Source organism: Bradyrhizobium sp. HKCCYLS1011, assembly GCF_051167795.1.
Classification (GTDB): Bacteria; Pseudomonadota; Alphaproteobacteria; order Rhizobiales; family Xanthobacteraceae; genus Bradyrhizobium.
Window position 1 is genome coordinate 113,107 of sequence record NZ_JBNPTT010000014.1, and the last position, 56,761, is coordinate 169,867.

Below are 56,761 nucleotides of genomic sequence, written 5' to 3' on the forward strand. Positions count from 1 at the left end.
CGCAGCCGGGCTCATCAGGCGCCCCCAGCGCGCCCTCCACCAATGCCCCGACCGGCAGCGCCGTGGTGCCGCGCGACGCCGCGCTCGAAGCCACCCCGCGGGTCAAGATCGATACGCCGCGCCTTGCCGGCAGCATCTCGCTGAAGGGTGCCCGCATCGACGACCTCGCACTGGTGCAATATCGGGAGACGGTCGACCCGCAATCGCCCGCGATCGTGCTGTTCTCGCCCTCCAACACCGCCCACCCTTATTATGCCGAGTTCGGCTGGGTCGCCGGCGCGGGCTCGAGCGTGGGCGTTCCCAACCAGAACACGGTCTGGCAGCAGCAAGGCTCGGGCTCACTGACGCCGTCGACGCCGGTGACGCTGACCTACGACAATGGCGAAGGGCTCACCTTCCACCGCACGATTTCGGTCGACGAGCATTATCTGTTCACGATCAAGGACGACGTCACCAATACCGGCGGCGCGCCGGTGACGCTCTATCCGTTCGGGTTGATCTCGCGCCACGGCACCCCGCAGGTCTCGGGCTACTACATCCTGCATGAGGGCCTGATCGGCTATCTCGGCGAGCACGGCCTGCAGCAATTCACCTACAAGAAGATCGACGACGAAAAGGTCGTGAACTTCAGCGCCACTGACGCCTGGCTCGGCATCACCGACAAATATTGGGCCGCGGCGCTGCTGCCGCAGACCGATGCGCACCTGCAGGCGCGCTACCAGTCCAGCCTCGAGGGCAATCTGCGCCGCTACCAGACCGACTATCTGGAAGATGCGCAGACGGTCGCGGCCGGCGCCACCAACACCGTCTCCACGCGGCTGTTCGCGGGTGCCAAGGAAGCGGGCGTCGTCGGCATCAACTTCCCGATCGGCGGGCTTGGCGGCTACAACCAGGCGCTCGGACTGAACCATTTCGACCTGTTGATCGACTGGGGCTGGTTCTATTTCCTGACCAAGCCGATGTTCCTGGCGCTCGACTTCTTCTACCGCTTCTTCGGCAATTTCGGCATCTCGATCCTCCTGGTGACGGTGCTGGTGAAGCTCTTGTTCTTCCCGCTCGCCAACAAGTCCTACGCCTCGATGGCGAAGATGAAGTCGATCCAGCCGCAGCTCGCCGCGCTCAAGGAGCGCTATCCGGACGACCGGGTGAAGCAGCAGCAGGAGATGATGGAGATCTACAAGAAGGAGAAGATCAATCCGGTCGCGGGCTGCCTGCCGGTGCTGTTGCAGATCCCGGTGTTCTTCTCTTTGTACAAGGTCCTGTTCGTGACCATCGAGATGCGGCACGCGCCGTTCTACGGCTGGATCAAGGACCTCTCGGCGCCGGACCCGACCAACCTGTTCACGCTGTTCGGGCTGCTGCACTACGACCCGACCCAGCTGCCGATGTTCGGGCACTATCTCGCGCTCGGCATCTGGCCGATCATCATGGGCATCACGATGTGGTTCCAGATGAAGCTGAACCCGACGCCGCCGGATCCGACGCAGGCGATCATCTTCAACTGGATGCCGCTGATCTTCACCTTCATGCTCGCCGGCTTCCCGGCCGGCCTCGTGATCTACTGGGCCTGGAACAACACGCTCTCGGTGCTGCAGCAGAGCGTCATCATGCGCCGCAACGGCGTGAAGGTGGAATTGTTCGACAACATCCGCGGCGCGTTTTTCAAGAAAGCGGCGTGAGCCGTTGCGACAGCACATCCCTCATCATGATGCCCGGCCTCGTGCCGGGCATCCTCGTCTTTGGAGTGTCGCTGGAATAGCTTGCCCAAGGGGCTGCGGCCGCGCAGGCGGGGTCGAGCCCGGCCATGACGACGAGAGATACGGCCAATGACCACCAGCGCCACTGATGATGCCGAGCTGATCGAACAAGGGCGAAAGCTGTTCGCCGGCCAGTGGCATTTCACCCACGCGGCGCCCTCGATCGCGGCGCTGCCGCCGATGGGGGCGATGGAGGTCGCGTTCGCCGGCCGCTCCAATGTCGGCAAGTCGAGCCTGATCAATGCGCTGACCGGCCAGACCACCTTGGCGCGGACCTCGCACACGCCCGGCCGCACCCAGGAGCTGATCTTCTTCGAGGGCCCGGACAAGGTGCCGCTTCGGCTGGTCGACATGCCCGGCTATGGCTACGCCGCAGCTCCGAAGACCAAGGTGGCATCCTGGACAGCGCTGATCCATCAGTTCCTGCTGGGACGCGCCAGCCTCGCCCGAGTCTACGTCTTGATCGACGCGCGGCACGGGCTGAAGGACGTTGACCAGGAGGTGCTGACCACGCTGGACAAGTCCGCAGTCAGCTACCAGCTCGTCCTGACCAAGGCCGACCAGATCAAGCCGGCGGAGCTCGCCGCTCGGGTGGCCGAGACCGAGGCGGCACTGGCCAGGCATCCGGCCGCTTTCCCGCAGGTGCTGGCGACCTCCTCGCGCGCCGGTACCGGCATGGCGGAGCTGCGCGCGGCGATGGCGCGGCTGTTGCGGGAGCGTGGCGCATGAGCCGGTGGCCGCGGATTCTGGTGGCCTGCGCCGGGCTGATGGGCGCCGCCGGCGTCGCGCTCGCGGCCCTGGCCGCCCACGCTGCGGACGCCTCGCGGCTCGGACCTGCCTCCAGCATGCTGCTGTTCCATGCCTCCGCGGTGCTCGCCACCGTCGCGCTGGCTGGACGCGGCGCCGTGCACGGCCGCATCGGCCTGATCTCCGCCACCGGCTTCGTGGTCGCATCGGTCTTGTTCGCGGGCGATCTTTTCATGCGCCATTTCACCGGCGAGCGGCTGTTTCCGTTTGCCGCGCCGATCGGCGGCAACCTGCTGATCGTGAGCTGGCTGTCGCTCACCGTCTGCGCGCTGTGGCCGCGCCGCGGGTGACGGCTGCTTTGCGCCGCCTGCGGCAATCGGCTAGAAGGCGGCGACTTCCCCGCCAGCGAGATTGTCTCCCATGACCGACGCGACCCATATCAGCCCGCTCGATCAGGCCCGCATCCTGTCGGAAGCGCTGCCGCACATGCAGGAATATGACGAAGAAACCATCGTCATCAAATATGGCGGCCATGCCATGGGCGACGAGGAGACGGCGAAGGCCTTCGCCCGCGACATCGTGCTGTTGGAGCAGACCGCGATCAATCCGGTGGTGGTGCATGGCGGCGGGCCGCAGATCGCGACTATGCTCAAACGCCTCGGCATCGTCTCGGAATTCGCCGCAGGCCTGCGCATCACCGACGCCGCCACCATCGAGATCGTCGAGATGGTGCTGGCCGGCTCGATCAACAAGCAGCTGGTCGGCTACATCAACGAGGCCGGCGGCAAGGCGGTCGGCCTGTGCGGCAAGGATGGCAACATGGTGCGCGCGGTCAAGGCGACGCGCACCATGGTCGATCCGGATTCCCACATCGAGAAAGTGGTCGATCTCGGCTTCGTCGGCGAGCCGGAGAAGGTCGATCTCACGCTGCTCAACCAGATCATCGGCTATGAGCTGATCCCGGTGCTGGCGCCGCTCGCCACCTCCAAGGAGGGCCAGACCTTCAACGTCAACGCCGACACCTTTGCCGGCGCAGTGGCTGGCGCGCTGAAGGCCAAGCGGCTGTTGCTGCTCACCGACGTGCCGGGCGTGCTCGACAAGTCCAAGAAGCTGATCCCGGACCTGTCGATCGCGGACGCGCGCAAACTGATCGCCGACGGCACCATCTCCGGCGGCATGATCCCGAAGGTGGAGACCTGCATCTACGCGCTCGAACAGGGCGTGCAGGGGGTCGTCATTCTCGACGGCAAGGTCCAGCACGCCGTGCTGCTCGAGCTCTTCACCAACCAGGGCACGGGCACGCTGATCCACAAGTGATAGGCAGCGCAGTCGCCGGATGAAGACCGTGAGGGTGCGAAATGGGATCGTCATTCCGGGGCGCCTCGAAGAGGCGAACCCGGAATCGCGAGATTCCGGGTTCGATGCTCCGCATCGCCCCGGAATGACCGTCGCGTTGACGTACGCGCTCCTGACCATCCTCTCCCTTCTCACCTCCGCCGCGCCCGCCGCCGCCGACCTCAAACTCTGCAACCGCATGAGCTATGTCGTCGAGGCCGCGATCGGCGTCGACGACAAATCGGCCACCGCGACGCGGGGCTGGTTCCGGATCGATCCCGCCACCTGCCGGGTCGTGCTGCAGGGCGATCTCACCGCCGACCGCATCCTGTTGCATGCGCGCGCGCTCAGCCTCTACGGCGCCTCGCCCATCCCGGAAAACGGCAACGACACGCTCTGTGTCGCGCAGGACAATTTCATCATCGCAGCGGCGCGGCAGTGCCGGACTGGACAGACACCGGCACCCTTCACCCAGATCACACCGACCAGGACGGACGACGGCAATCTGGTCGCTTATCTCGCCGAAAGCGCGGAATATGACGACGAGCAGGCCCGGCTCGCCGGGATCCAGCGGCTGCTCGGCATCGCCGGCTACGACGCCGCGCCGATCGACGGCGTCGACGGGCCGAAGACGCAAGCAGCACTGGCCGCGTTCCTGAAGAGCCGCAACCTGTCGGCCGACATCGTGTCGCAGCCCAATTTCTTTTCCACCATGGTCGATGCAGTGCAGGCGCCCTCGCCGACCGGACTGACCTGGTGCAACGACACCCCGCACAAGGTGATGGCGGCGGTGGCCACCGACGATGGCAGGAGTGTGATCAGCCGCGGCTGGTATCGCATCGATCCCGGCAAATGCCTGCATCCTGATATCACCGGGCAGCCGAAGAAAGTGTACAGCTTTGCGGAAGCCGTCGACGCCGACAATCGCAGCATCAAGCTCAAGGACAAGCCGTTGAACTGGGGCGGCCTAACCCAGCTCTGCACCCGCGAGAGCAAGTTCGAGACCTCGGAACAGGGCGACTGCCCGAGCCGCGGCTTCACCGCAACCGGCTTTGCCGCAGTCGACATCGCCCGCGGCGGCAAGACGCTGCGCTTCGCGCTGCCGTGATGGCTTTCGTTGCCGTCAATGTTGCGTTGGAGATGTCGCCACAAACACAACTGTCGTCCCTGCGAAAGCAGGGACCCATAACCACCGGCTTTTATGAGTCGATGATCATCTGCCACCGTGCCTTACTGATCGATTCCGCGGTATGGGTCCCCGCGTTCACGGGGACGACAACGGAGTACGTAGTGCCAGCTCTCACCGAATGACCATTTGAGATAGCGATGACGAACCCAGCCCGCACCTTCGATCACGTCGACACCTGGGTGTTCGACCTCGACAACACGCTGTATCCGCATCACGTCAATCTGTGGCAGCAGGTGGATGCGCGGATCGGCGAGTTCGTCGCCAACTGGCTGAACGTGTCGGCGGAGGAAGCCCGCCGCATCCAGAAGGATTACTATCGTCGCTATGGCACCACGATGCGCGGCATGATGACCGAGCACGGCGTGCATGCCGACGACTTCCTGGCCTACGTCCACAAGATCGACCACTCCCCGCTGGAACCGAATCCTGCGATGGGGGCCGCGATCGAGAAGCTGGCGGGACGCAAGCTGATCCTGACCAACGGCTCGGTCGATCACGTCGGGGCGGTGCTGGCCCGCCTCGGCCTCACGTCCCATTTCCACGGCGTGTTCGACATCATCGCCGCCGAGCTGACGCCGAAGCCGGCGCCGGAGACCTATCAGCGCTTTCTCAAGCTTCACGATGTCGATCCGACGCGAGCCGCCATGTTCGAGGATCTCGCGCGCAACCTGGTGGTGCCGCACGGCCTCGGCATGACCACGGTGCTGGTGGTGCCCGACGGCACCAAGGAGGTAGTCCGCGAGGACTGGGAGCTCGAAGGCCGCGACGATCCGCATGTCGACTACGTGACCGACGATCTGACCGGGTTTTTGCAGGGACTTACCACGAAATAGAGGGCTGTCGTCCCGGACAAGCGAAGCGCCCGCCTGCGCGAACAACGGGTCGAGTCAACTCGCGAGCGCGATCCGGGACCCATAACCACAGGACGCAGTTGACGCGAAGGACGTCCCCTATCCTGCCCGAACTAGAGATTCCGCGGTATGGATCCCGGCTCGCGCTTCGCTTGGCCGGGACGACGGCGGAGGCGTGGTGAGGTTCGAGAACGCCGGCACCTCGGAGTGTACCTTGACACCCCCTAGCCAAACTCCGAAAAAGCCACCCCTGTTTTGCAGATTTGACGCGCTCCCGCACGAGCGCCCCGCCCAATCCAAGGATCACGCGATGTCCCTCTCCGCCCTGGAATCCACCATCAACAGCGCCTTCGAGGCGCGTGACGGTATCTCGACGACGACCAAGGGCGAGGTCCGCGATGCCGTGGAGAGCGCGCTCGAACTGCTCGACAAGGGCGCGGCGCGGGTGGCAGAGCGCGGCACCGACGGCAAATGGACCGTCAATCAATGGCTGAAGAAGGCGGTGCTGTTGTCCTTCCGTCTCAACGACATGGGCGTGATCCCGGGCGGCCCGGGCCAGGCCACCTGGTGGGACAAGGTGCCCTCGAAATTCGAGGGCTGGGGCGAAAACCGTTTTCGCGACGCCGGCTTCCGCGCCGTGCCGGGCGCGATCGTGCGCCGCTCCGCCTTCATCGCCAAGGGCGTGGTGCTGATGCCGTCTTTCGTGAATTTGGGCGCCCATGTCGATGAGGCTACCATGGTCGACACCTGGGCCACCGTTGGCTCCTGCGCCCAGATCGGCAAGCGCGTGCACATCTCCGGCGGCGCCGGCATCGGCGGCGTGCTGGAGCCGCTGCAGGCCGGTCCCGTGATCATCGAGGACGACTGCTTCATCGGCGCGCGCTCTGAAGTGGCCGAGGGTGTGATCGTGCGCAAGGGCGCGGTGCTGTCGATGGGCGTGTTCCTGGGCGCCTCGACCAAGATCGTCGACCGCGAGAGCGGCGAGGTGTTCGTCGGTGAGGTGCCGGAATACGCGGTCGTGGTGCCCGGTGCGCTGCCGGGCAAACCGATGAAGAACGGCGAGATCGGCCCCTCCACCGCCTGCGCCGTCATCGTCAAGCGCGTCGACGAGCGGACCCGGTCCAAGACCTCGATCAACGAGCTGTTACGCGACTGATCGTCGCTTGGACCGCGGCGCCGACCGGCAGGACTGGCGGGCAGCTAAACTGGCATGTTAAGCGGAGGCATGACCGATGCCCTCGCCATTGCCCGCGAACTGATCCGCTGTCCGTCCGTCACCCCGGCCGATGCCGGTGCGCTCGGCGTGCTCGAGCGCCTGTTGAAGGAGGCGGGCTTCGAGGTGCATCGCGTCACCTTCTCGGAACCGGGCACCGCCGACATCGACAATCTCTATGCCCGGATCGGCAGCGAAGCGCCGCATATCACCTTCGCCGGCCACACCGACGTGGTGCCGCCCGGCGACGAAGGCGCCTGGAGCCTTGGTGCGTTTTCCGGCGAGGTGAAGGACGGCTATCTCTACGGCCGCGGCGCGGTCGACATGAAGGGCGGCATCGCTTGCAGCCTCGCCGCCGCGCTCGCCTATCTGCGCGATCATGGCAGCAAGCCGCGGGAAGACGGCAAGGGCTCGATCTCGTTCCTCATCACCGGCGACGAGGAGGACGTCTCGATCAACGGCACGGTGAAGCTGTTGCAATGGGCGGCCGAGCGCGGCGAGACGTTCGATCATTGTGTGCTGGGCGAGCCGTCGAATCAGGAAGTGATGGGCGACTGCATCAAGATCGGCCGCCGCGGCTCGCAGTCCGGCATGCTGGTCGTCGAGGGCAAGCAGGGCCATGTCGCCTATCCCCACCGCGCCGCCAATCCGGTGCCGGATATTTCGCGCCTGATCGTCGCACTCTCCGACGAGCCGCTCGACCGCGGCAGCGCGCAATTCCAGCCGTCGAATCTCGAATTCACCTCAGTCGATGTCGGTAACGCGGCGAGCAACGTGATCCCCGGCAGCGCACGGGCGAAATTCAACATCCGCTACAATGACTGCCACACCCAGGAATCACTGCGGGCATTGGTCGAGGAACGGCTGAGAGTGGCGTGCGGCAACCGCATCCGCGCCCACATCGACTGGCTGCCGTCGAACTCCAATGTGTTCCTGACCAAGCCCGGCCCGTTCACCGATCTCGCGGTCGGGGCGATCGAAGCGGTGACCGGACGCAAGCCGGAGCTGTCCACCACCGGCGGGACCTCGGACGCGCGCTTCATCTCGTCCTACTGCCCGGTGATCGAGTTCGGCCTGGTCGGCCAGACCATGCACCAGATCGACGAGCGCGCGGCGGTGGCCGATATCGCGACGCTGACGACGATCTATCGCGGCATTCTCGACAAGTATTTCGCCTAAAGCGCGATGAGATTAGGATCAATCGTCATCGCGCTTTAGGTTATTTTTTGAGCATGATCTCCGCGCAAACGCGCTCCGCGTTTGTCGCGAGGGAAAACCGCTTCGCACTTTTCCGGATCATGCTCTAACCAATCCGGATCAGGCGACCTTCACCTCCGACAGGAACTGGTCGACCTCGCGGCGCAGATCGGTCGCCTGCCCGGCAAGGCTCGCAGCCGAGTCCAGAAGTGAGCGGGCCGAACCGCGGGTGTCGGCCGCAGCCGCGCTGACCAGTTCGATCGACGACGAGACGTCCCGGGTGCCGCTCGCGGTCTGCTGCACGCTACGGGCAATCTCCCGGGTCGTGGCGCTCTGCTCGGCGACGGCCGCCGCGACCGACCCCGTGACGCCGCTGATCGTGTTGACCACGGCGGCGATCTTCTCGATCGCGGCCACCGTGCTGCCGGTCTCGTTCTGGATCGCCACGATCTGGCTTTCGATCTCCTCGGTCGCCTTGCTGGTCTGCGACGCCAGACTCTTCACTTCGGAAGCCACGACGGCGAAACCCTTCCCGGCCTCACCTGCCCGCGCCGATTCGATCGTGGCGTTGAGCGCAAGCAGGTTCGTCTGCGAGGCGATGGCACGGATCAGTTGCACGACATCGCCGATGCGCGTGGCGCTGCCGGCCAGCGTGCGGACCTTGTCGGTGGTGTCGAGTGCCTGGCTGGTCGCGTTCGACGATTCCGATGCAGCTTCCGAGATCTGCCGTGTGATCTCCTTCATCGAGGCGTCGAGTTCCTCGGAGGCCGCCGCCACGGTGTTGACGCCCGATGTCGCCTGCGCGGCCGCATCGGCCACGGCAGTCGCGCGGGACGCGGTGGTGCTGGCGGAGTTGTCGAGCGCCTCGGCCGATTGTTTCAGGCCGCTCGCCGCCTCGCTCAACCGACCACAGAGCGTGTCGATGACGTCGCCGAAACGGCGGGTAAGCGCCTCGACCTTCTGCCGGCGCGCGTCTCGCCGCGCTTCCGCGTCTGCCCCCTGTTGCGCCAGCTGATCGGCCTCCGCGGACTTCTCCTGCAGAACGCCGATGGCATTGGCAAGCGTACCGACTTCATCGGTTCGGTCGCGATAGGCAATCTCCACGTCGCGCGCGCCACCGGCGATGCGCCCGATCAACTCGGTCAGGTTGCTGAGAGGCTTGATGACGCGGGCATTGAACCAGAGCGTCGCGAGTGCAGCCGCACCGACATTGATCAGCAACAAGGCCATCGCCAACACGAAACGGCTCTGGGACTCGGCGATCGCGACCTCGCTCTGGCGCACGGCCTCGGCCAGCGCCGCATCGCGCAGCGGCAGGATCGTATCGAGCACCGGGAATATCGAACGCAGGAACTGATCGGGATCAAGATCGAGCACCTTGCCCCGGTTTGGCGCCACCTGCGACGCATAAAGCTCGCCGCCGCGTGCCCAATAGCCGCTCTCGACCCCGGCTAAGGCGGCGTACACGGGCTTCTGGTCGATATCGGCAGCCGCAATCTTCGCCGTTGACCAGATCCGATCGATGCGACCCTTGAAGGTGGCGAGCGCTTCCGCCGCCTCTCCAGCCATCGGCTGCTTCGTTGCAATGGCGCGAATGAACGTCGTGGTCGCGCGGCCGGCCCAGTCGCGCAAGTCCCAGCCGATCACCGCCAGCCGGGCCGCACGGCCGATGGCGGAATTGGCCGCATTGATCCGGCGCACGATCACGTCGACATGGCCGCCGGTCGCTTCCTGGACCGTGAACATCTGCGGCACGTAGTCGCGGACAATCCCCTCTGGCCGCGCCGCCTTGGGCTGGGCCACGGCGTCGAGTGCGGCGCCGCGCAGCGCACGCAGCTTCTGCTCGATCGAATCCAGAGCCGCCAGATCCTCAGGCAACTGCGCGAGACCGCGCGCCTTGGCAAGCGCCTCATCCGATCCCCCGGTGACCTTCCGGAGCGATGCAAGCTCGTCCGCCGTCGCCGCATTGGCCGATGCGAGTCGCGGATTGACCATGGCGCGCTCGAGGTTCAGCTTTTCCGGGAGCCGCAACATCGCCGAAAGCAGCTGCGCGTCACTGCCCGCGGTCCGGGCGGCCTGAAGCGAGGCCATCTGCTGCCAGGCGAATACCATGGTTGCGAGCAGGCCGATGACGGCCCCGAGCAGCAGAGATAGCAGGAAGACTTGACGAATGCGCACGACAGACCTCGCTGAACAGCAGCACGAGCTCACGGATAGCAGCGAGGATTCCAATTTGGAGTTAAGAAACTCCGTCCGGCGAAACAAAACGGAAACTAATTAGGAAAGCCATTCGGCCGGGCGGACTCACCTGCAGTTCCGTGGCAAGAAATTTCTCAATACTCCACCCGCACCAAATAGAGCCCCTCCGGAGGGGCGACGACGCCGCAGGCGGCGCGGTGGCGCGCGGCAAGCGCTGCGGAGAGATCATCCGCGTTCCAGCGGCCCTGCCCGACCCACACCAGCGAGCCGACCATCGAGCGCACCTGGCTGTGCAGGAACGAGCGCGCGGAGGTGAGGATAGTCACCGCGTCGCCGTCTCTGATGACGTCGAGTTGGTCGAGCGTCTTCTCGGGGGACTTCGCCTGACATTCCGTATCGCGGAACGTGGTGAAATCGTGCTTGCCGAGCAGCCGCTGCGCGGCCTCATGCATCGCATCCGAATCCAGCCGCTGCGGCACGCGCCAGACACGCCCCATATCGAGCGCGAGATTGGCGCGGCGATTCATGATGCGGTAGCGATAGTGCCGCTTCCGTGCCGAGAAGCGCGCTTCGAACGTCTCAGCGACGATCTCGGCGGCAAGCACCGCGACCGGATGCGGGCGCAGATGCGCATTCAGCGCATCGCGCAAACGGTCGGGACGAAACTCTTTGTCGATGTCGCAATGCGCGACCTGGCCTGTCGCGTGAACTCCGGCATCGGTGCGCCCCGAGCCGTGCACGCGAGTGGGCACGCCGCAGGTGGCCTGCACCGCGGCCTCGAGCGCGCCCTGCACCGACGGCAGCGTCTCCTGCAGCTGCCAGCCGCAGAACGGTGCGCCGTCATATTCGATCGTGAGCTTGTAGCGGGGCATGCCATTCCGAAGGTGTCATCGCCCGCGCAGGCGGGCGATCCAGTAGCCACTGACGTCTCGGTTCAACAATGAAAGCTTCGGCGTACTGGATACCCCGCCGGCGCGGGGTATGACAGTCTTAAGAAAAGCTGGCGCCGCGCTTCAATGGCGTACCGCGCAGGAAATCAGCGGCCTGCATCGGCGCCTTGCCGGCTCGTTGTAGTTCGACGATGCGGATCGCGCCTTCGCCGCAGGCGATGGTCAATTGGTCCTCGAGCACCTCGCCCGGCGTGCCGGCGCCGGCGGAGAGCGTGCAGCGCAGGATCTTCACCCGCACCGCCTCGCCGTCCACCTCGACCTCGCTCCAGGCGCCGGGAAACGGCGACAGGCCATGGATGTGGCGCAGCACCGCATGCGCGGGCTTCGCCCAGTCGATTTTGGCTTCGGCCTTCTCGATCTTGGCCGCGTAGGTGACGCCATCCTCAGGCTGCCTGGTCAGCGTCAGCGCACCGCGCTCCAAGGCCGCCATCGCCCGCGCCATCAGCCCGGCGCCGATTGCAGCGAGCTGGTCATGCAGGTCGGAGGCCGTCATCGCATCTGATATCGCGAGGCGCTCACCCATGGCGACATCGCCGGTGTCGAGGCCGACATCCATCTTCATCACCATCACGCCGGTCTCGGCATCGCCTGCCATGATGGCGCGGTTGATCGGCGCCGCGCCGCGCCAGCGCGGCAACAGCGAGGCATGCAAATTGTAGCAGCCGAGCCTGGGGGCATCGAGAATCGGCTGCGGCAGGATCATGCCATAGGCCACGACGACGGCGGCATCGGCATTGTGCGCGCGAAATTCTGCGAGCGCCTCGTCCGTTCTCAGCGTCTTCGGCGTGAGCACAGGAATACCCAGCCGCTGCGCCTCCTGCTCCACCGGAGTCGGCTGCAGCGCCAGCCCGCGGCGGCCGCCCGGCTTCGGCGCGCGAGTATAGACGACCGCGATCTCGTGGCCGTGAGCGGCGAGTTCGCGCAAGGTCGGCACGGCGAAATCCGGCGTGCCCATGAAGATCAGGCGAAGGGGCATGCTGCTTGCTCGATGCGTTCCCTCCCCCCTTGTGGGGGAGGGTTACAAGGGGGAGAGAGCCGACCGCGCGGGCCGATCGAGCTCGCCCTGTTCATTACTCCGCCGCCCGCTTGGCGGCCTTGGCGAACTTCTTCATCACGCGGTCGCGCTTCAACTTCGACAGATAGTCGATGAAGAGCACGCCGTTGAGGTGATCGATCTCGTGCTGGATGCAGGTGGCATAGAGGCCTTCGGCATCCTCCTCATGCACCTTGCCGTCCAGATCGGTAAAGCGCACCCGCACCCGCGCGGGCCGCTCGACCTCCTCGTAATATTCGGGGATCGACAGGCAGCCTTCCTGATAGACCGACAGTTCGTCGGACTTGGACAGGATCTCCGGATTGATGAAGACCCGCGGCTCGGCCTTGCCTTCGCCGTTCTCGTCGCGCTTGGCGAGATCCATGGTGATGACGCGCACCGGCTGCGCGACCTGGATCGCCGCGAGCCCGATCCCGGGCGCGTCGTACATGGTCTGGAACATGTCGTCGACCAGCTGCCGGATCTCCGGCGTTACCTTCTCGACAGGTGTGGACACCAGCCGCAACTGTTTGTCCGGCAGGATGATGATTTCTCTGAGGGCCATGGCGCGCGATTTAAGCGCGCCGCAGCACGCGGTCAATCTGAACGCCGCCCATCGGGCCGTCCCCGAGCGACGAATTTTAGGTCAGCGTTAACCATGAATCTCAACGGTTCGTTAACCATAAATGTTCTTATTTTGTTCCTGCTTATCCGCGAATCTGATAGATTGGGCCTATGACCCCGATGAACCCCGTCGTTTTCGTGATCGGCAACCTGCCGGTCCGAGCCTTTGACGCGCTGACCGGCTTCGGCGCGCTGGTGCTACTGCTGCTCGTTGTGATCGCACTGGTGGTGGCCCGCTCCGGCCGGCGCGGGGCCGAGCTTGCAACGATGCAAGCGATGCGCGCCGACGACCTGGAGCAGCGCCTGTCCGAGATGCTGCGGGCCCAGAGCGAGGCGTCGGGGCGGGTGGACGCGATGGCGCAGGTGCTTGCCGGCCGCCAGACCGAGCTCGCGCGCACCGTCAACGACCGGCTGGATTCCGTGACTCACCGCGTCGGCCAGTCGATGGAGCAGACCACGCGCCACACGATGGAGTCCTTGCGCGTGCTGCATGAGCGGCTCGGCATCATCGACCATGCGCACAAGAACCTGACCGAGCTGACCACGCAGGTGACGACGCTGCGCGACGTGCTCGCCAACAAGCAGGCGCGCGGCGCCTTCGGCCAGGCGCGGATGGAGGCGATCGTCCAGGACGGGCTGCCGAAGGGGAGCTACGCGTTCCAGTACACGCTGTCGAGCGGCAAGCGGCCGGACTGCGTCGTGTTCCTGCCGGATGCGCGCCCGCTCTGCATCGATGCGAAATTCCCGCTCGAGGCCGTAACCGCGCTGCACGACGCGCGCAGCGACGAAGAGAAGCGTTTCGCCGGCCAGCGGTTGCGCGCCGATGTGCTGAAGCACGTCAACGACATCGCGGAGAAATACCTGATTGTCGGCGAGACCCAGGATACCGCGCTGATGTTCGTGCCCTCGGAATCCGTCTATGCCGAGATCCATGACGGCTTCGACGACGTGATCCAGAAGGCCTATCGCGCCCGCGTGGTGCTGGTGTCGCCGTCGCTGTTGATGCTCGCGATCCAGGTGATGCAGCAGATCATGAAGGACGCACGCATCCGCGACGCCGCCGACCAGATCCGCACCGAGGTGATGCACCTCGGTGACGACCTCGGCCGCCTGCGCGAGCGCGTGCTCAAGCTGCAGAAGCACTTCGGCGACGTCAACGAGGACGTCCGTCAAATTCTGATCTCCGCCGACAAGATCGAGAAGCGCGCCGGCCGCATCGAGGAGCTCGATTTCAGCAAGGCCGACGCCCCGGTCGAAGCGCCACGGATCGTGGCTGCGCCGGGCGCGGCACCCGACCTGTTCCCGCTGGCGGGACGGATGCAGGCGGGGGAGTAAGGCGGCTTCTTTTTTGGAGCAAAAGCAGCCTCTTCAGCAATGGTCGTCATCGCCCGGCTTGACCGGGCGATCCAGTATCCCAGAGGCCGTAGATGAGCGAACGCAGCTTCTACGTCTACATACTCGCAAGCCACGTCGGCGGCACGCTGTATATTGGCGTCACGAACGATCTCATCCGTCGTGTTGCCGAGCATAGATCGCAAATGTCCGACAGCTTTACGAAGCGCTACGGGGTCGCTCGGCTCGTATACTTCGAAGTTTTCGAGCAGATCGAACATGCGATCCACCGCGAGAAGCGGTTGAAGAAATGGCAGCGAGCCTGGAAGATTACATTGATCGAGAAAGACAATCCCAACTGGATCGATCTCTATCCGCAGATCGCGGGAGTCTAAAGATAAGCCTCTGGAATACTGGATCGCCCGGTCAAGCCGGGCGATGACAGCTTTGCTTGTGGCTCGGTCGAAATCTGCTACCACCACTTCATGGTTGCTCCAGAACTGACATCCAAATCGGCGACAACTCCCGCCAAGTCCCCCACCTGGCGCGAGAGCGTGGCCGTCTACCTGCAGCCGCGCGTCTTGATCGTGCTGTTCCTGGGCTTCTCCTCCGGCCTGCCGCTGGCACTCTCCGGCTCGACTTTGCAGATCTGGATGCGCGAGGTCGGCGTCGATCTCGGCACCATCGGACTCTTCGCTCTGGTCGGAACTCCGTACACACTGAAGTTCCTGTGGGCGCCGCTGGTCGACGCGCTGCATCTACCGCTGTTCACCGCCGCGTTCGGCCGCCGCCGCGGCTGGCTGGTGTTTGCGCAAATGCTGCTGATCGGATCGATCGGGCTGTTGGCCCTGACCGATCCTGCCCGCGCGCCGTTCATGGTTGCGCTCGCGGCGCTCCTGGTCGCTGCGACCTCATCGACCCAGGACATCGTGGTCGACGCCTTCCGGGTCGAGAGCCTGCCCGAGAGCGAGCAGGCCGCAGGCATGGCGGCTTATGTCGCCGCCTACCGCATCGGCATGCTGGTCTCGACCGCCGGCGCGCTCGTCGTCGTCTCGGCATTCGAGAGCAGCGGCCTGCCGCGACCGTCGTCGTGGATGTGGGGCTACATCGTCATGGCCGGGCTGGTGCTGATCGGCACCGTCACCGCACTGCTCGCGACCGAACCCGCGCAATCCAAGCAGGCCGAGGCCGCTACCGCAGCAGACACCGCAATCGTCCGCGTGATCCACGCCGCCAGCGGCGCGTTCTCGGAATTCCTCACCCGCAAGGACGCGCTCGCCGCGCTCGCCTTCGTGGTGCTGTTCAAGTTCACCGACGCCTTTTCCGGCACCATGACGGCGCCCTTCGTGATCGATCTCGGCTTCAGCAAGGTCGACTATGCCGCGATCGTCAAAGGCGTCGGGCTTGCCGCGACGCTCGCCGGCGGCTTTGCGGGCGGGTTCCTGGCGCGGCGCTATTCACTGGCTACGAGCCTGTGGATCAGCGGCGTGGTTCAGGCGCTCGCCAACCTCTCCTTCTCCTGGCTCGCAATCACCGGCGTGAGCCAATGGGCGCTGGCACTGGCGATCTGCGCCGAGAATTTCACCAGTGCGATCGGCACCGTGATCTTCGTCGCCTATCTCTCGGCGCTGTGTCAGAACCCGCTGCACACCGCCACCCAATATGCGCTGCTCACTGCGCTGGCGGCAGTGGGACGGACTTATCTGTCGTCAGGCGCGGGCTATGTGGCGAAGGCGACCGGCTGGCCGCTGTTCTTCATGATCTGCGTGCTGGTCGCGATTCCGAGCCTGGTGCTGCTTGGCTGGCTGCAGCGGCGCCGGCATTTTGACGGCCTGCAGATGCGAGTCTGATCTATCGCTTGAGGTCGTCGCGCACCTTTCCATTGAGCCGTTCGAACTCAGCCACGACCGCGTCACAGGCCGCCTTTTCGGCCTCGCAACGCACGTCCATCTGAATGGACAGGTTATCTCCTTCCTGCATCACCCGGCGCCGAATTGCGGTGGGATAGGCAGGATGGTCCGACGGCACAAATGACCAGACGGTAAGGGCCGCGCTGTCCTCGATCACGGTCCAACCGGATTGCATTGAGCTCCTGGTACCCGGTTTGGTGCGTAGCCCCTCCAGTGCCGCGGCAACACTGGGGTAACCGAGATCGACCTGACCGCCCTCCTCGGACGCGGCCGCCGGCGATGCAAGGGCCGTGGCAACGACAAGCGCTGGTAGGGCTTTCATCCGCGACCTCCCGTCACGCACGCACCTGGCGTATCGCTCCATCGCACAAGCTAACCAGGAATTAGCGCTTCACCAAGCTCCATTTCGTGATCACCGCCTCACTCACCTGCCCGGCATCCTGCGCGCAGGCGATTTCGCCGACCTTCACCGCGATCTGCTTACCGAGCAGGCCCTTCAATTGCGCGGCCTGCGCATTGTTGGCGATGATCAGCTGAAATGTCTCCGGCCCGGTCTCGAGATTGCAGAGCCCGTTCGGCGGCGGCAAGCGACGCGGTTCGCTGGCAATCTGATAGGCCATGGCAGGCTCACCGGGCTTGGCGCCGCGAACCTTCAGGACGTTGAGCTCACCCGACAGCACGTCGCCGGCATTGATCGGCTTGCCGACCTTGAGCGGCTCGTCGCTCTGCTGCGCCAGCGCCAATGGCGCTGACAACCCGGCCAGAATCGCGCCCAAAGCCAGCCGTTTGCCGAATCCGCGTTTCGTCATCGATCAACTTCCGTATGTTTGCTTAGAACAGGGTCCGCTGCCGCATCGCGGCCGACAGCGTGCCTTCGTCGAGATAGTCAAGCTCGCCGCCGACCGGCACGCCATGCGCCAGCCGCGTCACCTTGACGTTCGCCTCCTGCAGGAGGTCGGTGATGTAATGCGCGGTGGTCTGACCGTCCACCGTCGCATTCAAGGCCAGGATGATCTCATTCACCTCGGGCGCGTGCGCGCGCTGCACCAGCGCATCGATCGTCAGATCCTGCGGACCGACACCGTCGAGCGGCGACAGCGTACCGCCGAGCACATGATAGCGGCCGGCGGTCGCGTTCGCCCGCTCCAGCGCCCAGAGGTCGGCGACATCGGCGACCACCACGATCATCGCGCCGTCGCGGCGCGGATCGGTGCAGACCGTGCAGGGATTCTGCGTGTCGATATTGCCGCAGGTCTTGCAGACCTGGATGCGCTCGATGGCGACCTGCAGCGCGGCCGCAAGCGGCGTCATCAGCGCCTCGCGCTTCTTGATGAGATGCAGCGCGGCACGACGCGCCGAGCGCGGCCCAAGCCCGGGCAGGCGCGCAAGCAGCTGGATCAGACGTTCGATCTCGGGACCGGCGACGGCCATCAGTTCAACGATTCAGCCCAGCAGACTTAACCAAAGCCGAATCCCGGCGGCAGGCCGAGCTTGCCGGTGATGGCCTGCATCTTCTCCTGCATCGCGACCTCCGCCTTGCGGCGCGCGTCGTTGCAGGCGGTGACCACGAGATCCTCCAGGATCTCGGTCTCCTCGGGCTTCACGAGCGACGGATCGATCTTGATGCCCTTCACTTCCATCTTCGCGGTCATGCGCACCGCGACTAGGCCGCCGCCGGAGGTGCCCTCGACCTCGAGGTTGCCGAGCTCCTCCTGCATTTCCTGCATTTTCGACTGCAGCTGCGCCGCCTGCTTCATCATGCCCAGAAAGTCGGCCATCGCTTACGTCCTCTTAGAACATCTCTTGATCATCGCTATCAGACTCGTCGACCGGCTCGACAGCGCTGCTAGCTTCGGATTCCGGCGGCTCGGGGGCAAGCTTACGAACCTCGACCACCTTGGCGCCGGGAAAGCGCGCCAGCACCTCCTGCACCCGCGGATCGGCCTCCGCCGCCCGTTCGCGTTCGCTTTTCGCGCGCAGATTCTGCTCGCGCAAGGTCGCCTGTCCCGGCTCGTTGGAGACAACGACCGTCCAACGCCGGCCGGTCCAGTCTTCCAGCTTGCGTCCAAGATCTGTGACAAGCGCGCGCGGGGCGCTGCGTTCCAGGGCAATCTCCAGCCGCCCGTCCTCGAACCGGACCAGGCGGACATCGGCCTCGAGCGCGCTCTTGGTCATCAGATCGCGGTTCTTGCCGGCAAGAGCGACGAGTTCCTGGAAACTGGCCAGCCGAAGCGCCGGCGCTGAGTCCTGCGGGGCAGGTGCCGGCGTCAACATCTGCGGCCGCATCGGACTGCCGACCGCAGCCAGGGTCGGGCCTTGGCTGAGACCTTGGGCACGCGCTGGCTGGGAAGCCATTGGAGACGATATGGCGGAGCCCGACATCGCCGGCGTCGGAGCGCCACGTGGCGCTGCACTCGACGTCGCGACCGGCGCGGCGCCGCCGTTCTGCTCGATCATCCGGATCGCTTCATCCGGCGTCGGCAGGTCAGCGGCATAAGCGATGCGCACCAGCACCATCTCCGCCGCTGCCGCCGGCCTCGTGGCGCTTTGCGTCTCGGCGATGCCCTTCAACAACATCTGCCACATCCGCGACAGCACCCGCATCGACAGCTTGGTCGCGAAATCGCGCGCGCGCAGCCGTTCGGTCTCACTGAAAGCGACATTGTCCGCGGTCGCCGGCACCACCTTGACGCGGGTGACGAAATTCACGAATTCGGCGAGATCCGACAGCACCACGACCGGATCGGCGCCGACATCATATTGATCGCGGAATTCGTTGAAGGCCGCGGCGATATCGCCGCTGGCGAGGTGCTGGAACAGGTCGATGACGCGGGTGCGGTCGGCCAGGCCCAGCATCTGCCGGACCTCCTCGGCGCGGACCTCGCCGGCCGAATGCGCGATCGCCTGGTCGAGCAGCGACAGCGAATCGCGCACCGAGCCTTCGGCCGCACGCGCGATGATGCCGAGCGCCTCCGGCTCGATCGTCACGCCTTCCTTGGTGGCGATATTGGCCAGATGCTTCATCAGCACGTCGGCCTCGACCCGGCGCAGATCGAAACGCTGGCAGCGCGACAGCACGGTGACCGGGACTTTCCGGATCTCGGTGGTCGCGAACACGAATTTGGCGTGCTCTGGCGGCTCCTCCAGCGTCTTCAGGAAGGCGTTGAACGCCGCCGTCGACAGCATGTGGACTTCGTCGATGATGTAGACCTTGTAGCGGGCGCTGGCCGGCGCGTAGCGCACGCTGTCATTGATCTGCCGGACATCGTCGACGCCAGTGTGCGACGCCGCGTCCATCTCCAGCACGTCCATGTGCCGGCTTTCCATGATCGCCCGGCAATGGGTGCCGAGGACGGGCATATGGATGGTCGGCCCCTTCACCGATCCATCCGGCATCTCATAATTCAGCGCGCGCGCGAGGATGCGGGCGGTGGTGGTTTTGCCCACCCCGCGCACGCCGGTCAGAATCCAAGCCTGCGGGATGCGGCCGGTCTCGAAGGCGTTCGAGACCGTACGGACCACCGCGTCCTGGCCGATCAAATCTTCGAAACTCGACGGGCGGTATTTGCGCGCCAGAACCCGGTAGGGCTTGGCTGCGGAGGTTGTGGCGTCGAAGCCGGCCTGCGCGGCGCTGTCGGGCGTGGATGGAGAAGCGCCAGCCTCAGTCATCGATTGAATGTCTTCCAGCCGGCTCGATCGCGAAGACTGAACCGCGGCGGAACGGAGCCGAGTGCCCGCGGCTTGCGGGGTCTCCGCTCATGATGCACGATTCGCTCGAGAAAACAGGTAGGAGACTGACGAGCGACCCGATCCGGACCTCGTTAGGGCTGCTTCCTTCCGGACCTGACCCGGTTGGCGAGTGGCTCGTCCACCGCCAATCTCCCGGTCCCTATTTGGGGCCAAACGGACCGGAAAGCAAGCGGGACGGCACTCCTCCTCCGACACTTGTGCAGGACGCCGGAAAAGCCTTAGGTGCCGTCAGCCGGACCAGGTCCGGCCGACGCGCCTGATTCGTGACAATCACCGGGGAACCGATGCCCGACTCCGCCTGGTCGCTGCACCCGCAGCTTGCGAAGGACACCATCGATATCGGCGACCTGCCGCTCTCCCGGGTTCTGGTGATCAAGGACGCGAACTATCCCTGGATGCTGCTGGTGCCGCGACGCGAGGGCGCGGTCGAGATCATCGATCTCGACGAGGTGGCGCAGGCGCAGCTGATGACCGAGATCGCCCGCGTCTCGCGCGCCCTCAAAGACATCACCAAATGCGACAAGCTCAATGTCGCCGCGCTCGGCAACATGGTGCCGCAGCTGCACATCCACCTTATCGCGCGCCGCACCAGCGATGCGGCCTGGCCGCGCCCGGTCTGGGGCGTGGCGCCGCCTTTGCCGCATGACGCTGAAGAGGTGCAGCATTTCATCAGCGCGATCCGGCGCAAGATCTGGCTAGGATGAATAATGTCCCCCTTCGACCTGTTTCCGCTCGGGCAGCCGGCCTTTGTCCAAAACGCCGTCGACCGCGCCGCCCACCTGCGCTTCCATGACGACCAGCTGATCGCGCTGGAACGCAATCCGTCGACCCGCGCCTATGTCGTGCATCGCGATTCGCTCCTCATGAAGCGCGAGGGCGATGCCATGCGCGCGCTGCTCTCGATCGACGAGGCGCTCGGGTTCGGGGCCAACCCCGGCACGATCTTTCTCGGCCTGCGGGATGGCGGCGCGCTGTTCGGCATGGGCATCTCGCCCGCTGCGGCCGAGGCGCTTGCCGGCCGCGACGATGTCGCCGTGACCGAGCTCCGCGGCATTGCCATGCAGGGCACGATCCCGCCGGACGAACTCGGCGCGATCGCGATGGCCAAATCGATGGTGTCCTGGCATCAGCGCCACGGCTTCTGCGCCAATTGCGGCACGCGCACCGGTATGCGCGAGGCCGGCTGGAAGCGCGAATGCCCGAACTGCAAGACCGAGCATTTCCCGCGCACCGATCCGGTGGTCATTTCGCTGGTTGCGCATGGCGACAAATGCCTGCTCGGGCGGCAACAGCGCTTTCCGCCCGGGATGTATTCCTGCCTCGCCGGCTTTGTCGAAGCCGCCGAGACCATCGAGGACGCGGTGCGGCGCGAGGTGTTCGAAGAATCGGGCATCCGCTGCGCCGATGTCACCTATTACATGACCCAGCCCTGGCCCTATCCGTCGTCCCTGATGATCGGCTGCAGCGCCCGCGCGCTGAACGAGGACATCGTGGTCGACCGCACCGAGCTCGAGGACGTGCGCTGGTTCAGCCGCGAGGAGGCGCGGCTGATGCTCGCGCGCCAGCATCCGGACGGGCTCTCCGGGCCACATCCCTTCGCCATCGCCCACCATCTGGTCGGCCGATGGCTCAAGGGGACGGAATAGCCCGTCTTCTTTTCTTTCGCCGTGTCGTTTCCCCCTGCGACCATTCCGCCCATCCGAGACCTGCAAGCTTCTGAGGCTGCTGCCCTTTTTCGCACGCGGCCGCGCTGCGCCGGCCGCTGCCGGCGGACTGACCTTGATTTGGAATGTTTTTCTCTATATGAGGGATTTAATGACCTTGTATGGAACAAAATTCTTCCCATGACCGATATCGCCGCCCAACTCCCGGAAGCCAACCGCCGGCTGGACGCCATCGACCGCAAGATTCTGATGGTGCTCCAGGAGGATGCCTCCTTGTCGGTCGCCGAGATCGGTGACCGGGTCGGGCTGTCGTCCACGCCCTGCTGGAAGCGCATCCAGCGCCTGGAGGCCGACGGCGTGATCCTGCGCCGGGTGGCGCTGGTCGATCAGAACAAGATCGGCCTCGGGCTGACCGTGTTCGTCTCGGTCGAAAGTCCCGACCATTCCGACGCCTGGCTGAAGCGATTTGCTGAAGCCGTCAGCTCCATGCCGGAGGTGATGGAGTTCTACCGGATGGCCGGCGACGTCGACTACATGCTGCGCGTGGTCGTCGCCGACATGCAGAGCTACGACGTCTTCTATAAAAAATTGATCAGCGCAGTGCCGCTGAAGAACGTCACCTCGCGCTTTGCCATGGAAAAGATCAAGTCGGTGACCGCGCTGCCAGTGCCGCCGGTCTGAGGCGCCTGGTCGCGCCGGCATTGCCGTTGCGGCGCATCGCCGCAACGAGACGCAGGCTGCCTACCCCCGTAGTTATCCCTAACGGTTGTTTACCGGACTTTAGCTCCGTCGATCTATCCTAGGATGCGATGGCGTCGGGTACAACTTTACCTCCGCCCCGGTTCGCCTGGCTGAACGCCACGGTGCTGCTACTCGCGAGCTTTGCTGCGGTCGCTGCGCTGTCGTTGCAGGTCCGCCCCGGGAGCGAGATCGTGGCCGTGGCTTTCCCGCCATGGTGGAGCACGCAGCAGGCGATGCTAGCGGCGGCGTCCGCCGATGCCGCGCTCGTTCGTACGACCACCCTTCCGTCGCTGCTGGTCGTGCGTCCCGGCGCAAGCGACGGACTCGCGCGTCTACGCGAGGCCGGAGCTTGGTTGGCCATCGACCCGCAGGCGGTCTCCGCCTGCCTTTCGAGATGATCTGTTTGGGGAATTGGGAATGACCGTCGAGACCAACGATCTGGCAACCCTCCGCGACACGACCAGCAAGGTCCTACTCGCCGTCCTCTGGGTCCACGTTCCGCTTGCACTCATCATCGGGCTGTCGCGCGGCGACTGGCTGATGCCGACGCTCCTGATGGCCGCCATGGCGCTGGCTGCAACCCTGTCGTGGCGCAGTGCCGGCAGCGCCCTGTCGACCCAACTCACCGTTGCGGTGGCCTTGATGGGCGGCGTCTCGGTCCTGGTCTATCAGATGTCAGGGCATGCCTGGCAGATCGACATGCACATGTACTTCTTCGCCGCCCTGGCGTGCCTTGTCGCCTATTGCGATTACCGGCCGATCCTGGCTGGAACGGTCGCGGTCGCGCTCCATCATCTGGTGCTGAACTTCGTCTTGCCGGCCGCGATCTATCCCGGCGGCGCCGATTTTGGCCGCGTCGTGCTGCACGCGGTCATCCTGCTGATCGAAGCCGCCGTGCTGATCGCAGTCACATTCAAGCTCTCGCAGCTGTTCGAGACCACCGCCAGCAAGACTGCCGAAGCCGAAAAGGCCCACGCGGCCGAAGCTCGCGCCAACGCCGAACGTTCCGAGACCGAAAGCCGCGCCAAGCGCCAAGGCGACATCGCCCGGCGCGAACTCGCCGAAGGCTTCGAGCGCAAGATCGGCGGCATCGTCGAGGCAGTCGCGGTCGCCGCGAACGAGATGCAGGTCCTGTCGTCCTCGATGAGCCGGAGCAGCGCCGAAGCCTCGCGACAGACCTCGGCCGCGGCCAGCGCTTCGCAGCAGGCCTCGACCAATGTCGAGACGGTAGCCGCCGCGACGGAAGAGCTGACGGCATCGATCAACAACATCTCCCAGCAGGTGACGCGCTCGGCGCAGATCGCCGCTAAGGCCGCCGACGAGGCCCGCCGCACCAACACGGTGGTGGAGAGCCTCGCCGCTGGCACCCAGAAGATCGGCGAGGTGGTGACCTTGATTCAGACCATTGCCAGTCAGACCAACCTGCTGGCGCTGAATGCCACCATCGAGGCGGCGCGGGCCGGCGAGCACGGCAAGGGCTTTGCGGTGGTCGCGAGCGAAGTGAAGGCGCTGGCCAACCAGACCGCCAAGGCGACCGAGGAAATCTCGAGCCAGGTACAGAGCATCCAGAGCGCCACGGGCGATGCGGTCAGCGCGATACAGGCGATCGGCGGCACCATCGCCGAGATCGACGAGATCTCCAAGGAAATCGCCACCGCCGTCGAGCAGCAGGGGCTCGCCACCGGCGAGATCTCCGGCAATGTGCAGCAGGCGGCCGAAGGCACCCGCCAAGTCAGCCACAGCATGGGCGGCGTGACCCGCGCCTCCGACGAGACTGGCAGCGCCGCATCGCGGCTGCTGGAGTCCGCCAACGGACTGTCCTCACAATCGAGCCGGCTGAAATCCGAGGTCGAGCACTTCCTGAGCTCGTTGAGCGCAGCCTGACTGCTGCCCCGGCAAACCAGCGGCGTCCATGCCCCTCGCGGGGCATGGACGTTCATCGGTCAGATCTTCTGATTATACGCGCCCACCTCGGGATGGGTGCGCAGCACGGAATCCATGGCTTCGAACATGTCGCGCATGCGCTGCTCGGAGACGGGGCTCTCAACCACGACGACCAGCTCCGGCTTGTTCGATGAGGCCCGCACCAGCCCCCAGCTGCCATCCTCGACCGTCACCCGCACGCCATTGACGGTGACGAGGTCGCGGATCGGCTGACCCGCCACCCGGCCGCCTTGCCGCTGCAGCGTCTCGAAGTGCTTCACGACCGCATCGACGACGCCATACTTCGCTTCATCGGCGCAGTGTGGCGACATGGTGGGCGACGACCAGGTCTTGGGCAGCGCGTCCTTCAGATTCGCCATCGACTTGCCGGGCGCGCGATCAAGCATCTCGCAGATCGCAATCGCCGAGACCAGGCCGTCGTCATAACCGCGCCCGAACGGCCGGTTGAAGAAGAAATGGCCGGACTTTTCGAACCCCGCCAGCGCACCGAGCTCATTGGTGCGCCGCTTCATGTAGGAATGGCCGGTCTTCCAATAGACGGTCTTGGCACCCTGCTTCTGCAGCACGGGATCGGTCATGAACAGGCCGGTCGATTTCACGTCGACCACGAACTGCGCGTCCTTGTGGATCGACGACATGTCGCGTGCCAGCATCACGCCGACCTTGTCGGCAAAGATCTCCTCGCCGGTGTTGTCGACCACGCCGCAGCGGTCGCCGTCACCGTCGAAACCCAGACCGACATCGGCCTTGTGCGCAAGCACCGCGTCGCGGATCGCGTGCAACATCTCCATGTCTTCGGGGTTCGGATTGTATTTCGGGAAGGTGTGGTCGAGCTCGGTGTCGAGCGGGATCACCTCGCAGCCGATCGCCTCCAACACCTGCGGCGCAAAGGCGCCCGCCGTGCCATTGCCGCAGGCCGCGACCACCTTCAGCTTGCGCTTGAGCTTCGGCCGGTTGGTGAGGTCGGCGATATAGCGCGCCGGGAAATTCTCGTGGAATTGATAGGAACCGCTGGCCTTGCCGGTAAATTCGGCGTTGAGCACGATCTGCTTCAGCCGGCTCATCTCGTCGGGGCCGAAGGTGAGCGGACGGTTGGCGCCCATCTTCACGCCGGTCCAGCCATTGTCGTTATGCGAGGCGGTGACCATCGCCACGCAGGGCACATCAAGGTCGAACTGCGCGAAATAGGCCATCGGCGTTACCGCCAGCCCGATGTCATGCACCTTGCAGCCGGCTGCCATCAGCCCCGAGATCAGCGCATATTTGATCGAAGCGGAATAGCCGCGGAAATCATGCCCGGTCACGATTTCCTGCTTGACCCCGAGTTCCGCGATCAGCGCGCCGAGCCCCATGCCCAGCGCCTGCACGCCCATCAGGTTGATTTCCTTGTTGAACAGCCAGCGCGCGTCATACTCGCGAAAGCCGGTCGGCTTCACCATCGGCTCGGATTCGAAGGCGTAGGTGTTGGGGACCAGCAGCGCTTTCGGCTTGGGGAACATGCAGCAACGCCTCGAAAAACTGTCAACTTCCGTGCAGCCTTAGCGAATTCGGAGAGAAATCGGAAGGTAAACGGCCGATTTTCTTTGGACGAGGTAAAGCGCCCGACAGGGGACGCGCGGCTTGGCTACGAGAAACGGGCCACTTCCGCCTCGATCACGATACGAAGAGACGGCAGAGATCTTTGTACCGTTTCCCAGACGAGCCGGGCAGCGACGTCTTCGTAATCCTGCCGATAGACATTTCCTGCCGCCGCCATTTGTTTCCAGGCGATCGCTGGATATCTGGCCTTCATGTCCTCAGGCAACCGGCGCGAGGCTTCTGAGATGATTTCGAGGCAGCGTGTCACGGCGTAAACTGTGCGCAGGTCCTGCTCAAAGGCAGCCCGGTCGAGCCCCCGGAGAAACGAGACTGCCAGATCAATGTGATGCAAGATGTCCTGAAGCGCCGTGCCGATCCGATCAGAAGGCATAGATTGCATCGGCCGTGGCCGCCGGGCGAACGTGAGGCTTGAGGGCGCTCCGATTCACCACGTCGACAGGTCCTTCGAAAAGCGCCGCGATGTACTCCTTGAGCTCGACATAATCGAACACTGTCAGAGATGCGTCCGGATCGATTTCGACCATGATGTCGATATCGCTGTCCTCAGTGGCTTCGCCACGCGCAACCGAACCAAACAAGGCCGCGTGTTTCACGCCCCGCGCACGCAACACGGGTTCGGATCGGCGCAGGGTCTGGATGGCCTCAGAGCTGTTCATGGACCAACTTTAGCACGGCACCACCATTTCCGGGAGAGATGCCGTCTGATGCCCGGCCTATCCGCGCCCTACTGCTCCAGTACCATCTGGCCGCTGGCATAGGCAAAACGCCTCAGCCGCGACAGGAACGAGAGGCCGAGCAGGTTTTCCGACAGCGCCTCGTCGGGCAGGACCAGCGCATCGACGTCGCGCACGGTGATTTCGCCGAGTTCGAGTATCGGAAGCCGGGCACGCGCAGCCTTCACGGTCCCATTGGCCGTGGTCACGGTCGCGGTATAGGCGCCGCGCGCCGGGCGCAGGCCGAACCGAGCGGCCGAGCTCTCGTTGAGCGCCACCAACGAGGCGCCGGTGTCGACCATGAAATTGATCCGCTGGCCGTCGATGCGGCCTTCGGTGCGGAAATGTCCCCGCTGGTCGGAGGGGATGCTGAGGCTGCGCTGGCCTGCCGCGACGGGCTCGACCACGACGGCTCTGGCCGTCGTGGCGGACGCGGGCGCCGGCGTCAGGCGGTCGGCCAATTGCGCCATGAAGGTGCCAAGTCCGATCAGGACGGCCGCGATGATCATGATGTTACGCATCACGCTACTCGACGAACACTCAACTGTTGGCCCCCGTGCGCGATCTCATCATCAAAGACGTTCGCATGCGACGGAAGGCGAAGGGCTGCGACCGCCATTTTGGCGAAAACGGTGAGCGAAGCGTTAACGGCGCGGCCTGTCGTCGAGATTTGATTAGGTTCCGCGCGGCTTGGCCCGCCGGGTGGGCACAGCATTGGCCGGATCGTCCGGCCAGGGATGGCGCGGGTAGCGGCCGCGCAGATCGGCACGAACGGCCGCGTAGCTGCCCTTCCAGAAGCCCGGCAGGTCGCGCGTCACCTGCACCGGCCGTTGCGCCGGCGACAGCAGCTCCAGCACCAGCGGCACCGCGCCCTTGGCAATCGATGGATGGATATTGAGCCCGAACAATTCCTGCAGGCGCACCGCGATGGTCGGCCCCTGCTCCGCCTCATAGTCGATCGCGAGCATAGTGCCGGTCGGCGCCTCGAAATGGGTCGGCGCCTCGCGGTCGAGCCGGGCACGCAGATCCCATGGCAACAGCGCCATCACCGCATCGGAGAGATCACCGGGTGAAACGTCCTTCAGCGCGATCTTGTCGGCGAGCATGGGCGCGAGCCATTCCTCGCGCTTCGCCAGAAGTCCCTCGTCCGACAAATCGGGCCAGCTGTCGCCCTCCGCCCTGCGCAGGAACATCACCCGGTCGCGCCACTGCTTGGCCGCTTTCGACCATGGCAGCCTGTCGATGCCGGCGGCGCAGATGCCATCGGCAAGGACGCGCGCGGTCGCCTCCGAAGGGGTCATCGCGAGCGGGGCCTCGGCAAGCGTGATCGCATGCAGGCTGCGCTTGCGGCGGCCGCGCAAGGCCATCGCTTCGCGATCGAAGCTGATCTCGTCCCTGGTCTCGATCTCGTGGACGAAATGCCGTTCGATGTCGTCGACCGCGAGTGGCGCGGCGAGCAGGATGCGGCCGCTTGCGGCCGTGCCAGTGAGCTCACCGATCGCGATGTAAGGCGTCCGCGCCAGCGACGAGCTCTGCTCGACGGCGGCGCCACGGCCATTGGCGAGCACGAAGCTGCCATTGCCGCGATTGCGCGCAACGCGGTCGGGATAGGCGAAAGCGAGCATGACGCCGGTGGAGAGCTCCCCTCCCTGTTGCGGGGACGGGGACAGAGCCACCTGCGCGGCCCAGCGCCGCGCCATGTCGCGCGCACTCTGGGCGCGTTGCGAGCGGTCGCGGCGGAACTGATCGAGCCGCACCTCGAGGTCGACGCTGTCGCCGCCGAGCCCACGCTCACTGAGGATGGCGGCGATCGCGGCAGCCTGCTCGGCCGCGCCATAGCGGGCGGAGTCGACGATCATGCGGGCCAGCCGCGGCGGCAGCGCCAGCGAACGCAGCCGCTGGCCTTCCTCGGTGATGCGGCCGTCGGCATCGAGCGCGCCGAGCTCACTGAGCAGCTCGCGTGCCTCCTTCAGCGCTGGCGCAGGCGGCGGATCGAGGAAGCTGAGCGTCCCAGGATCGGACACGCCCCATTGCGCGAGATCGAGCACCAGCGACGACAAATCGGCGCTGAGGATTTCAGGCTGGGTATAGGCCGGAAGCGAGGCGGTCTGCGGCTCGTCCCACAACCGGTAGCACACGCCGGGCTCAGTGCGGCCGGCGCGGCCGCGACGCTGATCCACCGCCGCGCGCGAGGCGCGCACGGTCTCCAGGCGCGTCAGCCCGATGTCCGGCTCGTAGCGCGGCACGCGCGCCAGCCCGGAATCGACCACGATGCGCACGCCTTCGATGGTAAGCGACGTTTCGGCGATCGAGGTCGCCAGCACCACCTTGCGGCTTCCTTTGGGAGCCGGCGAGATCGCGCGGTCCTGCACGGCCGCATCGAGCGCGCCGAACAGCGGCACGATCTCGGTCGATGCATCGTGAACGCGCTCGGCCAACATGGTCTGCGTACGGCGGATCTCGGAGGCGCCCGGCAGGAAGGCCAGCACCGAACCGGTGTCCGCGCGCAAGGCTGTCGCGATCGCTTCCGCCATCTGGCGCTCGACCGGCACATCCACCTTGCGGCCGAGATAGCGGGTCTCGACCGGATAGGCGCGGCCCTCGCTTTCCACCACCGCCGCATCGCCGAGCAGCTTTGCAACGCGTGCGCCGTCGAGCGTGGCCGACATCACCAGGAGCCGCAGGTCTTCGCGCAATCCCTGTTGCGCATCGCGCGCCAGCGCCAGACCAAGATCCGCGTCCAGCGAGCGCTCATGGAATTCGTCGAACAGCACGGCAGCAACGCCGTTGAGCTCGGGGTCGTCAAGGATCTGGCGCGAGAAGATACCTTCGGTGACGACCTCGATCCGGGTCGCACGCGACACTTTCGAACCGAAGCGGACGCGGTAGCCGACGGTCTCACCCGCACGCTCGCCCAGCGTCTTGGCCATGCGCTCGGCGCTGGCGCGCGCTGCGATCCGCCGCGGCTCCAGTACGATGATTTTCTTATTCCTGGCCCAGGGCGCATCCAGCAGCGCCAGCGGCACCCGCGTGGTCTTGCCGGCGCCGGGCGGCGCGACAAGGACGGCGGTGGTGCTGCGTTCGAGCGTGCGCGACAGCTCGTCGAGCACGGCATCGATGGGCAGCGGCGTGTCGAAGCGAAGGGGCAATACCAGAACCCGTCATCACCCGCCGAAGCGGGTGATCCAGTCAACTCAGATCTCGCAGATCACGAAGATCGGGGCGTACTGGATACCCCGCCTGTGCGGGGTATGACAATCGCTCCGGATCACGCCCCCTTCACCGTCGCCCGGCCGACGCTCTCATAGACGAAGCCGTGGGCGATCATATCCTCGGGGCGATAGACGTTGCGCAGGTCGACGACGACCGGATGCGCCATCACCTTCTTCAATTGCTCCAGGTCCATCGCGCGATACTGCACCCACTCCGTGACCAGCACCATCGCGTCCGCTCCAGTGGCGCAGACGTAAGGATCGTCACAATATTCGATCTCAGGGAGCTCCTTCTTGGCCTGCTCGATGCCGATCGGATCATGCGCGCGCACCTTGGCGCCCATGTCGAGGAGTCCCGTCACCAGCGGGATCGACGGCGCGTCGCGCATGTCGTCGGTCTCCGGCTTGAAGGTCAGGCCGAGCACGGCGACCGTCTTGCCGCGCAGATTGCCGCCGACGGCACTGGCGACCTTGCGCGCCATCGCGCGCTTGCGGTTGTCATTGACGTTCATCACGGCTTCGACGATGCGCAGCTGCGTGTCGTAGTCCTGCGCGATCTTGATCAGCGCCCGGGTGTCCTTCGGAAAGCAGGAGCCGCCGAAACCCGGACCCGCATGCAGGAATTTCGAGCCGATGCGATTGTCGAGTCCGATGCCGCGCGCGACCTCCTGCACGTCGGCGCCGACCTTTTCAGCCAGGTCGGCGACCTCGTTGATGAAGGTGATCTTGGTGGCGAGGAAGGCGTTGGCGGCGTATTTGATCAGCTCGGCAGTGCGACGCGCGGTGTACATCATCGGAGCCTGGTTCAGCGACAACGGGCGGTAGATGTCGCCGAGCACCTTGCGGCCGCGCTCATCGGAGGTGCCGACCACGATCCGATCGGGCCATTTGAAATCGCGGATCGCCGCGCCCTCGCGCAGGAATTCCGGATTGGAGGCAACCACGACGTCGGCCGACGGATTGGTCTCACGGATGATGCGCTCGACCTCGTCGCCAGTGCCGACCGGCACGGTCGATTTGGTCACCACGACGGTAAAGCCCTTCAGCGCCGACGCGATCTCGCGCGCGGCGGCGTAGACGTAAGACAAATCGGCATGGCCGTCGCCCCGCCGGGACGGCGTTCCCACCGCGATGAACACGGCGTCGGCCTCGGCCACAGGCTGCTTCAGGTCGGTGGTGAAATCGAGCCGCTTGGCCTTCACATTGGCGGCCACCAGCGCATCGAGACCGGGCTCGAAAATCGGGATTTCGCCCCGCTGCAGGGCGTCGATCTTGCCGACATCCTTGTCCACACAGGTAACCTGATGGCCGAAATCCGCGAAGCAGGCGCCGGAAACCAGCCCCACATAGCCCGTGCCAATCATGGCAATTCGCATGAAAACCCCGCTTATGGTTAATGCGCCCGCCTCATAAAGCATTTACGGGCAGAGTGGAAATTAGAAAACGGCATGACGTTTGAATGACAATACGGCACGACGTTTGGATGACAATAAGGAGTTTGAAACAGCGTTGATCTACACCCCACCAGCTGCGCGCCAAAGGGAGACAGCATGACCGCAAACGGCACATCGGCAGTCCCAGGAACCGGGCGGGTCGACTGGGTCGACTATGCCAAAGGTATCTGCATCGTCATGGTGGTGATGATGCATTCGGTCCTGGGAGTCGAGCTGGCGGCCGGTGAGACCGGCTTCATGCATGCGGTCGTCGCATTCGCAAAGCCGTTCCGGATGCCGGATTTCTTCCTGATCTCGGGGCTGTTCCTGCCGCTCGTCATCGACCGGCCCTGGCGGACCTATCTCGACCGCAAGGTCGTGCACTTCGCCTATTTCTACGTACTCTGGGTCACGATCCAGTTCGGCTTCAAGGCGCCGGGTTTTGCCGCTGCGACCAGTTGGACGCACGCCGGCTATCTGTATCTGGAGTCCTTCATCGAGCCGTTCGGCACGCTGTGGTTCATCTATCTGCTGCCGATCTTCTTCGTGGTCATCAAGCTCGCACGGCGGCTGCCGCCACATTTGGTCTGGGGCGTGGCTGCGGGTCTCGAGATGGCGCATATCGTCACCGGCTGGACGGTGATCGACGAGTTCTGCGCCCGCTTCGTCTACATCTATTCCGGCTATCTGTTCGCCGACCAGGTGTTCGCGTTGTCGGAGCGCGCGCGTGCGCGCCCGATGCTCGCCATTGCGGGGCTGATCGGCTGGGCCGTGGTCAACTGGACATTGGTTGCGGTTGGCGTGAGCGAGCGTCCGGTCATCTCGCTCGCGCTCGGTTTTTCCGGCGCCTGCGCCATCATCGTCGCCGGCACCCTGCTGGCGCGGGCCCATCTCCTCAACGGCTTGCGCTTCTGCGGCGAGCATTCGCTTCAGATCTATCTCGCCTTTTTCCTGCCGATGGCGACGACACGCAGCGTGCTGATCAAGACCGGTGTCATTCCTGACATCGGAACGATGGCGCTGCTGGTCACCGCGGCCGGTGTCGTTGGGGCACTGCTGATCTGGCGCCTCGCCCTGCGGCTGAACGCCGATTTCCTGTTCGAGCGGCCGGATGCGTTCTGGATCGCTCCCAGGAAGCAACGCCCCGCGTTGCAGCCAGCGGAGTAGCTGGCACGAACTCAGCTACGGGACCAGGTACAGTGCGCCGCGACTGCGCCCATTCTCGAGATCGAGATGAGCGCTGGCGGCTTCTGCGAGCGGATAGGCCGTCACGATGCCGACGAGTTCGCGCGCGATCAGCGCCGCCAGTACGGCAGCGGCGGCGCGGCGATACTCATCTCGGTCGTTCATGTAGGTCATCACGCTCGGGCGCGCCAAGCTCAGGCTGCGCCGGGGCCCGAGCTCATCAAGGTCGAGCTTCGGAATCGGCCCACCAGACTGGCCGATGCTGGCGACGACGCCGAACGGCCTGACACAGGCGAGCGTCTTCGTCAGCGTCGTACCGCCGATGCCGTCATAGGCCACATCGACACCGCGGCCATTCGTCAGCTCGGCCACGGCATGAGCGAAATCGGCATCGCGACCGATGATGACCTGATGCGCTCCCGCTGCGCGGGCAAGCTCGGCCTTGGCATCCGACCCGACCGTGCCGATCACGGTCGCACCGCGGCGGCTGGCCCATCGCGTCAGCACCTGACCGAGGCCGCCCGCGGCGCTATGCACCAGCACCGTGCTGCCGGCTTGCACCGGATAGACGCGGTTCAGCAGCATGAAAGCCGTGATGCCCTTGACGAAGGCGGACGCGACGCTTTCGTCCGACAGCGACGGCGGAAGCTTGACCGCCCGCCAGGCCGGCAGATTGCGCACCGACGCATAGGCCCCGACCGGCGCGCCCGCATAGGCGACGCGGTCGCCGATCGTCACGTCAGTCACATCGGCACCGACGGCGGTCACGATGCCCACCGCCTCAACCCCGGGAATCCCGCCCGGCAGGGGATAAAGCCCGCGGCGCTGATAGATGTCGATGAAATTGACGCCGATCGCGGTCTGATCGAGCCGGATCTCACCGGGCCCGGGCGCTGCGACTTCGACCTCGGCAAGTTCCAGATTCTCCGCGCCTCCTGGAGCCGTCACGCGAACCACGATGGCCATCTCTTCCGCCTCACATGTCTGTCTCGAGAAGGGCATTGTGAGGGACAGCGTTATTATGCGAAACTGCCCAAAAGCTCGCCTCTGATGTTCAATTTTGCACATGATCGACTGGACCGATCTGCATCATTTCGTCATGCTCGCCCGCGAGGGCACGCTGTCGGCCGCCGCCCGCACGCTGGGCGTCGATCATGTCACGGTGGCCCGCCGCATTGCCGCGCTGGAGCGGGCCACGCGGCTGAAGCTGGTCGATCGGCGCGCCCACCTCTATGTGCTGACGGAGGATGGGCGCCGGCTCGCCGCCGCGGCAGCACCGATGGAGGACGCAGCCTATGCGGTCGAACGCACCATCAAGGCGGCGCGTCCTGGGCTTGTGGGCCAGGTTACGATCAGCGCGCCGCCTTCGCTGGCCAATGCCATGATCGCACCCAAGCTGATCGAGCTGCGACGCCAGCATCCGGGCCTCACGATCAAGCTGATCGGCGAGAAGCGGGCCGCGTCGCTGAACCGCCGCGAGGCCGACGTAGCCTTGCGGCTGTCGCGTCCGGCGGAAGCAGGCCTCGTTGCGCGCCGGATCGGCTCTTTCGGTTTCAGCCTCTATGGTGCACCGGCTTACTTGCGCGAAACGCCGCCCTCCGCGGTGAGCTTCATCGCCTATGATGCCAGCATGGACGAAGCGCCGCAGCAGCAATGGCTGAAGGCGATTGCCGGCCGGCGCGCGATCGTGCTGTTGACCAGTGACCTGGAGAACCAGGCGGCTGCGGCGCGCACCGGCGTCGGATTGGCGGCGCTGCCGCATTTTCTCGGCGACCCCGATCCGCAGCTCGTCCGCTTTGATCCCGGCCGTAGCGAGATCACCCGCGAGATCTGGCTCGTCGTCCACCGCGATCTGAGCCGCGCGCCCCTGGTTCGCGCCGTCATGCAGTTCCTGGCACGCTGCGTCAAGCCGGGCCGCCAGGCGAAAAATCCGGTGCGCACGCCGCTCTGAATGGCTGTCATTCCGCGCCAAAAATTCCTAAATTGGCGGCATGCCCAAAGCCCCCCAGAAAGCCGCCGCCGCCAAGCCCGTCACCGCTGTGCCCGCCGCCGAAAAGGCGGCAGTGACAGCTGCTGCCAAAGGTGCCCAAAAGGGCGACCATGTGTTCCTGGTCGACGGCTCGTCCTACATCTTCCGCGCCTATCACGCGCTGCCGCCGCTCAACCGCAAATCGGACGGGCTGCAGGTCAATGCCGTGCTCGGCTTCTGCAACATGCTGTGGAAGCTGTTGCGCGAGATGCCCGAGGACAACCGGCCGACCCATCTCGCCATCGTGTTCGACAAGTCGGAAGTGACCTTCCGCAACACCATCTATCCCGACTACAAGGCGCACCGGCCGCCCGCCCCCGACGACCTCATCCCGCAATTCGCGCTGATCCGCGAGGCCGTGCGCGCATTCGACCTGCCCTGCCTGGAGCAGTCAGGCTTCGAAGCCGACGACCTGATCGCGACCTATGCGCGGCAGGCCTGCGAGCGCGGCGCGAGCACCACGATCGTCTCCTCCGACAAGGACCTGATGCAGCTCGTCACCGATTGCGTCACGATGTACGACACGATGAAGGATCGCCGCATCGGTATCGCCGAGGTGATCGAGAAGTTCGGCGTGCCGCCTGAGAAGGTGGTCGAGGTGCAGGCGCTCGCCGGCGACTCCACCGACAACGTGCCGGGCGTTCCCGGCATCGGCATCAAAACCGCGGCGCAGCTGATCACCGAATATGGCGATCTGGAAGGACTGCTGACGCGCGCTGGCGAGATCAAGCAGCCGAAGCGCCGCGAGGCGCTGATCGAGAACGCCGAGAAGGCGCGGATCTCGCGCCAGCTGGTGCTGCTCGACGACAAGGTTGATCTGGAAGTGCCGCTCGACGACCTCGCCGTGCACGAGCCCGATCCACGCAAGCTGATCTCGTTCCTGAAGGCGATGGAGTTCTCGACGCTGACCCGGCGCGTCGCGGACTATTCGCAGATCGATCCGGCGGATGTTGCCGCCGACGAGCATTTGAAGAGTGCTACGGGTGCAGGCTCCGCCCCCACCCCGCCCTCTCAGAGCGAGCGTTCCTCGTCTCGGCCCGCAACTGAGGAAGGCAGTGCACCGAACAAGCCGCTGCCGAACGCGCCAAGCAGGAGCGCCGATCCGCGCACTGACAAGACGGCCAGCAGCAAGGGCACGCCGGTCGCGCTGACCTCGGCGCGTGCAGACGCTGCAAAGGCTGCACGCATCGATCGGACGGCCTACCAGACCATCCGCAATCTCAACGAACTGAAAGCCTGGATCGCCCGCATCCATGATGTCGGCCATGTTGTCGTCGAGGCCAAGGCCAGCTCGATCGATCCGATGCAGGCCGAGTTCTGCGGCATTGCGCTGGCACGCTCGGCCAACGACGCCTGCTACATCCCGCTCGCGCATCGCGAGGCCGGCGACGGCGCCGGACTGTTCGACGCCGGCCTCGTAGCGGACCAGATCAAGGAGCGCGATGCGCTCGACGCGCTCAAGCCGATCCTGGAATCACCTGGCATTCTGAAGATCGGCTTCAACATCAAATTCGCCGCCGTGATGCTGGCGCAGGCCGGCATTACCTTGAGAAACTACGACGACGTGCAGCTGATGTCGTATGCGCTCGATGCCGGGCGCGGCTCGCACAAGCTGGAGTCGCTCTCTGAACATCTGCTCGGCCACGCCATCATCAGCCATGGCGAGTTGATCGGCAGCGGCAAGAACAAGCTCTCCTTCGATCAGGTCGCGATCGATCGCGCGACGGCCTATTCGGCCGAAGATGCCGACGTGATCTACCGGGTGTGGCGCGTCCTGAAGCCGCGCCTCGTCGCCGAACGCATGACCGCGGTCTATGAGACCCTGGAGCGGCCGCTGGTCTCGGTGCTGGCGCGGATGGAGCGGCGCGGCATCTCGATCGATCGCCAGGTGCTGTCGCGGCTATCAGGGGATTTCGCCCAGACCGCAGCAAGGGTCGAGGCCGAGATCCAGGAGATCGCGGGCGAGCCGATCAATGTCGGCAGCCCCAAGCAGATCGGCGACATCATCTTCGGCAAGATGGGACTGCCCGGCGGCAGCAAGACCAAGACCGGCGCCTGGTCGACCTCGGCGCAGGTGCTCGACGATCTCGCAGAGCAGGGCCACGAGCTGCCGCGCAAGATCCTGGAATGGCGGCAGGTCTCCAAGCTGAAATCGACCTACACCGACGCGCTGCCGGCCTACGTCAATGCGCAGACCCATCGCGTGCACACGACCTACGCGCTGGCGGCAACCACCACCGGGCGGCTGTCGTCAAACGAGCCGAACCTGCAGAACATCCCTGTTCGCACCGAGGACGGCCGCAAGATCCGCCGCGCCTTCATCGCCACACCCGGCCACAAGCTGGTGTCGGCGGACTATTCTCAGATCGAATTGCGGCTGCTGGCCGAGATCGCCGACATTCCGGTGTTGAAGCAAGCGTTCAAGGACGGGCTCGACATTCACGCCATGACGGCCTCCGAAATGTTCGGCGTGCCGATCAAGGACATGCCGAGCGAGGTGCGGCGCCGGGCCAAAGCAATCAATTTCGGCATCATCTACGGCATCTCGGCATTCGGTCTCGCCAACCAGCTCGGCATCCCGCGCGAGGAGGCGTCCGCTTACATCAAGCGTTATTTCGAGCGCTTTCCCGGCATCCGCGACTACATGGATGCGACCAAGGAGTTCTGCCGCAAGCACGGCTATGTCACCACGCTGTTCGGCCGCAAATGTCACTATCCGGAGATCAAGGCCAGCAACGCCTCGGTGCGCTCGTTCAACGAGCGCGCGGCGATCAATGCGAGGCTGCAGGGCACGGCTGCCGACATCATCCGCCGCGCCATGACGCGGGTGGAAGACGCGCTTGCCCGACACAAGCTATCGGCGCAGATGCTGCTGCAGGTGCATGACGAACTGATCTTCGAGGTGCCTGACGAGGAAGTCGAAGCGACGCTCCCCGTCGTGCGGCATGTCATGCAGGACGCGCCGTTCCCGGCGGTGCTGCTGTCGGTCCCGCTTCATGTCGATGCGCGCGCGGCGACCAATTGGGACGAGGCGCATTGAGCGCCTTCTCGCAGCAACATCTGCCGGTCGTTATGGATCCCGCTTCGCGCGCGCAATTGCGCGCTAGGCATCGACCTCTCAGCGTCATTCCGAGACGATGCGGCAACATCGAGCTATGGTGCGCAATTGCGTACCTGAGAATCTCGAGATTCCGGGTTCAGCCCTGACGGGCTGCCCCGGAATGACGGCGTTTGTGACGCGGTAGTAGTAGCCCTCCACGAGCTCAACTATACACGAACGCCTTGTCGTCGAGATCGATTGCCGGAATCTCGTCCTTCTCGGCCCAATAGTCCTGGCTGTGCTGCCATTCCGGCTTGTCGCCGCGCTTCGGCAACAGATGCATGTTGCGCATCATGTAGCCGGGATTGAAGTTCTCCGGATCGATCCAGGACAGCAGCGGCATGTTGTGGTCTTCCGCGCGCAGCGCCGGCACCACCTTGCGCGCACCTATCTCCTTCATGTGCTTCAGCAGACGGCAGACGAAATCCGCGACCAGATCGGTGCGCAGGGTCCAGCTGGCGCGGAAATAGCCGAACACCCAGGCCATGTTCGGCACCCCCGTGAACATCATACCGCGATAGGTCACGGTATCGGCGAAATCGAGCGGCTTGTCGTCGATCGAAAATGCGATGTCACCGAGCACGCACAGGTTAAAGCCGGTTGCGGTGATGATGATATCGGCTGGCAGCTCTTCGCCGGACTTGAGCTTGATTCCGCCTTCGGTGAAACGCTCGATCTCATCGGTCACCACCGAGGCCTTTCCGCTCTTGATGCCCTCGAACAGATCAGCGTCGGGCACGAAGGCAATGCGCTGCCGCCACGGCCGGTAGCTCGGGGTGAAATGCTTCGCCGCGTAGTCGGGGCCGAGGATCGCGCTGATCTGGCCGATCAGCTCCTTCTTCACTTGCTCCGGTTCGCCGATGCAGCGCCTGGTGAACGCGTCCTGCTCGAACAGAATCTTGCGGCGGACGATCTCGTGGATCCATTCTTCCTTGACCTGGAGCTTGCGAAGCTCCTGGGCAAGCTCGATCACGTTGCGGCCGAGGCGGAAATAGGTCGGCGACCGCTGCAGCATGGTGACATGCGCGCATTTGTCGGCAATCGCGGGCAGGATCGTGGCGGCAGTGGCGCCGGAGCCGATCACGACGACGCGCTTGCCATCCAGCGCGAGATCATCCGGCCAGCGCTGCGGATGCACGATACGTCCTTTGAATGCGGCCATGTCAGGCCATTCCGGCGTGTAGCCTTCGGAATGGCGATAGTAGCCCTGGCACATCCAGAGGAAGTTCGCGGTGAAACGCACCGGCTCTTCGGCCGCGCCCTTCACGGCATCGATGGTCCAGACATTGCTGGCGCTTGACCAGCTCGCAGCGATGATCTTGTGCTGATAGCGGATATGGCGGGCGAGATCGTTCTCGTCGATCACCTCACCCATGTAGCTCAGGATTTCCTGGGCGGTCGCGATCGGCGGCCCGACCCACGGCTTGAAGCTGTAGCCGAAGGTGTGCAGGTCACTGTCGGAGCGGATGCCGGGATAACGATGCGTGAGCCAGGTGCCGCCGTAACCCTCCTGGCTCTCGAGAATCACGAAGCTGCTGTCAGGCAGGCTCTTTGTCAGGTGATAGGCGCTGCCGATGCCGGAGATGCCGGCGCCGACAATCAGCACATCAAAATGCTCGGTGACACGGGAGTCCGATGCCTCCCGCACGGGCGCGACGACGTTCATTGTTGTTGTTTGCCTTCGGGCTGAGTTTGGGCGTGTTTTCCTCAGCCCTCAGGCTGGACCTGATCGCGCGCGCGGTCAACTGATCCCTGCGTACCGTTCGACGACATCGATCGGAGTCAATTTCCGCCGAGCGGCATGCCCCATTGTCGCGCGGTCTGCACGATCCAGTCCCGATACAATGTCAGCGGCGTAACGCCGGTCAGCCCGCCGCAGCCATCCGTGACGTTCGGTCCGGTCGACCACGAGATGACGCCAATGATCATCGGACCGGACGGTTGCTGCTCGAACGCCGGCCCACCGGAATCGCCGGTGCAGGCGCCGAGGCCCGACGTAGTGCCCTGCGTTGTGGGATCGACCAGCCTGATCTGCAAAGTGCCGGGCCTGCCGGTTGCGATAAGTGACGCCGTTCGCACCACGCCGCCGCTCTTGCCATCGCCTCTGATCGTGACGCCGATGCCCGCGATCGCAAAGGCATTGCCGGCATTGAGCGGAAGCTGCGGCATGCCAAGCGCAGCAGGCTGACCGGCTTTGGTCGGCGCGTCCAGTTCCAGGAGCGCAACGTCGGCCGTGGCCCGATGCGCCAGGATCGCCTGCAGATTGAAGGCGGGATGCACGGCCACGCGCCTGACGCCTTTCAGCTGCGGCTTGTGATCGCGGTCATATTCCACGATGCGGTAGTCTGCACCGGGCTGCACGCAATGGCCGGCGGTCAGGACCAGCCTCGGCGCGATCAGCGCGCCGCTACAGAAATTGCCGCGCGAGCCGACGAGGGTCACAACCGACCGGCCGGCGGCGTCGTTGGCGGCCGGCGCGCCGCCGACGATGGCAAAGGCGGGAGACACGCTGAGCAGCGCGATCGCCGCGGAAATCTTCAGGAGAGATGTCATCGCCCGCAGCAATAGCGGGTCATGCCGATGTCGCCAAGCTGCCTGGCACGTGCTAGCCGTTCTCCTGAACAATGATGGAAACAGAAGAGGAAGCGATGATCGAGGCGGTGATCTTTGATTTCGGCGGGGTGTTGACGACCTCGCCATTCGAGGCGTTCGCCCGGTTCGAGCAGGAGCGCGGCTATCCCGCCGACATCATCCGCACCACCAACGCCGCCAATCACCTGGAAAATGCCTGGGCGAAGTTCGAGCGCGCCGAGATCGATCTCGACACCTTCGATCGCCTGTTCGCGGAGGAGTCGCTGGCGCTCGGCGGCGCCGCGGTGCGCGGCAGAGAGGTGCTGCCGCTGCTGGCCGGCGACCTGCGTCCAGAGATGGTGGAGGCGCTGAAGCGCATCAAGGCGCGCTTCAAGACCGGCTGCATCACCAACAATCTGCCGGCGAATGCGATCGGCAGCCAGGCCGGGCGCACGCTCTACGTCACCGAGGTGATGGCGCTGTTCGATCACGTCATCGAGTCCGCCAAGATCGGCCTGCGCAAGCCGGATCCGCGCATCTACGAGATGATGGTCGAGACGCTCGGGGTCGATGCGAAGGCCTGCGTCTATCTCGACGATCTCGGCGTCAATCTGAAGCCCGCGCGCGAGCTCGGCATGACCACGATCAAGGTCGTGAGCGCCGCACAGGCGATCGTCGAGCTCGAGGCGGCCACCGGGTTGAGCCTAACATAGCCGTCATTGCGAGCGAAGCGAAGCAATCCACGGTTAAGATTCTGGATTGCTTCGGAGCTCGCGCTCCTCGCAATGACGATTAGTCTAACAGTTCATCTGCTTCGCCCGCTCCGGAAACGCCGCAGCGAGCGAGGCCCGATCGGCATTGAGCACGCCGCGCTCGGTGATCAGGCCGGTCACCAGCCGCGCCGGCGTCACGTCGAAGCCGTAATTCGCAACCGGTGAATTCGGCGGCACGATCCGCACCGTCTCCAACCGGCCGTCCGCCGTTCGCCCGGTCATATCGGTGACCTCGCTGGCGCCACGCTGCTCGATCGGGATCTGCCGGCCGTCAGCCACCGCGAAGTCGATGGTCGGCGACGGCAGCGCCACATAGAACGGCACTCCATTGTCATGTGCGGCCAGCGCTTTCAGATAGGTGCCGATCTTGTTGCAGACATCGCCATTGGCGGCGACGCGATCGGTGCCGACGATGGCCAAATCGACCATGTCATGCTGCATCAGGTGCCCGCCGGTATTATCCGGAATCACCGTATGCGGCACGCCATGATGACCGAGCTCCCAGGCGGTGAGCGAGGCGCCCTGATTGCGCGGCCTGGTCTCGTCGACCCAGACATGAACAGGAATGCCGCGATCGCGAGCCAGATAGATCGGCGCAGTCGCGGTACCCCAATCCACGGTGGCCAGCCAACCGGCATTGCAATGGGTCAGCACGTTAACAGGCTCGCCCGCCTTCTTCTGCGCGGCGATCGCCTCGATCAGCTCGAAGCCATGCTGCGCGATGCCCTGATTGATGATCACGTCCTCGCCGGCGATATCGACCGCGCGGGAATAGGCGGCATCCCGCCGCTCCGACGGCGCCAGCCGTCGCAGCATGGCGCTCATCGTATCGAGTGCCCATTTCAAGTTGATCGCGGTTGGTCGCGTCGACAGCAACATCTGGTAGGCGCGGTCGATCGCCGGATCGGAGCGATCGTCGCGCATCGCGAGCGCCATGCCGAAGGCGGCGGTGGCGCCGATCAGCGGCGCCCCGCGCACCAGCATCGTCCGGATCGCGTCCGCCGCTTCCTCGCACGTGGTCAGCTTCGCAACGACGAACTCATGCGGCAGCCGGCGCTGATCAATCGCGGCGACCGTCCAGCCGTCGGCATCGAGCCAGATGCTGCGGTAGTGCCTGCCGTCCACCTTCATCCGCGCGCCCCTTCTCAGAATTGGTTCTCAGATCTGGCTCCGCAACACCCGTCCCGCAACGGCGTCGAGCTTCTTGAGCAGTTCCGGATCACGTGCCTCCGGCGCGGTGATCAGAGCGGTATCGAGCGCCCGGTCGGAGCCGATCGGGCAGGATTCGTGTTCGCGCGGAAAATCCTGCGCGAGCCTGGCGACGAGCGTCTTGGCCTTGTCCGCATTCGTCGTCAACACGCGGATGATGTCCTGCACCGTGACGGCGTCATGGTCCGGATGCCAGCAGTCGAAATCCGTCACCATCGCCACCGTCGCGTAGCAGATCTCCGCCTCGCGCGCGAGCTTGGCCTCGGGCATGTTGGTCATGCCGATCACCGAATAGCCTGACAGCTTGTAGGTCATGCTCTCGGCATAGGTCGAGAATTGCGGCCCCTCCATGCAGACATAGGTGCCGCCGCGCGCGATCGGAATCCCCTCGATCTCCGCGGCCGCCGCCAGATGGATGCGCAGTCGGGGCGAGACCGGGTGCGCCATCGACACGTGGGCGACGCAGCCCTTGCCGAAGAATGAGCTCTCGCGCTTGTAGGTGCGGTCGACGAATTGATCGACGAGCACGAAGGTGCCGGGCGGCAACTCTTCCTTGAAGGAACCGCAGGCCGACAGCGACACCAGGTCGGTGACGCCGGCGCGCTTCAGGACGTCGATATTGGCGCGGTAGTTGATGTCGGAGGGCGAGAGCCGATGGCCCTTGTCATGGCGCGGCAGGAACACGATCGGCAGGCCCGCGATGGTGCCGCGGCGGACCGGTGCCGACGGCTCGCCCCACGGACTTGCAATCGCCTCTTCGCGCGCGTTCTCAAGGCCCGGGAGGTCATAAATGCCCGAACCGCCGATAATGCCCAGAACCGACCTTGTCATGCTCACCCCGTCTCCGTCCGGGACGAGCTATGCCAGCTTTAGGGCAAATTGAAAATGGCTACCGGCGGGTGTGCCCAAAGATGTGACCCGCCACGCTTCGCGAGCGGCTCAGGCGGCCTCGGCCGCCTGCAACTGGTCCGCGACCAGCCGTTCCAGCGTCGCCACCGATTGGAAGTTCTCCGGCGTGATCAGCTCCTGCGGGATGGTGAAGTCGAACTCCGCTTCGACCGCGAGCATCAGGTTGACCATGTCCATCGAGGTGAGGCCGACATCGACCAGCAGCGCCTCGGGAGAGAGTTCGACCGACACGGAGTTCTGCACGAGGATCTCGCGCACCAGGGTCTCGATCCGGCTGCGGATGTTGGTTTCCAGGGCCTGCATTCACGTCCTCTCAGCTCGCGAAATTCGCGAAAATCCATCGCGATATGTCCACCTGAAAATAACGCGGCCACGGCGTAAATTCAGCACCGCGGGTGGCGAGGGACTCCTGCATCTGATCTTAAGGCTAACGTCTTGCTGACAATCTTCCGAAACGCAAAAACCGGGAGTTAACCGACGTGTCCGGAATAGATCGTGTTTACCCTGAATTCCGTCGACGCATTTGAATCAAATCCATACGCTGACGGGCAAGTTCCAATGAGTCAGAGTTGCGTTTCGGTATCGCTGCATGCCGGACGCCCCGATCTCTGACCGGCAATTCGGAGGCAAGATCGGGTCATGAACGTCCAAGACAGCACACTGCATCACCCCGCGCCGGGCGAAGTCGAACACCTGCTGCTCGACCGCGGCTCCATGTTCCTGCAGCGGATGTCGGCGGTTGCCGCGCAGGCGGCGGCGGAAGCGGACGAGGTCGACCGGCAGGCGCGCTTCCCCAAGGCTGCGATCGATGCCGCGCGCCAGCAGAAGCTACTGGGCATGCAGATCCCGGTCGAGTTCGGCGGCTTCGGCGCCTCGGTCCAAGATATTGCGGAAGTCTGTTACACGCTGGGCCGAGCCTGTGCCTCCACTGCGATGATCTTCGCGATGCATCAGACCAAAGTGGCGTGCCTGGTCCGGCACGGCCGGGGCAACGCCCATATCGAGGCGCTGATGCGCCGCATCGCCTCCGAGCAGCTGCTCCTGGCGTCATCCACCACCGAGGGGCAAAACGGCGGCAACATCCGCGCCAGCGCGGCTGCGATCAGTCAGAGCGGCGACGAGATCACCTTGTTGCGCGATGCCACCGTGATTTCCTATGGCGCCGAAGCGGACGGGCTGGTGACCATTGCGCGGCGCGCCGACGATGCAGCGGCATCCGACCAGGTGTTGCTGGCGCTCACCGTCGACGACTATTCGCTGAAACCGACGCTCGGCTGGGAAACGCTCGGCATGCGCGGCACCTGCTCGAAGGGCTTCGAGCTCAAAGTACATTGCCCGGCGGACCGGGTTTTTCCAGAATCCTACGACCGCATCCACGTCCAGACCATGACGCCGTTTGCGCATCTGACCTGGTCCTCCGCCTGGGCCGGCGTCGCTGCGGCAGCCGTCCAGCGGGCCCAGCGCTTCATCCGCAAGGCCGCGCGCAGCGCCGGCGGACAGATGCCGCCCGCGGCGGCACATTTCACCGCGGCGAAGATGTCGCTGGCCAAGTTCCGCGCCATGATCTCGACCAACATGGATGCCTTCATTGCCCGCGAATATGACGAGCGCGCGCTGTCCTCGCTCGACTTCCAGTCTTCGATCACGCTGCTCAAGGTCGAGGCCTCCGAGCTCGCGGTCGAGACCGTGATGCGGGCGATGCGGGCCTGCGGCCTTTCCGGCTATCGCAACGACGGCGAATTCACGATTGGGCGTCACTTGCGCGACGTGCTGTCCGCGCCGATCATGATCAACAACGATCGCATCCTCGCCAACGTCTCGACCTCGAGCTTGATGAGCGCAGTCCCGACCTCATTGCACGACTGAGGCCGCCCCTCATTTCTCCACCCGATCTTCGCATTTGGGATCTTCCACGATGACCATTCCCGTTCTGCCGCAATCGCCCGAGATTGCGCCGCAGCCTGCTGATCCCTTGGATCATCTCACCGACAGGCTGTTTCACCGCATGGGTGCGGACGGCGTCTATGCTCGGACTGCGCTCTACGAGGACATGGTCGAGCGGCTTGCAGCGCTGATCACGCGGCATCGCGAGCCCGGCACCGAGGTGATGCGCTTCCCGCCGGTGATGAGCCGCGCCCAACTGGAGAAATCCGGCTACCTCAAGAGCTTTCCGAATCTGCTGGGCTGCGTCTGCGGCCTGCACGGGACCGAGCGCGACATCAACGCCGCCGTCAGCCGCTTCGACGCCGGCGGCGACTGGACCACATCGCTGTCACCCGCCGACCTCGTGCTGTCGCCCGCGGCCTGCTATCCGGTCTATCCGATCGCGGCGAGTCGCGGAGCGCCTCCCAAGGGTGGGCTGCGCTTCGACGTGGCGGCTGATTGCTTCCGCCGCGAGCCGTCGCGGCACCTCGACCGGCTGCAATCGTTCCGGATGCGCGAATATGTCTGCATCGGCACGCCCAACGATGTTTCCGCGTTCCGCGAGCGCTGGATGGTGCGGGCACAGGCGATCGCACGCGACCTCGGTCTTTCCTTCCGCGTCGATCAGGCCAGCGACCTCTTTTTCGGTCGTGTCGGCCAGATGAAGGCGGTGAGCCAGAAACAGCAGTCGCTCAAATTCGAGCTGCTGGTGCCGCTGCGCTCGGAGGACCAGCCGACCGCCTGCATGAGCTTCAACTATCATCGCGAGCATTTCGGCACCACCTGGGACATCGTTGATGCGAACGGCGAACCGGCCCATACCGGCTGCGTGGCGTTCGGTATGGACCGCCTGGCCGTGGCGATGTTTCACACCCACGGCACGGAGCAGAACAAATGGCCGTCGCCGGTGCGAGAGATCCTCGGCCTCGAGCGACAGGCAGTCGTCGCGGACTGATCATCAGGCAGCGATAGGTACAGGGACGGGCATGGCCGTCAGATGAGCGCGCCCAACCCCATGATCCGCTGCCGGGAGATCACGCCGGCCGATCTCGATGTGATCGCGGATCTGCTGACACGCGGCTTCCAGGGCCGCCGCCGGGACTATTGGCTGAAGGGGTTGCAGCGTCAGGCCACGCGGGAGGCACCGGAGAGCTATCCGCGCTTTGGCTACATGCTCGATCACGGAGGCAGAGCGGTCGGCGTGCTGCTCCTGATCTACACTGCACGCGGTGACGGGGCGCAAGTCTGGTGCAACCTGTCGAGCTGGTATGTCGAACCGGCGTTCCGCAACTGCGCCCCGATGCTGACCAAAATTGCGCAGCGACTCAAGGACGTGACCTACTTCAATATCAGCGCCGCGCGTGGCACCTGGCCGATCATCGAGGCGCAGGGCTTTCGATCCTATTGCGAAGGCGTTGTCCTGTCGGTCCCGGCGCTGTCGCGCGCGGAACGCGGCACATATATCGAGGTCGTGACCGCTGATACCACTGCGATTGACGGCCTGACGAGCGAGGAAGCGAAACTCCTGATCCGCCATGCGCGATATGGCTGCCTCAGCATTGCGATCCGCTCCCAGCACGGGACCATACCCTTCGTGCTGCAGCCGTTCCGGATTCGCCGCGGATTGGTTCCCCTGCCCGTGATGCAGCTGATCTACTGTCGAGATACGGTTGACTATGTTGCCTATGCCGGCAACATCGGCCGCTTCCTGCTCGGGCGCGGCAAGATGGCAGTCCTGCTCGATGCAAATGGTCCGGTGCCGGACCTAATCGGCGTCTTTACCGAGCGCCGCGGCCGGAAATATGTCAAGGGTCCGCACCGGCCGCGACTGGGCAATCTCAGCGACACCGAGCTCGTACTGTACGGGCCTTGAAGCTACGCTGCCAGCTTGATCGCGTGCGCGTAATCCCAATACAATTTGCGCGCCCTGGTATAGACCGGACCGATCGAAAGCTGCCTGTCATCGATACGGATGACCGGCGCCACCTTGGCAAAATTGCCGGAGGAGAAGATCTCGTCCGCATTCAGGAAGTCGTCATAGCGCAGCGTGGCCTCGACCACGGTGACGCCGTCGCTCCGCAACAGCTCGATCACCCGCTGCCGCGTGATGCCGTTGAGGAAGGTTCCATTCGGCGCCGGCGTATAGACCACCCCGTCCTTGACCATGAACACGTTGGCGTTGCCGAATTCGGCGACATTGCCGAGCAGATCGAGCATCAGGCAATTGTTGAAGCCGCGGGACGCCGCTTCGATCAGCGCGCGCGAATTGTTCGGATAGAGGCAGGCGGCCTTGGCATCGACCGGCGCGCATTCGGCGGTCGGCCGGCGGAACGGCGACAGCGTGATGGCGTTCCCGGTCGGCTGTGGCATCGGCGCTTCATAGATGCACAGGCACCAATTGGTGGTCTCGGGATCGAACAGCACGCCACCGCCGGCGCCATGCTGGGCCCAATACATCGGCCGGATATAAAGCTCGGCATTCGGGCTGAACTTCGCGATGCCTTCGCGCGCGAGCCCGATCCAGGTGTCCACGTCCACCACCGGCTTGAGCCGGAAGTTGGTTGCAGATTGATTGACCCGCGCGCAGTGGCGGTCGAGATCCGGCGCGACCCCTTCGAAGGCCCTGGCGCCGTCGAACACCGTCGAGGCGAGCCATGTTGCATGCGTCCGCACGCCCATGATCGGCGCATTCCCCTCCTGCCACTGGCCCTCGAAAAAGGTCCAGGTCTGCGAATAGCTGACAGGTTTGACGATGTGGCTCATGATAAGGCCTCGCGCGACGCTCCGGTGGACATTGTAGCCTCCTTTTCGCGGGAATGATTTAACGATTTGCGTGGTCCACGCGCTGTGGCTCACGACCGATTCAGGATTGCCCGGCAGAATGGCCGAAGCTTTCCAGTCAATCGGATCCGCCATGCCGCTCGATCCCCGCGCTCAGCGCCTGCTCACGATGATGGCTGCAGCCGCCAAGCCTGCTCGGCAACGACCATCGGTCGAAGAGCGCCGGCAATCGCTTGCCAAGCTGATGCAGTTCGCCCGGGCCGATCTGAATCGCGTAACGATGAAGGACGGCACTCTGCCGGGCGCCGCGAGCGAGCTTCGTTACCGGCTTTACGCTCCCGCAGATCAAGCCAGCGAGCAGCTGCCGGGCTTCGTCTACTTTCACGGCGGCGGCATGGTGGCCGGTAGCATCGAAACGCATCACCATCTCACCGCTGCCCTCGCGCTGGCGACCGGGTGCCGCCTGGTCTCGATCGACTACCGACTGGCACCCGAGCATCCGTTCCCGGCCGCAATCGAGGATGCCATTGCAGCCACGGCGTTCGCCTGGCGCAATGCCGCCTCGCTTGGGATTGATGCCACGCGACTCGTGATCGGCGGCGATTCCGCAGGCGCCGCCCTCGCCGCTGTCGTCTGCCAGGAGGCAATGCAGACCGAAGGCGTCCCAATCGGAGCGCAGTGCCTGATCTGCCCCGTACTCGACTTCGCCGATACCTCAGGCTCGCGCGAGGCCTTTGCCGAAGGCTATCTGATCGACCGGACGACCCTCGAGGCCGACCTTGCGGATTATCTGCCCGAAGGTGCAGACAGCGCTGATCCCAGGGTGTCTCCTCTTCGTGCGGCGCGCCTTGTCGGCCTGCCGCCCGCAATCATCCATACCGCCGAGTTCGATCCGATGCGCGACGAAGGCGATGCCTATGCGCGGCGGCTCCGCGCCGCGGGCGTTCCCGTTGCACATGTCTGCCATGGCGGCATGATCCATAACTTCCACTGCATGAGCGCGCTGTTGCCGCGGGCGCAAGCCGCGCTGGCGCAGATCGGAGAGCAGGTTGCGCGCATGCTCGGAGTACCGACAAATTGATTCAAGATCTAATCGCGGGTCGCGCATATCCAGCGGCCGTCGTAATCCGTTAGGGTTATTTCGTCGTTCTTGTCGCGAATTATTGTCCGCTTCACCCCTCATCTCTAACAAGGGCACGGCGCAGAACGCATCTCAACGGCATATGCGATGCGCGGGAGCGGAGTTCGACGATGCGCAACGAGACCATTGCCATTCACGCCGGCTACGAGCCCGATCCGACCACGAAAGCCGTCGCTGTTCCGATCTATCAGACCGCAGCCTATGCTTTCGACAGCGCCGATCATGGCGCCGCGCTGTTCAACCTGGAAGCCGAGGGCTATCGCTACAGCCGGATTTCCAATCCCACGACGGCGGTGCTCGAGAAGCGCGTCAGCGAGCTCGAGGGCGGCGTCGGCGCGCTTGCCGTCGGCACCGGCCAGGCTGCGCTGCATTTCGCATTCGTCAACCTCGCCGACCATGGCGGCAACATCGTCTCCGTCCCGCAGCTCTACGGCACCACCCACACGTTGCTCGGACACATCTTGCCGCGGCAGGGGATCATCGGTCGCTTCGCAGAGAGCGACCAGCCCGACGCCATCGAGCGGCTCATCGACGAGAACACCAGGGCGGTCTTTGCCGAGACCATCGGCAATCCCGCAGGTAATGTCTGCGACATCGAGGCGCTTGCGAAGGTCGCGCATCGCAATGGCGTGCCGTTGCTCGTCGACAATACCGTCGCGACGCCGATTCTCCTGAAGCCATTCGATTACGGGGCCGACATCGCCGTCCATTCGCTGACGAAGTTTCTCGGCGGCCACGGCACGACGCTCGGCGGAGCTCTGGTCGACAGCGGCAACTTTCCCTGGAAACAGCACGCCGATCGCTTTCCGGCCTTCAGCCAGCCCGACGCCTCCTATCACGGCCTCGTCTACACCGATCATTTCGGCAAGAGCGCCTTCATCCAGCGGGCGCGCAGCGTCTATCAGCGCACGATGGGCGCGGTGCTGTCGCCCTTCAACGCCTTCCTGCTGCTGCAGGGCATCGAGACGGTGGCGCTGCGGATGGAGCGCCACGTCGAGAATGCGCGCAAGGTCGCCGAATTCCTCCGCAACGATCCGCGCGTGGCCTGGGTGAACTACGCGGGCTTTTCCGACAGTCCGTACTATCCGCTCGTCCAGAAGTATCTCGGCGGCCGCGCCTCCTCGCTTTTCACCTTCGGCATCAGGGGAGGGCTCGAGGCCGGGAAGGCGTTCTATGACTCGCTGAAGCTGATCACCCGGCTCGTCAATATCGGTGACGCCAAGTCGCTGGCCTGCCATCCGGCCTCGACAACGCATCGGCAGATGTCCGCCGAAGAACAGCGCAAGGCCGGCGTTCTGCCCGAGACGATCAGGCTCTCGATCGGCATCGAACACATCAGCGACATCATCGAGGATCTCGATCAGGCACTGACCCAGGCTGTCGCCCGGCAGCCCCGGCTTGCTGCAGCCGAATAGCGCCAGTCACCAATGCTGCTGTTCGACAGCAATCGGCCGATCGCAAGCCCCGCGCTGGCTCCGAACGAGCCCGAGCGCGACAGCAGGCAGACCGAGCAGATCGAGCTGGCGATCGGCCTCGTCAACAACATGCCGGACGGCGCGCTGAAAGCGACCGAGCGGCAATTTGCAAGGCTGCTTGGGACGGCCGCGCCGCCGCACGTGCGGATCCGGTTCCATTGCTTCTCGTTGCCTTCGATCAGCCGCTCGCCGGCCGCGCAGACCCATGTCGCGCGAACTTACGCTGATATTGCCGAGCTGCGCCGCCTGTCGCTGGACGGGCTGATCGTGACCGGCGCCGAGCCGATCGCGGAAGACCTGCATGATGAGCCCTATTGGCCGGAGCTCACGGCCCTCATCGATTGGGCGACGACCAACACGCGTTCGACGATCTGGTCCTGCCTTGCCGCCCACGCGGCCGTGCTGCATATCGACGGCATCGCGCGACGGCGGCTCAGCGGCAAATGTTCCGGCATCTATGATTGCGCCAAAGTGGCCGACGACCAGATGACGCGCAACATCCGCAGGCCGCTCAAGGTCTCACACTCGCGTTTCAACACGGTGGATGAGCAGGATCTGGCCAGCCGCGGCTACCAAATCCTGACGCGGTCGAACGACGTCGGCGTCGACATCTTCACCCGTGATCTGCCAAGCCGATTCGTCTTCTTCCAGGGCCATCCTGAATACGACGCATTGTCGCTGCAGCGGGAATATATGCGCGACATCGCGCGTTACCTTTCGGGCGAACGCAACGAATATCCAAAAATTCCGGTCTCCTATTTCGACCCGCAAACGGAGGATGTCCTGCGCCGCTTCGAGGTGCGGGCCACGCAGAGACGCGATCCCACGCTCGCGGCCGAACTGCCGGGACTCCGGCTGCGGCCGGACCTCGCCGCGGGCGCCGCCGCCACCCTCCTGTTCAGCAACTGGGTCGGAGGCCTTGCGCGATCCGCGGCGACGAGCCAGGCGTAAAGCGCCGGGCGGTCCGTCACACCACACTCGCTGGATTTAAGCGTCAACGATCACCGAGCGAAGCCAGCGCGGCATTGCCGCCCGCAGCCGCCGTGTTGATGGTGAGCGTCTGCTCGGTGGCAAAGCGCGCGAGGTAATGCGGGCCGCCGGCCTTCGGCCCTGTGCCTGACAGCCCGCAGCCGCCAAACGGTTGCACACCGACGACGGCCCCGATCATGTTGCGGTTGACATAGATGTTGCCGATCGGCAGCTGCGAGACCTTCCCGACCATGTCGCCGATGCGCGAATGCAGTCCGAAGGTGAGGCCATATCCTGACCGCTTGATCGCTCCGAGCATGTCATCCAATTGATCGGCGCGATAGCGCACCACATGCAACACCGGGCCGAACACCTCCTTGTCGAGATCCTCGACGCGTCGCAGCTCGAACACGTGCGGCGCGACGAATGAGCCGGGCGATGGCGCCACGCCCGCGTAATGCACGCGCGCCGTTGTCTTCATGCGCGCAATATGCTCATCGAGCCGCGCCTTGGCTTCGGCATCGATCACTGGCCCGATATGGGTGGCGACATCGCGGGGATCGCCGATCGCAAGCTCGCGCGCGGCGCCTGCGACCATCTCGATGACGGCATCGGCGACATCATCCTGCACGCAGAGCAGCCGCAGCGCCGAGCAGCGCTGGCCGGCGGAACGAAAGGCAGAGGTCAGCACATCATCGGCGACCTGCTCGGGCAGCGCGGTGGAATCGACCAGCATCGCGTTGATGCCGCCGGTCTCCGCGATCAGCGGCAGGATCGGCCCGGGCCGGTTGGCGAGCGCGATGTTGATCGCACGCGCGGTGTCGTAGGAGCCGGTGAACACGACGCCTGAAATCGCGGAGTGCGCGACCAGATGCGCGCCGATCGCGCCATCGCCGGGGACGAATTGCAGCGCGCCCGGAGCGATACCGGCCTCGTGCATGATCCGCACCGTCTCGGCTGCGATCAGCGGCGTCTGTTCGGCCGGCTTCGCCACGACGGCATTGCCGGCCATCAGCCCGGCTGCGATCTGCCCAATGAAGATCGCGAGCGGGAAATTCCACGGCGAGATCGCGACGAATACGCCGCGCGGCCGGAGCCGCAGCGCATTGCCCTCGCCGGTCGGCCCGGGCAGATCGAGCTCCGCACTGAACAGCGTCTCGCCTTCGGCCGCATAGTAGCGACAGAAATCGACCGCTTCGCGGACTTCGGCAATCGCATCATCAAGGGTCTTGCCCGCCTCGACCGCGAGCAGATGGATCAGCCGGGCACGCCGCGCTTCGATCAGATCGGCCGTTCGCCGCAGCGCCCGTGCGCGCTGATCCGCTGAGATCGCGGCCCAGGCCGTGAAGCCCGAGGCCGCGGCTACAACGGCGCGATCGGCAATGGTGAGATCGGCGTCCACCACGGTTCCCGCGACCACGGCCGGATCGAACGGGCTCATCACAGGGCGCGTCGCGCCGCTCTCGCTCCGTCCACCAATGATCGGCGCTGCGCTCGCAGGCATGCCGGCGCGCGCGATCTCGGCGCGCAGGGCCATCAGCGAAGCGTGATGGCCGAGCTCGACCCCTTGCGAATTCCGGCGCGGCGCCCCGTAGAGATCGCGCGGGCGCGCAATGGTCGGATGGCGCGCGGCCTCAGGCTTACCGATGATCTCGGCCTCGCTCATCACCAGTTGGTCGATCGGAATATCCGGATCGGCGGCGACCGAGACGAACGATGAGTTGGCGCCGTTCTCGAGCAGCCGGCGCACCAGATAGGCCAGGAGATCGCGATGCTTGCCGACCGGCGCGTAGGTGCGGCAGGCGATCGCCGGATAAAGCTCGCGCAAGGTCGCATAAAGCGCTTCGCCCATGCCGTGCAGCCGCTGGAACTCATAGCCCGCGCTGCCGCCGGCAGCGTGGACGATATGAGCGACGGTCATCGCATTGTGGGTCGCGAATTGCGGGAAGATGCGCGCGCGCATCGCAAGCATCTGGCGCGCACAGGCGAGATAGTTCAGGTCGGTCATCGCCTTGCGGGTGAACACCGGATAGTCGTCAAGCCCGCGCTCCTGCGCGCGCTTGATCTCGGTGTCCCAATAGGCGCCCTTCACCAGCCGCACCATGAAACGCCGTCCATGAGCTTCGGCAAGATCCGCGATAAAACTGATCACCTTTTCGGCGCGCTTCTGATAGGACTGGATCGCCAGCCCAAAGCCGTCCCAGCCTGCAAGCGACGGATCGGCAATCACGCGCGCGATCACCGCCATCGAGAGATCGAGCCGGTCGGCCTCCTCGGCATCGACAGTGAAATTCAGGTCGAACGACTTGGCGTGGCGGGCAAGCTCGATCACGACGGGCACGAGCTCGCGCAGCACGCGCTCGCGCGACATCTCCTCATAGCGCGGATGCAAGGCCGACAGCTTCACGGAGATGCCCGGCCGGTCGGGCAGCGCGGCGTTGCCAGCCGCCTGCCCGATGGCCGCGATCGCAGCGGCATAAGAACGCCGATAACGTTCGGCATCGGCGGCGGTGCGGGCGCCCTCGCCGAGCATGTCGAAAGAATAGCGGAACAGCCGGCCGCTGCCGGAATTGGCGCGATCGAGCGCCTGCTCAATCGTCTCGCCGAGCACGAAATGGCTGCCGAGCAGCCGCATCGCCTGGCGCGCCGCGGTGCGCACGGTCGGCAGGCCGAGCCGCCGCGCCAGATTGGCGACCACGCTCTCCGGCGTCTCGCCCGGCGCGATCACACGCGCGGCAAGCCCGAGCGCCCAGGCGGAGGCCGCGACCAGCGGCGTATGCGACTTCACCTCATGATGCAGGAAATCGCTGCGCCCGAGCTTGTCCTCGATCAGGCGATCAGCCGTGGCATCGCCCGGCACCCGCAGCAGCGCCTCGGCCAGCACCATCAGTGCCAGGCCTTCGTCGGTCGAGAGCGCATATTCCTGCAGGAAATCGTCGATGCCGCCGAAACGTGACGCCTTGGCGCGGATACCCTCGATCAGCCGCCGCGCGGTGGCCTTGACCTGCGGGAGATCGGACGAATCCTGCGCACGGAGCAGCCGGTCGGCGATGGCGACGTCGTCCTCCGCGTAAGCTGGCGAAAAGACCGGTCCGGCGACAGGCGCTATGTCCATTCATAAGCTCCGATGCACACCTATAGAGTTAGGCGAGTCGGAACCGGATTTCGATAGGCCGCGTGTCGATCGCTTCCGTTCAGCGCAAATTTGTTGCGGCCCGACGCACCTGCTCTGATAGATTGTGCCTCTGCAACGCTTCGCAGGGACACCATGGCCAGACGCACCGGCAGTGCCGATCTTCCGCTTCATTCCGGGCGCGTGCCCGCCTGGCTCGGCACCAGGATGACCTCGCTCGGCGCCATCATCACCCAGGCTATCGTGCACCATTACGGGCGCGACGAATTCCTGGCCCGGCTGTCGCATCCGTTCTGGTTCCAATCCTTCGGCGCCGTGATGGGCATGGACTGGCACTCCTCCGGCATCACCACCAGCGTGATTGGCGCCCTGAAGCGCGGGCTGACGCCGCTGCAAAGCGAGCTCGGCATTTACGTCTGCGGCGGCCGCGGCGAGCATTCGCGCAAGACGCCGGACGAGCTGACGCGCTTGAGCGAACGCCTCGGCCTCGACGGCGAAGGCCTGGTCCGCACCAGCCGGCTGGTGGCGAAGGTGGACAGCGCCGCGGTGCAGGACGGCTTCGACCTCTATTTGCACGGCTTCTTCCTGACCAGCGACGGCAAATGGTGCGTCGTGCAGCAGGGCATGAATGGCGACGCCCGCCAGGCCCGCCGCTACCACTGGCACTCGGAAGCGCTGAAGAGCTTCGTCGATGCGCCGCACAGCGCCATCGACGGACCGAGCCAGGGCGAGATCGTCAACCTCACCGACCACCGTGCCGAACCATCCCGCACCGCTCAGCTCGACCTGCTCGCCGATCTCGGACCCGACCGCATCGTCAGCGAATTCGAGCGGGCGAGCACGAAGCCGCCGGCGCAAGGGGTGCTGCCGCATCTGGTGATGCCGGCGCATCACGACGTTCGCCCGAAGGACGTGTTCGCACGCCGCCTGCACGGCACGCTTGCGGCCGCTGCCGAGCGCGGGCCGCTCGATTTCCCCGAGCTGTTGCTAACGCCCGGCGTCGGCGCCCGGACCGTGCGCTCGCTGGCGATGGTCGCCGAGGTCGTGCACGGCGCGCCTTACCGCTTCGCCGATCCCGCGCGGTTCTCGCTCGCCCATGGCGGCAAGGACCGCCATCCCTATCCGGTGCCGATCAAGGTCTATGACGAGACCATCCGCGTGCTGAAATCAGCGGTCGGAAACGCCAAGCTCGGCCGCGACGAGACGCTCGGTGCGCTCAAGCGCCTTGACGACCAGGCGCGCCGGCTCGAGCGCAGCGCGACCGGCCCCAGACTCGATGCCTTCATCGCCACCGAGCGCGCCGCCTCGCCCGATCTCGACGGCCGTTCGGTGTTCGGCTGGGAGCGCGACCTCGTCGGCAACCTCCCCAAACAGAAGCAGCGCTAGCCGATGCCGGTCCGCAGCGCGGGCGTGCTCGCTTTTCGCACGACCTCCGACACCGTCGAGGTGCTGCTGGTGCATCCCGGCGGGCCTTTCTGGCGCCACAAGGATCTCGGCGCCTGGTCGATTCCGAAGGGCGAATATGATGCCAGTGAGCCGGCCGAGATTGCGGCCCGGCGCGAATTCGCCGAGGAACTCGGGGTTCCGCTCACCGCTCCGCTGCTTCCGCTCGGCGAGATCAAGCAGCGCGGCGGCAAGATCGTGATCGCTTTCGCGGCCGAGATCGACCTCGATGCCACAGCGATCCGAAGCAACAGCTTCGAGATCGAATGGCCGCCACGCAGCGGCCACATGCAAAGCTTTCCTGAGATTGATCGCGCGGCGTGGTTCAGCCTCGCCGAGGCAAGCAAGCATATCAATCCTTCACAAGCGGTGCTGCTCGACCGCCTGGCCGAGATCTGTCGCAAAGCCGACGAGTCTTGACGCTTGCCTCATGACAAGCGCGTGACGCGGCACCTACATGCGCGCCGCGATCAGTTCCGGATTGCGAGACCGCCCGTAACTACACGCCGCTGCAACGGACCACGCTGTGACTTTTTCGCGCACTCGCGCGACATTGTCCGATTTTTTCTCGCAACGAAATTCACTTCGCCGGGGATCGCGACTATATCGGCCGGGTTGCCTGCGTCGGAGCCTCAAGCCTGCCGCAACCGCATCAAGCGACTGAGCCAGGATCGTGTTACAGGTGAAATTCGAGAGGATTGATCAGATCGATCGCATCGATCTGACA

General features: G+C 65.0%; 52 protein-coding genes and 1 other RNA gene (2 of these 53 running past the window's edge). 29 read left to right on the forward strand and 24 right to left on the reverse strand.

All coding sequences use genetic code 11. The features are described from left to right. The 8 genes from yidC to dapE form a co-directional block, all read left to right on the forward strand. On the forward strand, positions 1-1,679 hold the 3' portion of the coding sequence (gene yidC / locus ACQR1W_RS35940; RefSeq protein ID WP_434855201.1) for a membrane protein insertase YidC. Its footprint begins 184 nt before the window's first position; 1,679 of the gene's 1,863 nt are visible here — the last part of the coding sequence; the start codon falls outside the window, past its left edge; it ends in the stop codon at positions 1,677-1,679. A 147-nt stretch (positions 1,680-1,826) separates the two neighbouring features. Further along, complete coding sequence (yihA, locus tag ACQR1W_RS35945; protein ID WP_434855202.1) at positions 1,827-2,486, forward strand: ribosome biogenesis GTP-binding protein YihA/YsxC; 660 nt, start codon at positions 1,827-1,829, stop codon at positions 2,484-2,486. Continuing rightward, positions 2,483-2,854, forward strand: a complete 372-nt coding sequence (locus tag ACQR1W_RS35950; protein WP_434855203.1) for a DUF423 domain-containing protein — start codon at positions 2,483-2,485, stop codon at positions 2,852-2,854. The genes yihA and ACQR1W_RS35950 overlap by 4 nt, the downstream gene beginning before the upstream one ends. 70 nt (positions 2,855-2,924) lie before the next feature. Further along, positions 2,925-3,821, forward strand: coding sequence for an acetylglutamate kinase (argB, locus tag ACQR1W_RS35955; protein WP_008974409.1), 897 nt, complete (start codon positions 2,925-2,927; stop codon positions 3,819-3,821). Positions 3,822-3,945: 124 nt separating this feature from the next. Then, positions 3,946-4,947 (forward strand): DUF1036 domain-containing protein, encoded by a 1,002-nt coding sequence (locus ACQR1W_RS35960; protein WP_434855204.1) that lies wholly within the window; start codon positions 3,946-3,948, stop codon positions 4,945-4,947. A gap of 218 nt (positions 4,948-5,165) precedes the next feature. Next, positions 5,166-5,861 carry a pyrimidine 5'-nucleotidase gene (locus tag ACQR1W_RS35965; RefSeq protein WP_434855205.1) on the forward strand — a complete coding sequence of 232 codons (696 nt, stop codon included), beginning with the start codon at positions 5,166-5,168 and terminating at the stop codon, positions 5,859-5,861. A 328-nt stretch (positions 5,862-6,189) separates the two neighbouring features. Next, on the forward strand, positions 6,190-7,035 hold the full coding sequence (dapD, locus tag ACQR1W_RS35970) for a 2,3,4,5-tetrahydropyridine-2,6-dicarboxylate N-succinyltransferase (RefSeq protein ID WP_434855206.1): 846 nt from the start codon (positions 6,190-6,192) through the stop codon (positions 7,033-7,035). 69 nt (positions 7,036-7,104) lie between these two features. Further along, positions 7,105-8,271 (forward strand): succinyl-diaminopimelate desuccinylase, encoded by a 1,167-nt coding sequence (gene dapE, locus ACQR1W_RS35975; RefSeq protein WP_434855207.1) that lies wholly within the window; start codon positions 7,105-7,107, stop codon positions 8,269-8,271. A 138-nt stretch (positions 8,272-8,409) separates the two neighbouring features. Here dapE and ACQR1W_RS35980 read toward each other — a convergent pair whose 3' ends face one another. From ACQR1W_RS35980 to def, 4 genes are all read right to left on the reverse strand, one after another. Next, positions 8,410-10,467 carry a methyl-accepting chemotaxis protein gene (locus tag ACQR1W_RS35980; RefSeq protein ID WP_434855208.1) on the reverse strand — a complete coding sequence of 686 codons (2,058 nt, stop codon included), beginning with the start codon at positions 10,465-10,467 and terminating at the stop codon, positions 8,410-8,412. Between the two features lie 155 nt (positions 10,468-10,622). After that, complete coding sequence (gene truA, locus ACQR1W_RS35985; RefSeq protein ID WP_434855209.1) at positions 10,623-11,360, reverse strand: tRNA pseudouridine(38-40) synthase TruA; 738 nt, start codon at positions 11,358-11,360, stop codon at positions 10,623-10,625. 118 nt (positions 11,361-11,478) lie between these two features. Next, positions 11,479-12,414 carry a methionyl-tRNA formyltransferase gene (gene fmt, locus ACQR1W_RS35990; RefSeq protein WP_434855210.1) on the reverse strand — a complete coding sequence of 312 codons (936 nt, stop codon included), beginning with the start codon at positions 12,412-12,414 and terminating at the stop codon, positions 11,479-11,481. 94 nt (positions 12,415-12,508) lie between these two features. Then, positions 12,509-13,036 (reverse strand): peptide deformylase, encoded by a 528-nt coding sequence (gene def / locus ACQR1W_RS35995; RefSeq protein ID WP_434855211.1) that lies wholly within the window; start codon positions 13,034-13,036, stop codon positions 12,509-12,511. Between the two features lie 179 nt (positions 13,037-13,215). Here def and ACQR1W_RS36000 point away from each other — a divergent pair, with 179 nt between their 5' ends. From ACQR1W_RS36000 to ACQR1W_RS36010, 3 genes are all read left to right on the forward strand, one after another. Then, a complete protein-coding gene (locus tag ACQR1W_RS36000) occupies positions 13,216-14,430 on the forward strand; it encodes a DNA recombination protein RmuC (RefSeq protein WP_434855280.1) in 1,215 nt (404 codons plus the stop codon). Between the two features lie 92 nt (positions 14,431-14,522). Continuing rightward, on the forward strand, positions 14,523-14,822 hold the full coding sequence (locus tag ACQR1W_RS36005) for a GIY-YIG nuclease family protein (RefSeq protein WP_434855212.1): 300 nt from the start codon (positions 14,523-14,525) through the stop codon (positions 14,820-14,822). Between the two features lie 90 nt (positions 14,823-14,912). Beyond that, positions 14,913-16,277, forward strand: coding sequence for an AmpG family muropeptide MFS transporter (locus tag ACQR1W_RS36010; protein ID WP_434855213.1), 1,365 nt, complete (start codon positions 14,913-14,915; stop codon positions 16,275-16,277). Position 16,278: 1 nt separating this feature from the next. Here the strand turns inward: ACQR1W_RS36010 and ACQR1W_RS36015 are convergent, their stop codons facing one another. From ACQR1W_RS36015 to ffs, 6 genes are all read right to left on the reverse strand, one after another. Next, positions 16,279-16,659, reverse strand: a complete 381-nt coding sequence (locus ACQR1W_RS36015) for a hypothetical protein (protein WP_434855214.1) — start codon at positions 16,657-16,659, stop codon at positions 16,279-16,281. Positions 16,660-16,720: 61 nt separating this feature from the next. Further along, entirely contained in the window at positions 16,721-17,146 is a 426-nt protein-coding gene (locus ACQR1W_RS36020; RefSeq protein ID WP_008974395.1) for a hypothetical protein, read from the reverse strand. 22 nt (positions 17,147-17,168) lie between these two features. Beyond that, positions 17,169-17,768: a recombination mediator RecR gene (gene recR / locus ACQR1W_RS36025; RefSeq protein ID WP_008974394.1), complete on the reverse strand. Its 600-nt coding sequence runs from the start codon at positions 17,766-17,768 to the stop codon at positions 17,169-17,171. 26 nt (positions 17,769-17,794) lie between these two features. Continuing rightward, complete coding sequence (locus ACQR1W_RS36030) at positions 17,795-18,115, reverse strand: YbaB/EbfC family nucleoid-associated protein (RefSeq protein ID WP_008974393.1); 321 nt, start codon at positions 18,113-18,115, stop codon at positions 17,795-17,797. A 13-nt stretch (positions 18,116-18,128) separates the two neighbouring features. Beyond that, the gene (locus ACQR1W_RS36035; RefSeq protein ID WP_434855215.1) at positions 18,129-20,006 is read right to left on the reverse strand and encodes a DNA polymerase III subunit gamma/tau; all 1,878 of its coding nucleotides are present in this window, start codon (positions 20,004-20,006) and stop codon (positions 18,129-18,131) included. A gap of 117 nt (positions 20,007-20,123) precedes the next feature. Beyond that, an RNA gene (gene ffs / locus ACQR1W_RS36040) (signal recognition particle sRNA small type) lies at positions 20,124-20,220 on the reverse strand. Between the two features lie 151 nt (positions 20,221-20,371). Here ffs and ACQR1W_RS36045 point away from each other — a divergent pair. From ACQR1W_RS36045 to ACQR1W_RS36065, 5 genes are all read left to right on the forward strand, one after another. Beyond that, a complete protein-coding gene (locus ACQR1W_RS36045) occupies positions 20,372-20,791 on the forward strand; it encodes an HIT domain-containing protein (RefSeq protein ID WP_434855216.1) in 420 nt (139 codons plus the stop codon). A gap of 3 nt (positions 20,792-20,794) precedes the next feature. After that, on the forward strand, positions 20,795-21,733 hold the full coding sequence (gene nudC, locus ACQR1W_RS36050) for an NAD(+) diphosphatase (protein ID WP_434855217.1): 939 nt from the start codon (positions 20,795-20,797) through the stop codon (positions 21,731-21,733). 198 nt (positions 21,734-21,931) lie between these two features. Then, a complete protein-coding gene (locus ACQR1W_RS36055) occupies positions 21,932-22,432 on the forward strand; it encodes an Lrp/AsnC family transcriptional regulator (RefSeq protein ID WP_434855218.1) in 501 nt (166 codons plus the stop codon). A gap of 128 nt (positions 22,433-22,560) precedes the next feature. Continuing rightward, positions 22,561-22,890, forward strand: coding sequence for a hypothetical protein (locus ACQR1W_RS36060; protein WP_434855219.1), 330 nt, complete (start codon positions 22,561-22,563; stop codon positions 22,888-22,890). A 19-nt stretch (positions 22,891-22,909) separates the two neighbouring features. After that, entirely contained in the window at positions 22,910-24,376 is a 1,467-nt protein-coding gene (locus tag ACQR1W_RS36065) for a methyl-accepting chemotaxis protein (RefSeq protein ID WP_434855220.1), read from the forward strand. Between the two features lie 59 nt (positions 24,377-24,435). Here ACQR1W_RS36065 and ACQR1W_RS36070 read toward each other — a convergent pair whose 3' ends face one another. The 6 genes from ACQR1W_RS36070 to ACQR1W_RS36095 form a co-directional block, all read right to left on the reverse strand. Next, the gene (locus tag ACQR1W_RS36070) at positions 24,436-25,935 is read right to left on the reverse strand and encodes a phosphomannomutase/phosphoglucomutase (RefSeq protein ID WP_434855221.1); all 1,500 of its coding nucleotides are present in this window, start codon (positions 25,933-25,935) and stop codon (positions 24,436-24,438) included. A 125-nt stretch (positions 25,936-26,060) separates the two neighbouring features. Further along, positions 26,061-26,405 carry a HepT-like ribonuclease domain-containing protein gene (locus tag ACQR1W_RS36075; protein ID WP_434855222.1) on the reverse strand — a complete coding sequence of 115 codons (345 nt, stop codon included), beginning with the start codon at positions 26,403-26,405 and terminating at the stop codon, positions 26,061-26,063. Next, the gene (locus ACQR1W_RS36080) at positions 26,395-26,691 is read right to left on the reverse strand and encodes a nucleotidyltransferase family protein (RefSeq protein ID WP_434855223.1); all 297 of its coding nucleotides are present in this window, start codon (positions 26,689-26,691) and stop codon (positions 26,395-26,397) included. Before ACQR1W_RS36080 ends, ACQR1W_RS36075 begins: the two co-directional genes overlap by 11 nt. A gap of 68 nt (positions 26,692-26,759) precedes the next feature. Then, positions 26,760-27,257 carry a TIGR02281 family clan AA aspartic protease gene (locus ACQR1W_RS36085; protein WP_434855281.1) on the reverse strand — a complete coding sequence of 166 codons (498 nt, stop codon included), beginning with the start codon at positions 27,255-27,257 and terminating at the stop codon, positions 26,760-26,762. Positions 27,258-27,422: 165 nt separating this feature from the next. Then, positions 27,423-29,897, reverse strand: coding sequence for an ATP-dependent helicase HrpB (hrpB, locus tag ACQR1W_RS36090; RefSeq protein WP_434855224.1), 2,475 nt, complete (start codon positions 29,895-29,897; stop codon positions 27,423-27,425). 119 nt (positions 29,898-30,016) lie between these two features. Next, positions 30,017-31,336: a UDP-glucose dehydrogenase family protein gene (locus ACQR1W_RS36095; RefSeq protein ID WP_434855225.1), complete on the reverse strand. Its 1,320-nt coding sequence runs from the start codon at positions 31,334-31,336 to the stop codon at positions 30,017-30,019. 174 nt (positions 31,337-31,510) lie between these two features. Between ACQR1W_RS36095 and ACQR1W_RS36100 the strand changes: the two genes are divergently transcribed. After that, positions 31,511-32,560, forward strand: coding sequence for an acyltransferase family protein (locus ACQR1W_RS36100; protein ID WP_434855226.1), 1,050 nt, complete (start codon positions 31,511-31,513; stop codon positions 32,558-32,560). A 15-nt stretch (positions 32,561-32,575) separates the two neighbouring features. Here the strand turns inward: ACQR1W_RS36100 and ACQR1W_RS36105 are convergent, their stop codons facing one another. Further along, positions 32,576-33,544 (reverse strand): quinone oxidoreductase family protein, encoded by a 969-nt coding sequence (locus ACQR1W_RS36105; protein ID WP_434855227.1) that lies wholly within the window; start codon positions 33,542-33,544, stop codon positions 32,576-32,578. Positions 33,545-33,644: 100 nt separating this feature from the next. On the opposite strand from ACQR1W_RS36105, the gene ACQR1W_RS36110 reads away from it, so the two are divergent. Together ACQR1W_RS36110 and polA are read left to right on the forward strand one after the other, a co-directional pair. Then, entirely contained in the window at positions 33,645-34,529 is an 885-nt protein-coding gene (locus tag ACQR1W_RS36110) for a LysR family transcriptional regulator (protein ID WP_434855228.1), read from the forward strand. A 40-nt stretch (positions 34,530-34,569) separates the two neighbouring features. Then, on the forward strand, positions 34,570-37,647 hold the full coding sequence (polA, locus tag ACQR1W_RS36115) for a DNA polymerase I (protein ID WP_434855229.1): 3,078 nt from the start codon (positions 34,570-34,572) through the stop codon (positions 37,645-37,647). Positions 37,648-37,870: 223 nt separating this feature from the next. Here the strand turns inward: polA and ACQR1W_RS36120 are convergent, their stop codons facing one another. Further along, the gene (locus ACQR1W_RS36120) at positions 37,871-39,373 is read right to left on the reverse strand and encodes a flavin-containing monooxygenase (RefSeq protein WP_434855230.1); all 1,503 of its coding nucleotides are present in this window, start codon (positions 39,371-39,373) and stop codon (positions 37,871-37,873) included. 116 nt (positions 39,374-39,489) lie between these two features. After that, complete coding sequence (locus ACQR1W_RS36125; RefSeq protein ID WP_434855231.1) at positions 39,490-40,260, reverse strand: S1 family peptidase; 771 nt, start codon at positions 40,258-40,260, stop codon at positions 39,490-39,492. Positions 40,261-40,355: 95 nt separating this feature from the next. On the opposite strand from ACQR1W_RS36125, the gene ACQR1W_RS36130 reads away from it, so the two are divergent. Beyond that, positions 40,356-40,991: an HAD-IA family hydrolase gene (locus tag ACQR1W_RS36130; RefSeq protein ID WP_434855282.1), complete on the forward strand. Its 636-nt coding sequence runs from the start codon at positions 40,356-40,358 to the stop codon at positions 40,989-40,991. A gap of 84 nt (positions 40,992-41,075) precedes the next feature. On the opposite strand, the gene mtnA is transcribed toward ACQR1W_RS36130, so the two are convergent. From mtnA to ACQR1W_RS36145, 3 genes are all read right to left on the reverse strand, one after another. Then, entirely contained in the window at positions 41,076-42,182 is a 1,107-nt protein-coding gene (gene mtnA, locus ACQR1W_RS36135; protein WP_434855232.1) for an S-methyl-5-thioribose-1-phosphate isomerase, read from the reverse strand. A 27-nt stretch (positions 42,183-42,209) separates the two neighbouring features. Then, positions 42,210-43,091, reverse strand: coding sequence for an S-methyl-5'-thioadenosine phosphorylase (locus ACQR1W_RS36140; protein WP_434855233.1), 882 nt, complete (start codon positions 43,089-43,091; stop codon positions 42,210-42,212). A gap of 108 nt (positions 43,092-43,199) precedes the next feature. Continuing rightward, positions 43,200-43,472, reverse strand: coding sequence for a phosphopantetheine-binding protein (locus ACQR1W_RS36145; RefSeq protein WP_434855234.1), 273 nt, complete (start codon positions 43,470-43,472; stop codon positions 43,200-43,202). A 336-nt stretch (positions 43,473-43,808) separates the two neighbouring features. On the opposite strand from ACQR1W_RS36145, the gene ACQR1W_RS36150 reads away from it, so the two are divergent. The 3 genes from ACQR1W_RS36150 to ACQR1W_RS36160 are packed head-to-tail and all read left to right on the forward strand — an operon-like array spanning position 43,809 to position 46,965. After that, the gene (locus ACQR1W_RS36150) at positions 43,809-45,035 is read left to right on the forward strand and encodes an acyl-CoA dehydrogenase family protein (RefSeq protein ID WP_434855235.1); all 1,227 of its coding nucleotides are present in this window, start codon (positions 43,809-43,811) and stop codon (positions 45,033-45,035) included. Between the two features lie 49 nt (positions 45,036-45,084). Next, positions 45,085-46,047, forward strand: coding sequence for an amino acid--[acyl-carrier-protein] ligase (locus ACQR1W_RS36155; protein ID WP_434855236.1), 963 nt, complete (start codon positions 45,085-45,087; stop codon positions 46,045-46,047). 42 nt (positions 46,048-46,089) lie between these two features. Then, positions 46,090-46,965: an acyl-CoA acyltransferase gene (locus tag ACQR1W_RS36160; protein WP_434855237.1), complete on the forward strand. Its 876-nt coding sequence runs from the start codon at positions 46,090-46,092 to the stop codon at positions 46,963-46,965. A 2-nt stretch (positions 46,966-46,967) separates the two neighbouring features. Here the strand turns inward: ACQR1W_RS36160 and ACQR1W_RS36165 are convergent, their stop codons facing one another. Beyond that, positions 46,968-47,855, reverse strand: coding sequence for a branched-chain amino acid aminotransferase (locus ACQR1W_RS36165; RefSeq protein ID WP_434855238.1), 888 nt, complete (start codon positions 47,853-47,855; stop codon positions 46,968-46,970). Between the two features lie 151 nt (positions 47,856-48,006). Between ACQR1W_RS36165 and ACQR1W_RS36170 the strand changes: the two genes are divergently transcribed. From ACQR1W_RS36170 to metA, 3 genes are all read left to right on the forward strand, one after another. Beyond that, complete coding sequence (locus tag ACQR1W_RS36170; protein ID WP_434855239.1) at positions 48,007-48,954, forward strand: alpha/beta hydrolase; 948 nt, start codon at positions 48,007-48,009, stop codon at positions 48,952-48,954. A gap of 170 nt (positions 48,955-49,124) precedes the next feature. After that, a complete protein-coding gene (locus ACQR1W_RS36175) occupies positions 49,125-50,429 on the forward strand; it encodes an O-acetylhomoserine aminocarboxypropyltransferase/cysteine synthase family protein (RefSeq protein ID WP_434855240.1) in 1,305 nt (434 codons plus the stop codon). 12 nt (positions 50,430-50,441) lie between these two features. After that, complete coding sequence (gene metA / locus ACQR1W_RS36180; RefSeq protein ID WP_434855241.1) at positions 50,442-51,440, forward strand: homoserine O-succinyltransferase MetA; 999 nt, start codon at positions 50,442-50,444, stop codon at positions 51,438-51,440. Between the two features lie 43 nt (positions 51,441-51,483). Here the strand turns inward: metA and putA are convergent, their stop codons facing one another. Beyond that, entirely contained in the window at positions 51,484-54,573 is a 3,090-nt protein-coding gene (putA, locus tag ACQR1W_RS36185; RefSeq protein ID WP_434855242.1) for a bifunctional proline dehydrogenase/L-glutamate gamma-semialdehyde dehydrogenase PutA, read from the reverse strand. Between the two features lie 153 nt (positions 54,574-54,726). On the opposite strand from putA, the gene ACQR1W_RS36190 reads away from it, so the two are divergent. The 3 genes from ACQR1W_RS36190 to ACQR1W_RS36200 form a co-directional block, all read left to right on the forward strand. Beyond that, positions 54,727-55,977, forward strand: a complete 1,251-nt coding sequence (locus ACQR1W_RS36190) for a DUF763 domain-containing protein (RefSeq protein WP_434855243.1) — start codon at positions 54,727-54,729, stop codon at positions 55,975-55,977. A 3-nt stretch (positions 55,978-55,980) separates the two neighbouring features. Continuing rightward, a complete protein-coding gene (locus tag ACQR1W_RS36195) occupies positions 55,981-56,454 on the forward strand; it encodes an NUDIX domain-containing protein (protein WP_434855244.1) in 474 nt (157 codons plus the stop codon). Between the two features lie 262 nt (positions 56,455-56,716). Then, positions 56,717-56,761 carry the start of a hypothetical protein gene (locus tag ACQR1W_RS36200; protein WP_434855245.1) on the forward strand. 432 nt of this gene lie beyond the right edge of the window, so 45 of the gene's 477 nt are visible here — the first part of the coding sequence; it begins with the start codon at positions 56,717-56,719; its stop codon lies off the right edge, out of view.

Coding starts and splice junctions, on each gene's coding strand:
- ACQR1W_RS36110 (WP_434855228.1), top strand. CDS start 33,645: ATGATCGACTGGACCGATCTGCATCATTTCGTCATGCTCGCCCGCGAG.
- ACQR1W_RS36005 (WP_434855212.1), top strand. CDS start 14,523: ATGAGCGAACGCAGCTTCTACGTCTACATACTCGCAAGCCACGTCGGC.
- ACQR1W_RS36170 (WP_434855239.1), top strand. CDS start 48,007: ATGCCGCTCGATCCCCGCGCTCAGCGCCTGCTCACGATGATGGCTGCA.
- ACQR1W_RS36060 (WP_434855219.1), top strand. CDS start 22,561: ATGGCGTCGGGTACAACTTTACCTCCGCCCCGGTTCGCCTGGCTGAAC.
- ACQR1W_RS36045 (WP_434855216.1), top strand. CDS start 20,372: ATGCCCGACTCCGCCTGGTCGCTGCACCCGCAGCTTGCGAAGGACACC.
- recR (WP_008974394.1), bottom strand. CDS start 17,768: ATGGCCGTCGCCGGTCCCGAGATCGAACGTCTGATCCAGCTGCTTGCG.
- truA (WP_434855209.1), bottom strand. CDS start 11,360: ATGCCCCGCTACAAGCTCACGATCGAATATGACGGCGCACCGTTCTGC.
- ACQR1W_RS36070 (WP_434855221.1), bottom strand. CDS start 25,935: ATGTTCCCCAAGCCGAAAGCGCTGCTGGTCCCCAACACCTACGCCTTC.
- ACQR1W_RS36075 (WP_434855222.1), bottom strand. CDS start 26,405: ATGCCTTCTGATCGGATCGGCACGGCGCTTCAGGACATCTTGCATCAC.
- ACQR1W_RS36125 (WP_434855231.1), bottom strand. CDS start 40,260: ATGACATCTCTCCTGAAGATTTCCGCGGCGATCGCGCTGCTCAGCGTG.
- polA (WP_434855229.1), top strand. CDS start 34,570: ATGCCCAAAGCCCCCCAGAAAGCCGCCGCCGCCAAGCCCGTCACCGCT.
- ACQR1W_RS36145 (WP_434855234.1), bottom strand. CDS start 43,472: ATGCAGGCCCTGGAAACCAACATCCGCAGCCGGATCGAGACCCTGGTG.
- ACQR1W_RS36140 (WP_434855233.1), bottom strand. CDS start 43,091: ATGACAAGGTCGGTTCTGGGCATTATCGGCGGTTCGGGCATTTATGAC.
- metA (WP_434855241.1), top strand. CDS start 50,442: ATGCTGCTGTTCGACAGCAATCGGCCGATCGCAAGCCCCGCGCTGGCT.
- putA (WP_434855242.1), bottom strand. CDS start 54,573: ATGGACATAGCGCCTGTCGCCGGACCGGTCTTTTCGCCAGCTTACGCG.
- ACQR1W_RS36080 (WP_434855223.1), bottom strand. CDS start 26,691: ATGAACAGCTCTGAGGCCATCCAGACCCTGCGCCGATCCGAACCCGTG.
- ACQR1W_RS36030 (WP_008974393.1), bottom strand. CDS start 18,115: ATGGCCGACTTTCTGGGCATGATGAAGCAGGCGGCGCAGCTGCAGTCG.
- ACQR1W_RS36155 (WP_434855236.1), top strand. CDS start 45,085: ATGACCATTCCCGTTCTGCCGCAATCGCCCGAGATTGCGCCGCAGCCT.
- ACQR1W_RS36085 (WP_434855281.1), bottom strand. CDS start 27,257: ATGATCATCGCGGCCGTCCTGATCGGACTTGGCACCTTCATGGCGCAA.
- ACQR1W_RS36105 (WP_434855227.1), bottom strand. CDS start 33,544: ATGGCCATCGTGGTTCGCGTGACGGCTCCAGGAGGCGCGGAGAATCTG.
- ACQR1W_RS35950 (WP_434855203.1), top strand. CDS start 2,483: ATGAGCCGGTGGCCGCGGATTCTGGTGGCCTGCGCCGGGCTGATGGGC.
- ACQR1W_RS35965 (WP_434855205.1), top strand. CDS start 5,166: ATGACGAACCCAGCCCGCACCTTCGATCACGTCGACACCTGGGTGTTC.
- ACQR1W_RS36010 (WP_434855213.1), top strand. CDS start 14,913: ATGGTTGCTCCAGAACTGACATCCAAATCGGCGACAACTCCCGCCAAG.
- nudC (WP_434855217.1), top strand. CDS start 20,795: ATGTCCCCCTTCGACCTGTTTCCGCTCGGGCAGCCGGCCTTTGTCCAA.
- mtnA (WP_434855232.1), bottom strand. CDS start 42,182: ATGAAGGTGGACGGCAGGCACTACCGCAGCATCTGGCTCGATGCCGAC.
- ACQR1W_RS36130 (WP_434855282.1), top strand. CDS start 40,356: ATGATCGAGGCGGTGATCTTTGATTTCGGCGGGGTGTTGACGACCTCG.
- argB (WP_008974409.1), top strand. CDS start 2,925: ATGACCGACGCGACCCATATCAGCCCGCTCGATCAGGCCCGCATCCTG.
- ACQR1W_RS36150 (WP_434855235.1), top strand. CDS start 43,809: ATGAACGTCCAAGACAGCACACTGCATCACCCCGCGCCGGGCGAAGTC.
- ACQR1W_RS36100 (WP_434855226.1), top strand. CDS start 31,511: ATGACCGCAAACGGCACATCGGCAGTCCCAGGAACCGGGCGGGTCGAC.
- ACQR1W_RS36055 (WP_434855218.1), top strand. CDS start 21,932: ATGACCGATATCGCCGCCCAACTCCCGGAAGCCAACCGCCGGCTGGAC.
- ACQR1W_RS36000 (WP_434855280.1), top strand. CDS start 13,216: ATGAACCCCGTCGTTTTCGTGATCGGCAACCTGCCGGTCCGAGCCTTT.
- yihA (WP_434855202.1), top strand. CDS start 1,827: ATGACCACCAGCGCCACTGATGATGCCGAGCTGATCGAACAAGGGCGA.
- ACQR1W_RS36120 (WP_434855230.1), bottom strand. CDS start 39,373: ATGAACGTCGTCGCGCCCGTGCGGGAGGCATCGGACTCCCGTGTCACC.
- ACQR1W_RS36065 (WP_434855220.1), top strand. CDS start 22,910: ATGACCGTCGAGACCAACGATCTGGCAACCCTCCGCGACACGACCAGC.
- ACQR1W_RS36190 (WP_434855243.1), top strand. CDS start 54,727: ATGGCCAGACGCACCGGCAGTGCCGATCTTCCGCTTCATTCCGGGCGC.
- def (WP_434855211.1), bottom strand. CDS start 13,036: ATGGCCCTCAGAGAAATCATCATCCTGCCGGACAAACAGTTGCGGCTG.
- ACQR1W_RS36035 (WP_434855215.1), bottom strand. CDS start 20,006: ATGACTGAGGCTGGCGCTTCTCCATCCACGCCCGACAGCGCCGCGCAG.
- ACQR1W_RS36160 (WP_434855237.1), top strand. CDS start 46,090: ATGAGCGCGCCCAACCCCATGATCCGCTGCCGGGAGATCACGCCGGCC.
- ACQR1W_RS36165 (WP_434855238.1), bottom strand. CDS start 47,855: ATGAGCCACATCGTCAAACCTGTCAGCTATTCGCAGACCTGGACCTTT.
- dapD (WP_434855206.1), top strand. CDS start 6,190: ATGTCCCTCTCCGCCCTGGAATCCACCATCAACAGCGCCTTCGAGGCG.
- ACQR1W_RS36020 (WP_008974395.1), bottom strand. CDS start 17,146: ATGACGAAACGCGGATTCGGCAAACGGCTGGCTTTGGGCGCGATTCTG.
- dapE (WP_434855207.1), top strand. CDS start 7,105: ATGACCGATGCCCTCGCCATTGCCCGCGAACTGATCCGCTGTCCGTCC.
- ACQR1W_RS36175 (WP_434855240.1), top strand. CDS start 49,125: ATGCGCAACGAGACCATTGCCATTCACGCCGGCTACGAGCCCGATCCG.
- ACQR1W_RS36015 (WP_434855214.1), bottom strand. CDS start 16,659: ATGAAAGCCCTACCAGCGCTTGTCGTTGCCACGGCCCTTGCATCGCCG.
- ACQR1W_RS36095 (WP_434855225.1), bottom strand. CDS start 31,336: ATGCGAATTGCCATGATTGGCACGGGCTATGTGGGGCTGGTTTCCGGC.
- fmt (WP_434855210.1), bottom strand. CDS start 12,414: ATGCCCCTTCGCCTGATCTTCATGGGCACGCCGGATTTCGCCGTGCCG.
- ACQR1W_RS35960 (WP_434855204.1), top strand. CDS start 3,946: ATGACCGTCGCGTTGACGTACGCGCTCCTGACCATCCTCTCCCTTCTC.
- ACQR1W_RS36195 (WP_434855244.1), top strand. CDS start 55,981: ATGCCGGTCCGCAGCGCGGGCGTGCTCGCTTTTCGCACGACCTCCGAC.